46 protein-coding genes (2 of these 46 running past the window's edge) are annotated in these 57,671 nt (G+C 32.3%); 24 read left to right on the top strand and 22 right to left on the bottom strand.

Going from position 1 to position 57,671, the window contains the following annotated elements:
• The 5 genes from CW733_RS13700 to CW733_RS13680 all read left to right on the top strand — a co-directional run.
• On the top strand, window positions 1-992 hold the 3' portion of the coding sequence (locus CW733_RS13700; protein WP_100997717.1) for a M23 family metallopeptidase. The gene continues 328 nt to the left of window position 1, outside the view; the window shows 992 of its 1,320 coding nt (coding positions 329-1,320); its start codon lies beyond the left edge, outside the window; its stop codon occupies window positions 990-992.
• A gap of 12 nt (window positions 993-1,004) precedes the next feature.
• Window positions 1,005-2,648 carry a glucose-6-phosphate isomerase gene (gene pgi / locus CW733_RS13695; RefSeq protein WP_100997716.1) on the top strand — a complete coding sequence of 548 codons (1,644 nt, stop codon included), beginning with the start codon at window positions 1,005-1,007 and terminating at the stop codon, window positions 2,646-2,648.
• Window positions 2,649-2,814: 166 nt separating this feature from the next.
• A complete protein-coding gene (locus CW733_RS13690) occupies window positions 2,815-5,367 on the top strand; it encodes a TonB-dependent receptor domain-containing protein (protein ID WP_100997715.1) in 2,553 nt (850 codons plus the stop codon).
• Between the two features lie 12 nt (window positions 5,368-5,379).
• Window positions 5,380-7,059, top strand: coding sequence for a choice-of-anchor J domain-containing protein (locus tag CW733_RS13685; RefSeq protein ID WP_100997714.1), 1,680 nt, complete (start codon window positions 5,380-5,382; stop codon window positions 7,057-7,059).
• Between the two features lie 101 nt (window positions 7,060-7,160).
• Window positions 7,161-7,580, top strand: a complete 420-nt coding sequence (locus tag CW733_RS13680; RefSeq protein WP_100997713.1) for a hypothetical protein — start codon at window positions 7,161-7,163, stop codon at window positions 7,578-7,580.
• A gap of 66 nt (window positions 7,581-7,646) precedes the next feature.
• Here the strand turns inward: CW733_RS13680 and CW733_RS13675 are convergent, their stop codons facing one another.
• From CW733_RS13675 to panC, 8 genes are all read right to left on the bottom strand, one after another.
• Window positions 7,647-8,033, bottom strand: coding sequence for a TraR/DksA C4-type zinc finger protein (locus CW733_RS13675; RefSeq protein WP_100997712.1), 387 nt, complete (start codon window positions 8,031-8,033; stop codon window positions 7,647-7,649).
• A gap of 4 nt (window positions 8,034-8,037) precedes the next feature.
• Window positions 8,038-11,442 (bottom strand): isoleucine--tRNA ligase, encoded by a 3,405-nt coding sequence (gene ileS / locus CW733_RS13670; RefSeq protein WP_100998847.1) that lies wholly within the window; start codon window positions 11,440-11,442, stop codon window positions 8,038-8,040.
• A gap of 210 nt (window positions 11,443-11,652) precedes the next feature.
• Window positions 11,653-15,585, bottom strand: a complete 3,933-nt coding sequence (locus CW733_RS13665; protein WP_100997711.1) for a LamG-like jellyroll fold domain-containing protein — start codon at window positions 15,583-15,585, stop codon at window positions 11,653-11,655.
• 281 nt (window positions 15,586-15,866) lie between these two features.
• Entirely contained in the window at window positions 15,867-17,225 is a 1,359-nt protein-coding gene (gene radA, locus CW733_RS13660; protein ID WP_100997710.1) for a DNA repair protein RadA, read from the bottom strand.
• Between the two features lie 99 nt (window positions 17,226-17,324).
• Window positions 17,325-18,470, bottom strand: coding sequence for an alpha/beta hydrolase (locus CW733_RS13655; RefSeq protein WP_100997709.1), 1,146 nt, complete (start codon window positions 18,468-18,470; stop codon window positions 17,325-17,327).
• A 36-nt stretch (window positions 18,471-18,506) separates the two neighbouring features.
• Window positions 18,507-19,460, bottom strand: a complete 954-nt coding sequence (locus tag CW733_RS13650) for a lysylphosphatidylglycerol synthase transmembrane domain-containing protein (protein ID WP_100997708.1) — start codon at window positions 19,458-19,460, stop codon at window positions 18,507-18,509.
• A gap of 3 nt (window positions 19,461-19,463) precedes the next feature.
• Window positions 19,464-19,814 (bottom strand): aspartate 1-decarboxylase, encoded by a 351-nt coding sequence (panD, locus tag CW733_RS13645; RefSeq protein ID WP_013869457.1) that lies wholly within the window; start codon window positions 19,812-19,814, stop codon window positions 19,464-19,466.
• Window positions 19,815-19,827: 13 nt separating this feature from the next.
• Window positions 19,828-20,676 (bottom strand): pantoate--beta-alanine ligase, encoded by an 849-nt coding sequence (panC, locus tag CW733_RS13640; RefSeq protein ID WP_100998845.1) that lies wholly within the window; start codon window positions 20,674-20,676, stop codon window positions 19,828-19,830.
• A gap of 173 nt (window positions 20,677-20,849) precedes the next feature.
• Here panC and CW733_RS13635 point away from each other — a divergent pair, with 173 nt between their 5' ends.
• From CW733_RS13635 to CW733_RS13600, 8 genes are all read left to right on the top strand, one after another.
• Window positions 20,850-21,656 (top strand): glycogen/starch synthase, encoded by an 807-nt coding sequence (locus tag CW733_RS13635; protein ID WP_100997707.1) that lies wholly within the window; start codon window positions 20,850-20,852, stop codon window positions 21,654-21,656.
• 29 nt (window positions 21,657-21,685) lie between these two features.
• Complete coding sequence (locus CW733_RS13630) at window positions 21,686-23,353, top strand: DUF4270 domain-containing protein (protein ID WP_157811580.1); 1,668 nt, start codon at window positions 21,686-21,688, stop codon at window positions 23,351-23,353.
• Between the two features lie 4 nt (window positions 23,354-23,357).
• Complete coding sequence (glmS, locus tag CW733_RS13625) at window positions 23,358-25,205, top strand: glutamine--fructose-6-phosphate transaminase (isomerizing) (protein ID WP_100998843.1); 1,848 nt, start codon at window positions 23,358-23,360, stop codon at window positions 25,203-25,205.
• A 196-nt stretch (window positions 25,206-25,401) separates the two neighbouring features.
• Window positions 25,402-28,164 (top strand): TonB-dependent receptor domain-containing protein, encoded by a 2,763-nt coding sequence (locus tag CW733_RS13620; protein WP_100997705.1) that lies wholly within the window; start codon window positions 25,402-25,404, stop codon window positions 28,162-28,164.
• Window positions 28,165-28,166: 2 nt separating this feature from the next.
• On the top strand, window positions 28,167-29,648 hold the full coding sequence (locus tag CW733_RS13615) for a G-D-S-L family lipolytic protein (RefSeq protein WP_100997704.1): 1,482 nt from the start codon (window positions 28,167-28,169) through the stop codon (window positions 29,646-29,648).
• 168 nt (window positions 29,649-29,816) lie between these two features.
• Window positions 29,817-31,325, top strand: a complete 1,509-nt coding sequence (atpD, locus tag CW733_RS13610) for a F0F1 ATP synthase subunit beta (protein WP_100997703.1) — start codon at window positions 29,817-29,819, stop codon at window positions 31,323-31,325.
• An 89-nt stretch (window positions 31,326-31,414) separates the two neighbouring features.
• Window positions 31,415-31,708, top strand: a complete 294-nt coding sequence (locus tag CW733_RS13605) for a F0F1 ATP synthase subunit epsilon (RefSeq protein WP_100997702.1) — start codon at window positions 31,415-31,417, stop codon at window positions 31,706-31,708.
• Between the two features lie 130 nt (window positions 31,709-31,838).
• Window positions 31,839-32,525 (top strand): GNAT family N-acetyltransferase, encoded by a 687-nt coding sequence (locus CW733_RS13600; protein WP_100997701.1) that lies wholly within the window; start codon window positions 31,839-31,841, stop codon window positions 32,523-32,525.
• Window positions 32,526-32,588: 63 nt separating this feature from the next.
• Here the strand turns inward: CW733_RS13600 and CW733_RS13595 are convergent, their stop codons facing one another.
• The 5 genes from CW733_RS13595 to CW733_RS13575 form a co-directional block, all read right to left on the bottom strand.
• On the bottom strand, window positions 32,589-34,349 hold the full coding sequence (locus CW733_RS13595) for a M61 family metallopeptidase (RefSeq protein ID WP_100997700.1): 1,761 nt from the start codon (window positions 34,347-34,349) through the stop codon (window positions 32,589-32,591).
• Between the two features lie 36 nt (window positions 34,350-34,385).
• Window positions 34,386-34,826: a LexA family transcriptional regulator gene (locus CW733_RS13590; protein ID WP_100997699.1), complete on the bottom strand. Its 441-nt coding sequence runs from the start codon at window positions 34,824-34,826 to the stop codon at window positions 34,386-34,388.
• Between the two features lie 105 nt (window positions 34,827-34,931).
• Window positions 34,932-36,191: a Y-family DNA polymerase gene (locus CW733_RS13585; RefSeq protein WP_100997698.1), complete on the bottom strand. Its 1,260-nt coding sequence runs from the start codon at window positions 36,189-36,191 to the stop codon at window positions 34,932-34,934.
• Between the two features lie 188 nt (window positions 36,192-36,379).
• The gene (locus CW733_RS13580; protein WP_100997697.1) at window positions 36,380-36,850 is read right to left on the bottom strand and encodes a CYTH domain-containing protein; all 471 of its coding nucleotides are present in this window, start codon (window positions 36,848-36,850) and stop codon (window positions 36,380-36,382) included.
• 1 nt (window position 36,851) lies between these two features.
• Window positions 36,852-37,451 (bottom strand): DUF2238 domain-containing protein, encoded by a 600-nt coding sequence (locus CW733_RS13575; protein ID WP_100997696.1) that lies wholly within the window; start codon window positions 37,449-37,451, stop codon window positions 36,852-36,854.
• 44 nt (window positions 37,452-37,495) lie between these two features.
• On the opposite strand from CW733_RS13575, the gene dinB reads away from it, so the two are divergent.
• On the top strand, window positions 37,496-38,596 hold the full coding sequence (dinB, locus tag CW733_RS13570; RefSeq protein ID WP_100997695.1) for a DNA polymerase IV: 1,101 nt from the start codon (window positions 37,496-37,498) through the stop codon (window positions 38,594-38,596).
• Window positions 38,597-38,849: 253 nt separating this feature from the next.
• Here the strand turns inward: dinB and CW733_RS13565 are convergent, their stop codons facing one another.
• From CW733_RS13565 to CW733_RS13555, 3 genes are read right to left on the bottom strand one after another with little or no spacing between them, the layout of a single operon-like run.
• Entirely contained in the window at window positions 38,850-39,056 is a 207-nt protein-coding gene (locus CW733_RS13565) for a helix-turn-helix transcriptional regulator (protein WP_055447468.1), read from the bottom strand.
• 2 nt (window positions 39,057-39,058) lie between these two features.
• Entirely contained in the window at window positions 39,059-39,541 is a 483-nt protein-coding gene (locus CW733_RS13560) for a DUF2975 domain-containing protein (RefSeq protein WP_100997694.1), read from the bottom strand.
• 2 nt (window positions 39,542-39,543) lie between these two features.
• The gene (locus tag CW733_RS13555) at window positions 39,544-40,056 is read right to left on the bottom strand and encodes a DUF2975 domain-containing protein (protein ID WP_100997693.1); all 513 of its coding nucleotides are present in this window, start codon (window positions 40,054-40,056) and stop codon (window positions 39,544-39,546) included.
• Between the two features lie 109 nt (window positions 40,057-40,165).
• Between CW733_RS13555 and CW733_RS13550 the strand changes: the two genes are divergently transcribed.
• Window positions 40,166-40,717: a hypothetical protein gene (locus CW733_RS13550; RefSeq protein WP_100997692.1), complete on the top strand. Its 552-nt coding sequence runs from the start codon at window positions 40,166-40,168 to the stop codon at window positions 40,715-40,717.
• A 41-nt stretch (window positions 40,718-40,758) separates the two neighbouring features.
• The gene (locus CW733_RS13545) at window positions 40,759-41,172 is read left to right on the top strand and encodes a putative signal transducing protein (protein WP_100997691.1); all 414 of its coding nucleotides are present in this window, start codon (window positions 40,759-40,761) and stop codon (window positions 41,170-41,172) included.
• A gap of 4 nt (window positions 41,173-41,176) precedes the next feature.
• On the opposite strand, the gene CW733_RS13540 is transcribed toward CW733_RS13545, so the two are convergent.
• Window positions 41,177-41,650 (bottom strand): cytochrome c oxidase assembly factor Coa1 family protein, encoded by a 474-nt coding sequence (locus tag CW733_RS13540; RefSeq protein WP_100997690.1) that lies wholly within the window; start codon window positions 41,648-41,650, stop codon window positions 41,177-41,179.
• Window positions 41,651-41,963: 313 nt separating this feature from the next.
• Here CW733_RS13540 and CW733_RS13535 point away from each other — a divergent pair, with 313 nt between their 5' ends.
• The 4 genes from CW733_RS13535 (at window position 41,964) to CW733_RS13520 (ending at window position 45,342) form a co-directional block, all read left to right on the top strand.
• Window positions 41,964-42,536, top strand: a complete 573-nt coding sequence (locus CW733_RS13535; RefSeq protein WP_100997689.1) for a hypothetical protein — start codon at window positions 41,964-41,966, stop codon at window positions 42,534-42,536.
• 13 nt (window positions 42,537-42,549) lie between these two features.
• Complete coding sequence (locus tag CW733_RS13530) at window positions 42,550-43,968, top strand: flotillin family protein (protein ID WP_100997688.1); 1,419 nt, start codon at window positions 42,550-42,552, stop codon at window positions 43,966-43,968.
• Between the two features lie 107 nt (window positions 43,969-44,075).
• Complete coding sequence (locus CW733_RS13525) at window positions 44,076-44,366, top strand: hypothetical protein (RefSeq protein WP_100997687.1); 291 nt, start codon at window positions 44,076-44,078, stop codon at window positions 44,364-44,366.
• Between the two features lie 10 nt (window positions 44,367-44,376).
• Window positions 44,377-45,342 carry an alpha/beta fold hydrolase gene (locus CW733_RS13520; RefSeq protein WP_100997686.1) on the top strand — a complete coding sequence of 322 codons (966 nt, stop codon included), beginning with the start codon at window positions 44,377-44,379 and terminating at the stop codon, window positions 45,340-45,342.
• On the opposite strand, the gene CW733_RS13515 is transcribed toward CW733_RS13520, so the two are convergent.
• A complete protein-coding gene (locus CW733_RS13515; RefSeq protein ID WP_100997685.1) occupies window positions 45,332-46,825 on the bottom strand; it encodes a PLP-dependent aminotransferase family protein in 1,494 nt (497 codons plus the stop codon). The two genes, CW733_RS13520 and CW733_RS13515, sit on opposite strands and share 11 nt — an antisense overlap.
• 78 nt (window positions 46,826-46,903) lie before the next feature.
• Between CW733_RS13515 and CW733_RS13510 the strand changes: the two genes are divergently transcribed.
• The 3 genes from CW733_RS13510 to CW733_RS13500 all read left to right on the top strand — a co-directional run bounded on the left by CW733_RS13510 (window position 46,904) and on the right by CW733_RS13500 (window position 50,262).
• Window positions 46,904-48,718, top strand: coding sequence for a TonB-dependent siderophore receptor (locus CW733_RS13510; RefSeq protein ID WP_100997684.1), 1,815 nt, complete (start codon window positions 46,904-46,906; stop codon window positions 48,716-48,718).
• Between the two features lie 190 nt (window positions 48,719-48,908).
• A complete protein-coding gene (locus CW733_RS13505) occupies window positions 48,909-49,760 on the top strand; it encodes a cupin-like domain-containing protein (protein WP_100997683.1) in 852 nt (283 codons plus the stop codon).
• A gap of 7 nt (window positions 49,761-49,767) precedes the next feature.
• Window positions 49,768-50,262 (top strand): DUF6646 family protein, encoded by a 495-nt coding sequence (locus CW733_RS13500; RefSeq protein WP_100997682.1) that lies wholly within the window; start codon window positions 49,768-49,770, stop codon window positions 50,260-50,262.
• A gap of 62 nt (window positions 50,263-50,324) precedes the next feature.
• On the opposite strand, the gene CW733_RS13495 is transcribed toward CW733_RS13500, so the two are convergent.
• On the bottom strand, window positions 50,325-50,801 hold the full coding sequence (locus tag CW733_RS13495; protein WP_100997681.1) for a regulatory protein RecX: 477 nt from the start codon (window positions 50,799-50,801) through the stop codon (window positions 50,325-50,327).
• 44 nt (window positions 50,802-50,845) lie between these two features.
• Here CW733_RS13495 and CW733_RS13490 point away from each other — a divergent pair, with 44 nt between their 5' ends.
• Entirely contained in the window at window positions 50,846-54,067 is a 3,222-nt protein-coding gene (locus tag CW733_RS13490) for a lamin tail domain-containing protein (RefSeq protein ID WP_100997680.1), read from the top strand.
• Between the two features lie 44 nt (window positions 54,068-54,111).
• Here CW733_RS13490 and CW733_RS13485 read toward each other — a convergent pair whose 3' ends face one another.
• The 3 genes in view from CW733_RS13485 to CW733_RS13475 are tightly spaced (each overlapping or abutting the next) and all read right to left on the bottom strand, a layout consistent with a single transcriptional unit that may run on beyond the window.
• Complete coding sequence (locus CW733_RS13485; RefSeq protein WP_100998841.1) at window positions 54,112-56,541, bottom strand: TonB-dependent receptor domain-containing protein; 2,430 nt, start codon at window positions 56,539-56,541, stop codon at window positions 54,112-54,114.
• Complete coding sequence (recO, locus tag CW733_RS13480; protein ID WP_100997679.1) at window positions 56,525-57,241, bottom strand: DNA repair protein RecO; 717 nt, start codon at window positions 57,239-57,241, stop codon at window positions 56,525-56,527. The genes CW733_RS13485 and recO overlap by 17 nt, the downstream gene beginning before the upstream one ends.
• Window positions 57,241-57,671 carry the 3' end of an ABC transporter substrate-binding protein gene (locus tag CW733_RS13475; protein ID WP_100997678.1) on the bottom strand. The gene runs 1,918 nt beyond the window's last position, so only the last 431 of its 2,349 coding nucleotides appear in the window; its start codon lies off the right edge, out of view; the stop codon is at window positions 57,241-57,243. Before CW733_RS13475 ends, recO begins: the two co-directional genes overlap by 1 nt.

The following is a 57,671-nucleotide window of genomic DNA, read 5'->3' as shown; positions in this document are numbered from 1 at the left end:
TATGTTCTAATGACTCTCTTCAAAGTCCAAAATGTTTTATTTACCAACCTACAAAAGAACGTTATGTAGTTATAGATTTTCAAGATTCTATTAAAACCTATACAAGCTATAAACCTATTAAGTATGTTGAAAAAACAGCTTCTGGAGTAATTACTTCAAATATTTCTCAAGCAATGAGCGATCAAGGTAAGCCATTCATGCTAGCTTTAAAGATGAGTGATATCTACGCTTGGACAATAGATTTTTCAAGACTTCAGAAAAACGATAAATATAAAGTCGTTTATACCGAAAAATACATCGACGATTCTATTTACGCAGGAATTCACGAAATAAAAGCAGCCTATTTTGAACACAATAAAGAACCTTTTTATGCTTTTGAGTTTGAAACTGATTCTGTTTTAGGTATTCGCGATTATTTTAATGATGAAGCTAAAAATTTACGTCGTGCCTTTTTAAAAGCACCAGTAAATTTCAGTCGCATTTCATCAAGATACAATCTTAAAAGACGTATTGCACATTATGGATATAGAATAAAAGCGCATAGAGGAACAGACTTTGCTGCTCGAAACGGAACACCAATAATGTCTACAGCAAATGGAACTGTTACAAGGTCTGGTTATGGCCTAGGTAATGGTAAGTTTGTTAAAGTAAAGCACAATGCAACTTATAGTACACAATACCTTCACATGTCTAAAAGAAATGTAAAAGTTGGAGATTTTGTAAAACAAGGAGAAGTTATTGGTTATGTTGGAAATACTGGTAGCTCATCTGGAAACCATGTATGTTATCGTTTTTGGAAAAACGGAAAAGAAGTTGATCCTTTTAAGGAAAAACTACCAGAAGCTAAACCAATTTCCGATAGCTTAAAAATTAAATTTTTAGAATACATAAAACCTATAAAAAATCAATTAGAACTTCTAAATTACCCAAAAGAAGTTATAGAATCTGATAGTTTAAACACAGAATCCGAAGGACAGAAATTAATTACTTAGAGAACTACAAAAATGGCACTACCATCAATTAATCCAACAACTACAGCTGCTTGGAAAGCGTTACAAAATCATTTTGATAATGTTAAACAAGTCAATATTAAAGACCTATTCTCTTCAGACAAAGAAAGAGCAGATAACTTTAAAATTAGTTGGGAAGATTTTTATGTAGATTTCTCAAAAAACCGAATTACAGAAGACACCTTTAAACTCCTTTTAGAACTTGCAGATCAAGTAAAACTTAAGGAAGCTATAACCTCTTACTATTCAGGAGATATAATTAACAAAACAGAAAATAGAGCTGTTTTACATACTGCTTTACGTGGAAAAGAAAGCGATACCATATTAGTAGACGGCAAAAATGTTATGCCAGAAATTTTTGCCGTAAAAGCAAAAATGGAAGTCTTTACTAACAATATTGTAAAAGGTAACAGAAAAGGATATACAAATAAACCATTTACAGATGTTGTAAATATTGGAATTGGAGGTAGTGATCTAGGACCTGCAATGGTTGTAGAATCTCTTCAATATTACAAAAACCATTTAACTACTCATTTTGTGAGTAATGTAGATGGTGATCATGTAAACGAAGTACTTAAAAAACTTGATCCAGAAACTACGCTTTTTGTTATTGTTTCTAAAACGTTTACAACACAAGAAACTTTATCTAATGCTACTACAATTCGCGAGTGGTTTCTTAAACATGCAAAACAAGAAGATGTTGCTAAACACTTTGTAGCAGTCTCAACCAATACTAAAAAAGTAAAAGCTTTTGGAATTGATGAAGACAATATTTTCCCAATGTGGAATTGGGTTGGTGGACGTTTTTCGTTATGGAGCGCTGTTGGTTTAACAGTAAGTCTTGCTGTTGGGTTCGATAATTTTAATAAATTATTAAAAGGAGCCAATGCTATGGATATTCATTTTAAAAATGAAGAATTCCAAAATAATATTCCTGTTGTTTTAGCTTTAATAAGCGTTTGGCACAATAACTTTTTTGGCGCAGAAAGCGAAGCTGTTATTGCATACTCTCAATACCTAAATCAGTTTGCAACTTATCTGCAACAAGGTATCATGGAAAGTAATGGAAAATCTATAGACCGAAAAGGAAATAGAGTAAACTATGAAACAGGCACATTAATTTGGGGAGAACCAGGTACAAATTCTCAGCATGCTTTCTTTCAACTTATTCATCAAGGCACAAAATTAATTCCAGCAGATTTTATTGGTTTTGCCGAAAGTCTTCATGGAAACCAAGACCATCAAGATAAATTAATATCTAACTATATTGCCCAAACTGAAGCACTCTTAAACGGAAAAACTAAAGAACAAGTATTAGAAGAACTAAAAGGTCAAGACTTATTAAATAAAGACATAGAAGAATTATTACCTTTTAAGGTTTTTGAAGGTAACAAGCCTACAAACTCTATTTTTATTAAAAAACTAACGCCAGAAAGTTTAGGTAAATTAATAGCTATGTATGAACACAAAATATTTGTTCAAGGTGTTATCTGGAACATCTATAGCTACGACCAATTTGGAGTAGAACTTGGAAAGCAATTAGCGAGTTCAATTCTAGAAGACATACAATCTGGCACTTTTAAGAATCACGACAGTTCTACCCAAAATCTTTTAGAATTCTTCAAGAAATTTAGATAATTATTGTTGAAAAACCTGTTAATAGGTTTGTTTTTCAGCATCTAAATATCAGCTATTTAGACGTATCTTTATACCACAGAAATTTGTTAACATTAAGTTAATGTTAAAGCGTTAATTATGCGTATTTTTGCCAAAAATTAAAACAAACAAACTTTAATCCCACAAAATGAAAGACACAATTAAAATGTTGTTTTTTGCAGTTACAATTTTATGTTCTGCAATCACTATGGCTCAAAGCACGGTTACTGGAACCGTACTAGATCCAGAAAGTAAAGCTCCTTTACCAGGTGTAAATATTTTAGAAGCAGGAACTTCTAATGGAACCTCTACAAATTTCGATGGTAATTTCAGTATTGTAACCAAATCTAAAGAAGCAAAAATAATTGTGTCTTACGTAGGTTATTTATCTCAAGAGTTTACTGTTACTGGCAGCAAAGACCTTGGAGCAATTACTTTATCTCCAAGCGAGTTTGGATTACAAGAAGTTAATATTATGGCATCTGTTGCTGTAGACAGAAAAACGCCTGTAGCGGTTTCTACAATAAAAGCTGCGGATATTGAATTGAAATTAGGAACTCAAGAATTTCCTGAAGTATTAAAATCTACTCCAGGAGTTTACGCAACTAAAAGTGGTGGTGGATATGGAGATGGACGTATAAATCTACGTGGTTTTAGTTCAGAAAACGTTGCTGTAATGATAAACGGTGTGCCAGTAAACGATATGGAAAATGGTCGTGTATACTGGTCTAACTGGGCTGGATTAGGAGATGTAACACGATCATTACAAGTGCAAAGAGGTTTAGGAGCTTCTAAAGTAGCAGTGCCTTCAATAGGTGGAACAATAAATATTATCACAAAATCAACAGATGTTGAAACTGGCGGTAATGTTACTATGTCTGTTGGTAATGATGGATATCAAAAATATGGCGCAACGTATTCTACTGGTTTAATGGAGAATGGATTAGCAGTATCAGTATCTGCAGCTAAAATATTTGGTAATGGTTATGTAAATGGTACTGAATTTAATGGTGTTAATTATTTTTTAAACATATCTAAAGAAATTAATGACGCTCACAAATTATCATTTACTGTTTTTGGGGCTAAGCAAGAACATGGTCAAAGATATAACAGAAAAACAATAGAAGGATACAGAGCAACAGAAGCTGGAGGAAAGAAATTTAATGCAGATTGGGGATACCATAACGGTCAAGTTAAAAATTCTTCTTTTAATTTTTATCACAAACCTCAAATGTCATTAAATCACTTTTGGGATATAAATGAAAAAACATCTTTATCTACAGCTCTATATGCTTCTTTTGGAAGTGGTGGTGGAAGAAGAGAACAAGGAAGTAAAATTGGATCTGACACCTATAGATTAGGTAATTCAGACCAGCCAATAGATTTTGATACAATTGCCGAAGAAAACAGAGCTCTTGGAAATTTAGGTTCTTCAGATATTCTTAACAACTCAAACAATTCGCATAAATGGTATGGTGTTTTATCTACTTTAAAAACTAAAGTTGGTGATAAATTAACCATTTTAGGTGGTTTAGATGGGAGATATTATGTTGGTTCTCACTGGTATGAAGTATCTGATCTTTTAGGAGGACAGTTTTTCTTAAACACAACGTCGAGTGACAATACTTTTAATCAAGCATTACAAGTTGGCGATCGTTTTGGTAAAGACTACGATGCTACTTCTGTTAATATGGGATTATTTGGACAAGCAGAATACGATTTTAGCGACAAGCTTTCAGCATTTGTTTCTACAGCTGTATCTAATACAACATATAGCAAAGAGGATTTCATGAAATACGCTACAAACGATCCTGAAAGAAAATCTGATAAAGCAAATTTTGTTGGTTATAGCTTTAAAGGTGGTGCAAATTACAATTTAGACGAAACAAATAATGTGTTTGCTAATATTGGTTATTTCTCTAAAGCACCATTTCTAAATGGGAATGTTTTCTTAAGTGATAGATCAACGGTACTTAACGAAGAAGCTTTAAACGAAAAAGTATTTAGTGCAGAAATAGGTTACGGCTATAGAAGCTCAAACTTCTCTGCCAATGTTAACATCTATAGAACTTCTTGGTTAGACAAATCTTTAACAGGAACAGTAGGTAATCCTGATCCAACAGCAGATAGACTAACTTACAATATTCCAGGATTAGATGCTTTACATCAAGGTGTAGAACTAGATTTCTTATACAAATTTAATAGTAAGTTAAAAGCTACTGGTATGGTTTCTTTAGGAGACTGGACTTGGAAAAATGATGCTAGTGGTAAGATTTTTACTCCAGACGGAACGTTAGCAGATGAAGTTACAGTATACGCAAAAGACTTAAAAGTAACAGATGCTGCACAAACAACTTTTGCTTTTGGTTTAAACTATAAGTTATTACCAGAATCTTTAATTTATGTAGATTACAACTATGCAGGAAACCTATATGCTAGTTATTTTATTACAGATAGACAAGATGAAACTAACAGACAGGATTCTTGGGAAGTACCTTCTTATGGCTTGTTTGATTTAGGCTTAAAACATGGATTTAAAGTCGGAGAATTTGACACTACATTAATAGCAAAAATGAATAATGTTTTCAATACAGAATATGTTTCTGATGCAAATGATGGACTTGGTTCTACCGCTTCTTCAGCATTAGTATATTATGGTTCTGGAAGAACATTTAGTGTTGGAGCAAAAATTAAATTTTAAAAATAAATAAATATGAAAAAAATAGTTTTTTTATTAACAATTATAGGCGCAATCTTTACAGGTTGTAATCCTTTAGAAGACATCAATAATGAAATTGATGCACAGCAAAACGATGTTGTTGGTAGTACAGAATATACTGTAACAGCAGATGATTATTCGGCTTTAGATCTTGGTTTTGGGAGTTTTAACTCAGAGCAACAAGCAAAAGATTCAATACCACAAATATTAACAGACATGTACTCTTTTTGGGGACAAGGTTCTTCTGTTTTAGTAAACTATAACCTTTATGTTGGTAATGCAGAAGGTGTAAGTGACTATACTGGTTCAGATGTTTACTCTTTAACCAATGCAGATTATGCTTTAACTGGAAGTGATGCTTTTGGATTTTATCCAAACGTAAATGCAGCATCTCAAATACCTAGTGTATTAAGTGCGCAAATAGCAAGCCCAACTGAAGGACAAATTGTATTAGCAAAATATAAGCAATATACAGAAATACCAGTAGTAGGTTTAGCAAACTTGATAGATTATAATTTCGCCGGTAGTTTTGAAGGATGGAATATAGTAGAAGAATTTGGTGGAGATGATATTTGGGTATCAGATACTGGTAATGTAAAAGCTAGTGGTTTCTTTGGTGGGACTCAAGTTGCTAATACAGAGTGGTTGGTTTCACCTTCTATTGACTTAAGTGGTGAAGACAATCTTAAGTTTCAAATTACACAAGAACTTGATTTCGCTGGAGATGCTTCTTTAGTTAAAATTTTAGTTTCTACAGATTATACAACAGATGTATTAACTGCAACTTGGGATGAAATCACCTTAGCTAATCCTGCAACTGGAGATATGGCTTCATCTGAAGATTATGATTTCTCTGCTTACGATGGTCAAACAATTAATATTGCTCTTAAATATACTTCTATAGGAGATGATCCAGCAACAGCTACAGTTGATGAAGGTGACGCTGCACGTTGGAGAGTTGCTAACATGGCTATCAAAACATTAGGAGCTACAGGAAATACAACTTCTAATGGTGAATACTTTATGTATTCTGGAGGCAATTGGGAAGCTGTAGACAGTATCTATTATTTAAGTTCTGCAGACTACGATGCTATGGGAACAGGTTCTGGTCAACCAGGTCAATACAACAACTTTAGTAGTTCTTTATCTCCTAACAATTATTTACCAACATTCTTAGCTTCTAGCTTTCCTTACGGACAGGAAGACGAGGAGTTATTTGTAATTTATGATTACTACTCTAGTAATTCTGGAGCACAAAGAAGAGGTAATCTATATACTTTTACTAGTGGTATGTGGAATGCTCACGAATCTACTATTGAGACTTCTTTACAATTTGGTTTTGATAATGGTGTTTGGGTACCAGATAACACAATAAGATACACGTTAATAGCTGCAGATTATACTTTATCTTCTGCTGCATTGTTAGCTGAGCCGGGTTTTGAAGGTCCAGCAGCAAGTATGGGTAATTATGGTAACTTTGATAGAAGAGTTGGTAACTCTGCTTACTGGAGTGAAGAAATGGTTATTACTGCTATAAGTCTAATATTAGATAATAACGATCCATCAGCTATGGATGAACAGAAGTATATTGTTACTGTGGATATTTACAACGGAAGTAATGGCACTGAAGATTTTAGTGTAATAAAAACAGCAGGAGAATGGGTTTCTAACTAATAATCCAGATTGCTTAAATTATAAAAAACCGCTTCTTTAAAGAAGCGGTTTTTTTATGCTTAATAATTACTACATTTGTTAAACAACTAAAAAATAGAATTATGATTAAAATGTTGCACTCTTATTGGGCTTATCTTGTTTTTTTAATGATGATAATTGCAACTGCAAATGCACTAATAAAGCACTTTGGAAAGAAAGAATACACACCTAAAGATTTTAGAATTGCATTGTTTACACTTATAGTCTCACATATTCAATTACTAATAGGTATTGTATTATGGTTTGCTCAAGACTATTTTGGAGAGCTTTCTGTGGGAGAAGTCATGAAAAACTCTGCATTAAGATCTAACGCTGTAGAGCACCCAATTGCTATGATTTTAGCTGTAGCCTTTATTACTATAGGTTATTCTAAACACAAAAAGAAATTAACCTCAGCTGGAAAACTAAAGCCCTTAGCTATCTTTTATACACTAGCACTAATTTTGGTTTTAGCAAAAATTCCCTGGAGTATTTGGTTCTAATCATTTTATAACAAATAAAAACGCCAACTAAATTAGTTGGCGTTTTTATTTTAATTTATTAGATGATTAAGATTTCTGCATGTTTTTAGCCTCAATACTTAATGTAGCATGTGGCACTAATTCTAATCGTTTTGGATTAATTAATTTACCAGTTACACGGCAAACACCATAGCTTTTATTTTCTACTCTAATTAAAGCATTTTTAAGATCACGAATAAATTTCTCTTGTCTAATAGCTAATTGTGAATTAGACTCTTTACTCATTACTGCACTACCTTCATCAAAGGCTTTAAATTGAGGCGAAGTATCTTCGGTACCATTATTATGGTCGTTCATGTACGCGCTTTTAATAAGCTCTAAATCGCGTTGTGCACTGTCTATTTTTTCAAGAATTATAACTTTAAATTCTGCTAATTCTTTATCTGAATATCTTACTGTGTGTTCTGATGCCATACGATTAATTTTTAATTATAAATAACTTTGTATTTATAGTGTCGAATGCAATATCTATACCGTTATCTAACTGTTCTACAATCTCAAGGCTATCTGTTAATGTTTCAGCCTTAATATATTCTAAATTTGTTTGCACTGCTTTCGCAATCTCTTCATTTCTTTGAAGCTGAACAGAAATACGATCTGTAACCTCAAAACCTGAATCTTTACGCAAATTCTGAATGCGATTTACAAGTTCTCTTGCAATACCTTCTTCTCGTAAACCTTTAGATATTGTTACATCTAAAGCAACTGTTAATGCTCCTTCACTTGCCACAAGCCATCCTTCGATATCTTGAGAAGTAATATCTACATCACTACGTTCTAAAGTAATACTTTTTCCATTACACTCGACATCAATCGTTCCGTTTTGTTCAATATTTTTAATATCTTCTGAAGTCATTTTTTGAATCTGACCTGCAATCAACTTCATATCTTTACCAAAACGTGGTCCTAAAGCTTTAAAATTAGGCTTAATTTGTTTCACTAAAATATCCGAAGCATCTTCTAAAAGCTCAACATCTTTAATATTTACTTCACTTTTAATTAAATCTGCTACTGCTAAAATTTCTTCTTTCTGTTGTTCAGAACTTACAGGAATCATAATTTTTTGCAATGGCTGACGCACTTTAATTTTCTCTTTAGCTCTTAACGATAATACCAAAGAACATATTGTTTGTGCAGCTTCCATTTTTCGTTCTAAAGCTTTATCTATAAAGCGTCCATCACTTTTTGGAAACTCTGCCAAATGTACACTTTCAAAGGTTTCAGAATGTGTTGTATTTGTTAAGTCTAAGTAAAGTTTATCCATAAAAAATGGTGCAATTGGTGCTCCAAGTTTTGCTATGGTTAACATACAGGTGTATAATGTTTGATAAGCCGAAATTTTATCTTGTTGGTAATCGCCTTTCCAGAAACGCCTTCTACTTAAACGCACATACCAATTACTTAAATAATCTTGTGTAAAATTTGAAATAGCTCGTGCTGCTTTTGTAGGCTCGTACTCTGCGTAATAGTCATCAACTTTTTGAATTAATGTATTTAATTCTGAAAGTACCCATCTATCAATTTCGGGTCTATCTTCTAAAGCAATCTCATCTTCAGAATAGGTAAATTTATCAATATTTGTATAGAGCTGAAAGAATGAGTATGTGTTATAAAGTGTTCCGAAGAACTTACGCTTTACCTCTTCTATTCCTTCTAAATCGAATTTTAAGTTATCCCATGGATTTGCATTCGCAATCATGTACCAACGCGTAGCATCTGCTCCATAAGTATCTAAGGTCTCGAATGGATCTGTTGCATTTCCTAAACGTTTAGACATTTTCTGTCCGTTTTTATCTAACACTAATCCGTTAGAAACAACGTTTTTATAAGCTACAGAATCGAAAACCATAGTTGCGATTGCATGAAGTGTATAAAACCATCCACGTGTTTGGTCTACTCCTTCTGCAATAAAATCTGCAGGAAAAGATTCGTTATTGTCAATTTTCTCTTTATTTTCAAAAGGATAATGCCATTGTGCATAAGGCATAGAACCAGAATCGAACCAAACATCTATTAAATCGCTTTCACGCTGCATTGGTTGTCCGCTTGCCGATACTAATACTATTTCATCAACGATATTTTTATGTAAATCTATTTTCGCATAGTTTTCTTCAGAATTGTTTCCGACTTCAAAATCAGCAAAAATATCTTCAGCTAAAACACCAGCAGTAACTGCTTTTTTCATTTCGGCTTTCAGTTCTTCAACAGAACCAATACAAATTTCCTCTTTACCATCTTCTGTTCTCCAGATTGGTAATGGAATTCCCCAATAACGAGATCGCGATAAATTCCAGTCGTTTGCGTTTGCCAACCAGTTTCCAAAACGACCTTCTCCAGTAGATTTTGGTTTCCAATTAATACTTGTGTTAAGCTCGTGCATACGACCTTTAACATCTGTTACTTTAATAAACCAAGAATCTAATGGGTAATAAAGGATTGGTTTATCTGTACGCCAACAATGTGGATAACTGTGTTTATATTTTTCTACCTTAAAGGCCTTGTTTTCTTCTTTTAACTTAATAGCTAACTCAACATCTATAGAACGTTCTGGAGCTTCACCATCGTTGTAATATTCGTTCTTAACATACTTACCACCAAACTCTTTCATTTCTGGTCTAAAACGACCTTGTAAATCTACAAGTGGTACTAAATTATCATTTTCGTCTTTTACTAAAAGTGGTGGAATTTCTGGTACTGCTTGTTTTGCAACCAATGCATCGTCTGCCCCAAAAGTTGGTGCTGTATGTACAATTCCAGTTCCATCTTCTGTTGTTACAAAATCTCCTGCAATAACTCTAAAAGCATCTTGAGGATTATCGTTTGGTAATGCATATGGTAATAATTGTTCGTATTTAATACCAACAAGATCTTTTCCTAAAAATTCTTTTACAACAAAATATGGTATTTTCTTGTCTCCATCTTTATATTCTAAAAGTGCTGGTTTTTCTTCAACTCTTTTAAATTTGCCATCAAACTGTTTGTTTACTAGTGCTTTTGCCAAAATTACATTCATAGGCTTGAATGTGTATTGGTTATAAGTTTCAACTAAAACATAATCAATTTTTGGCCCAACTGTTAGTGCTGTATTACTTGGCAGCGTCCATGGTGTTGTAGTCCATGCTGTAAAATGTATATCGCCTTCGTTTTGTAAAAAATCTGGTAATGTACTTTCTATCGCTTTAAATTGAGCAACAATAGTTGTGTCTGTTACATCTTGGTAAGCACCTGGTTGGTTAACTTCGTGTGAGCTTAAACCAGTTCCTGCTTTTGGTGAATAAGGCTGAATAGTATAGCCTTTATACATTAATTTTTTAGAGTATATCTCTTTTAACAGCCACCAAACTGTTTCCATGTATTTAGGCTCGTAAGTAATGTATGGATTGTCCATATCTACCCAATAACCCATTTTTTGAGTTAGGTTATTCCAAACATCTGTATAACGCATTACTGCTTTACGGCAAGCTGCATTATAGTCTTCTACAGAAATAGTTTTACCTATATCTTCTTTGGTAATACCTAATTCTTTTTCAACACCTAATTCTATTGGTAATCCATGCGTATCCCAACCAGCTTTACGCTTAACTTGGTAACCTTTCATGGTTTTGTAACGTGGAAAAATATCTTTTATAGCACGTGCTAAAACATGGTGTACTCCTGGCAAACCATTTGCACTAGGTGGACCTTCGAAAAACACGTAAGGTTTTGCACCTTCGCGAGTGGTTACACTTTTTTCAAAGATGTTATTTTCTTGCCAGTATGCTAAAATTTCTTCTGCAACGTTTGGTAAGTTAAGTCCTTTATATTCAGGGAATCCTGCGCTCATTTTTTCTAATTTCATCTGTTCGTAATATTTTCCTATAAAGTCAGATGGAATAAGTCAATTGAAGCTATTGCTAACCATCAAATTGCTAAGTATTTGACTTATTTCTAATAGGAAAAGCGAAATTAAGAAATTCTACTGAAAGGACTCTTTTTATAGCATAAAAAAAGCTTCAGCAAAAAACTGAAGCTTTTAAAATTTTTAACCACAAGTTTATTCTATAATAATCTTCTTATCTATTAGAATATTATTTTCAGTCTTAATACTAACGATATATAAACCTGTACTTAGGTTTGAAATCGAAATACCATTTGCTAATGTTTGTGCACTTAAGCCTTGTTTATTAAAGATATTTTGACCTAAAGTATTGTATAATACTAATTGCTTTACATTATTCTTTAGTCCTTTTATAAATAAAGTCTCTTGATTATTGTTATAGAAAATAGTAGCGTTTTCTACCGTATCAAACTCTTCAGTATTTAAGGTTTGACCTGCCGTAAATACAATTTCAAATCGATTAGTAATAATACCTGCTTCTACTGTTACTGTATATGCCAATGTTCTAAGATTGTGATATGTATTATTATCTTTTAAATAAATGTCTAAAGATGGATCTACATTTTCTAATGCATCAATACCTATTTCTATAATACCTCCATTTTCCGTTTTAACCGTTAATGGTAGAGATGTTGTTGGTAAAGTTTCGTTTATTCCTTGTATTACAAATTTCTCGTTTGCAAAATCCCAATACATATCTTCAATATTTCCTTCGTCTATTTTAGCATCGTATCCCCAATTATAATCTATAGTTGCATTTTCGTCGATAGTTAAAAGAATTTGTCTATTATAGGTTTCAGGAGATTTAAAGCCAAATCTAAATTTAGGTCTTAAGTCTACTACTGCAGAATTTTCATTATTATTAGAAGTATTATTCGTGTTTTTAAAAAACCACGAGTTTGTATTTCCTGTTTCTTTAACAAAGATTCTTTGATTATTTTCAAATTTAATATCGCCAGAACTTATGCCTTCTACAAAGAAACCTTGACCTACAGGTATGTATTGTCTTGGTATTTTAGCACCAATTTCTAGCCCAGTTGTACCTCCAGTTGAGTAATCATGCTGCATCGCAGGAGTTCCTCCAGAAAGATTAAGTATTCCATAACCTCCTTGGTATTCTAAAGTATTGTGAGTACCACCTGCAAAATGCTCCCAGAAATAAAGTTGTCCACTAAGATTTGGGTTGGCATTAATAAATGCATAAGCATCTATTGCAGATGCGTATGGGTTACCAACTAAATAAGTATTACTTGTAGTTATTGGTAATAGTATTGTACCATTATTAGGTTTACCAGAAAAAGTATAATTCTGCTCGTTTGAAACTGCTCCTGATCCTGGTCCTTTCATAGAATAACCTTCTCCAACCTTAAGATTTCCATTTTCTAGCACTTGCTCCCAATTATAGTAATCTGTTGCTAGGTTACCATATTTCCATAGCCAATAACTAGCAATTTTAATTGGTGAAGTACTATTATCTCCATTATAACCACCTATAAAATCGATTGCTACTGGATTAATAGGATCTGTTCCATCCATCATAACATTACCTATAGTATAAATTTCATTTCCATCTACTGCCGAGTTTGTATCACTAGAATGTACTGGAGATGAAAAATAATTATAAGTATATAAATTCTCTGTTCCTTGTTGGTCTTTATCTAGCCTCCCATTAGTTCCAACTACTAAATCACTTTTTTCTGTTTGAATTAATTGAGACTCTCCATCAAGATCTATAAAACCATCCAATTTTAAATACCAAGTGTTTTTAAGTTCATTATCTGCGATTTTTAGTTTTTGATTTCCATCTACAAACAAACCTAATGTTGTATGATTTACAGACGTGGTTACGTTATTTTTTATGCTTACAATAGACCAGTCTTTATTATTTTCTTCATCTGTAATATCCCAAACATCTCCATGAAGCCATGTTTCTACTTTTGACCAATCTCCATCTGCTATTGTTTGATATGGCATTGGTGCTGTTTGCTCTTGAACGGTTGTAATATTATGAAGTTTTAGATTATTACTGTTTTCTGAATAATCAAATGTTCTGCTGTCAACTATATTAGACATTGGGTAATACCCTTTTAAATTAGTCCATAAAACTTTCGCAGAAGTATTTGAATCTTGAATATCTTTTGGCACGATAGCACCTCTTAAAACTCCAGAATTATTCTCAATCTCTTGATATACCATTTGCTGGTTTTGCTCATTAGTTAAAGCTGAATCAAAAACTCTTACTTCATCTATATCACCATTAAAATGACCTGAGCCAGCTGTACTTGTATTTGTTGGATATCTTCCTATAGTAAATTCTCTTGTTGAATAAATATGAGAGCTTCCATTAAAATTCTTAGTTAATAATTCTGAACTTAATCTCGAATCTGTGCTTGTTCCTATTAATTCTCCATTTAAATATAATTTAACAGTTTGATCGTTCGAATTAAATACACCTGCTATATGATACCATAAATGGTTTTGAAGCTTAATATTTAACAATGGATTTGGTTGAACTTGTATATTACTTGAAGGAAAATTGCTGCCTGATGTTACTTGATCTTGAGTAATAACATGAAAAGCAGGCGTTCTAGCACTAGTTACAAATAGTCTCATGTTTTCTTGACCAGCCACACTGTAAAAATTTGGAAGGCTCCCGTCTGAAGTGTGATCAATTTTCACCCAACTCATAATTGTTCCTGCTGTCCAGTTTTCTATATAAGGTTCTGTATCTAAATAATCATCTACACCATCGAAATCTATGGTCGCATTTTCTAAATATGTATCAAAATCGTCTCTATAATCTAAATCACCACCATTAATTAAATCTCCATCAGTATCTGGTAATATTGATAAATTTGTTGGATCATCTATCTCATCATTTACATCGTAAGCATCATTATCTAAATCATTGTTAAGAATACTATTAGCCATCCCGTTTTCTTGGATATCTAACAAACCGTCATTATCACTATCTAAATCTAGATAATCTGGTTCATCTATCCCATCTGTGTTTTCTGGTGTTATTCCTGCTCCGTAATTATCCCATAAACCTATATAAGATCCTGTTAGATTAACAGTTCCACTTGGCGCTATGTATGTGCTAGTAGGTTGCGCTTCTATATTATCTGGAATTCCGTCGTCGTCATTATCAATATCTAATTGAGGTTGGCATAAAAAACTGTATGCAAAAGTATCTAATCCATGTGGATCGTGTGTTCCTGAAGCTAAGCCTCCAGATATAACAATATGTCTTATAGAAACAATACTTACAGGATCGCTAGTTGCAAATCCAATAGTGTTTTCTAAATTTTGCCCAACTATTACATTTCCTTTTAAAACACCATCTACATCGTACAAATCTACATTACCAACAGCATCATCTCCAACATACGCATCTCTAAAATAAGCTATTAAATTCCCATCAGCATAAACTTCATAATTTACTATTGCTGTATCAGCAGTAGTATCAAACGCATCAACAAAATCAAAACTAAATGAAGAGACTGGGTTTGTAAAATTAATATTTACCGTATAATAATCTCCTGTTTGGTTTCCTACTTCTGGATAAACATATACACTATGACTAGGCCCATTCCCTGAAGTAAAAGGCGCAAAGGTTGTTGCTCTAAACTCATCAACCTCATAAGATCTATAAACATAATTATCTTCGAAGTCCATAGTACCATTAGCAAATGCACCTATACTTTCAGAACCAGAACCATCTACTGTAGAACTTGCAGGAAAAACATAATCATTACTACCATTTAAAACTGTTAATAGTTGGCCTCTGCCTAAAACTTCTTGCTCAAATCCAGATTCTTCATAACCTAAACCATTCGTATTGTTAGCTATTATAAAAACATCAAAACCATTCTTAGACCAAGTAATGGCATCTGTTTGAGGTGTAGCGGCTCCAAATATTATTGGACATTCAATAGTATCTAATACTCCATCATTATCGTCATCAACATCAAAATAATCTTTGATAGAATCATTATCTGTATCTACTACTTGTGAATAAGTATTGGAAGGGAATATAAAAAGAGTTGCACACAAAAATACAACACATAACATTGTGCGATTTTTCATAGGTTAAGATGAATTAGTTTGGGGCTTTAATAGTTTCCTCAAATTTACATATGACAAAAAAACAATGTAAGACGTCTAAACAAACTTTTAACCAATAACCTAAATAATAAACATGTTGAAATACATAATTTAACATCAAAATACTTGTTTGATGTCAAAAACGCGTGATGCACATGTTTAAAATTCAAAAAACTAACACTTAAATTATACTCTAAAATTGACAATCACCAATTATAAATTTAAGTACAGCAACCGAATGATTAGTCATCTAAGAATTAGACTTAAAAAAGGCTACTCACTAAATCTTCAATCTTAGAAATTAGTTGAATTTTAATAGTAGTATTTTTTAAAGCAATTTTATTGTATTTCGAAATAAAAATAGCTGAAAAACCAAGCTTTTCTGCCTCTAAAATACGCTGCTCCACACGTTGTACAGGACGAATTTCTCCAGACAAACCAACTTCGGCAGCAAAGCAGTAATTTGAAGGCAAAGCTTCGTCTTCACTTGAAGACAGAATAGCTGCCACTACAGCTAAATCGATTGCAGGATCATCTACGTTTATACCTCCTGTAATATTTAAAAAAACATCTTTTGCTCCCAAACGAAAACCTGCTCGTTTTTCAAGAACAGCCAATAACATGTTAAGCCTTTTGGCATTAAAACCTGTTGCGCTACGTTGAGGAGTTCCATAAACTGCTGTACTTACCAAGGCTTGAACCTCTATCATTAATGGTCGAACACCTTCTAAGGTTGCAGCAATGGCGTTACCAGAAAGCTCTTCGTCCTTTTTAGAAATTAGTATTTCGCTTGGGTTGCTTACCTCACGCAATCCAGAGCCTTGCATTTCGTAAATACCTAATTCGTGTGTAGAACCAAAACGATTTTTTTGAGCACGTAAAATTCTGAATACATGATTTCTATCTCCTTCAAATTGCAAAACAGTATCTACCATGTGCTCCAAAATTTTTGGACCAGCAATATTACCGTCTTTAGTAATATGCCCAATTAGAACAACTGGTGTATTAGTTTCTTTTGCAAATTTAATAAGCTCTGTGGTACATTCTTTAACTTGCGATATGCTTCCGCTTGAAGACTCTATATAATCGCTATGTAACGTTTGAATAGAATCTATAATAACAATGTCTGGTTCTAAAGCTTCTATTTGCTTGAAGATATTTTGTGTTTTAGTTTCGGTAAGAATATAACAACTGTCGTTATTTGGATTTATACGTTCTGCACGCATTTTTATTTGTTTCTGGCTTTCTTCTCCTGAAACGTATAATGTTTTGTATGGTAATTTTAAAGATATTTGAAGTAGTAATGTACTTTTTCCTATTCCTGGTTCTCCACCTAAAAGTGTTAATGAGCCTGGTACAATACCACCTCCTAAAACACGATTAAACTCTGCATCTAAAGTATCTAACCTTGCTTCTTTAGAGGAATCAATCTCCTTTATTGTTAAAGGCTTAGATACACGTTTTTGTGTATTTGTTGACGTTTTCCATGTGCTTTTTTCTGGCTTTTGGATTACTTCTTCCACAATAGTATTCCACTCTTTACAAGCTGTGCATTGTCCTTGCCATTTAGAATATTGTGTGCCGCAACTTTGGCAAAAAAAGGTGGTTTTAACTTTAGCCATGTTTATTTTCGTATTTCGGTTGTACTCAAGAAAAGAATCAGCAGAAATCTGTTTATTTTAGTTGTTTATTTCTTCCGCGGAAGCGAAAAAAAAATTTAATTAGTAACCGAAATCTGCTTTAATTTGATCGGACAATTCTAAAACGTGATCCTTTGTAATACCTCCTATTTCTTCTAATATATAGGCAGATTGATAGGTTTTCATTGCTTTTTTAGTATTACCTGTTTCTTCGTAAAAACGTCCTAAATAGTAGTTTCCTAAAAGTGTATTTGGATATTGTTTTCTAGCTAGTTTTCCTAAAGGCTCGAAATACTCAAACTTTTTAGATTTCTTTATTGCTGCTGCTATTGCTCTAAAATCGTTTACTAGTATTGGTTTTTTTATACCGAAAAGGTCTTGGATCGTTTCATATTTTTCGGTTAAGTAATCTACAGGAGAGGTTTCTAGTTTTAGAATAGTTTCCTTATATTCTTCCATAGAAATTGGCTTAAAAACAAAGAAAATACTTTCTAAAGCCTTAGGTATGGCATGGGCTGGAAGTGAATAATGTGTTGGTCCATCGAAATTATCGAAAGTGCTTAACACGTTTTTATTTTCTATTCCTTTTATAGCTGTATTTAAAGCTTCCGTTTTTGTTTTAACACCTTTGATATCGTTATTAGAGGTTGCTAGATAATAGAATGTTTTTGTTGATATATTAGGAAGTCTTTCGGTTAAAAAAGTTTGCATATCTGGGGCTAACTCTGGACTTAAACTTATGTAGGCATTAAATAACGGAATTTCCTTAAACAAGTAATAGTTAATAAAATTGGCTGTAATGCCATGACCAACTGCTACTTTAAATTTTTCTGTTCTGTAGGTTTTTTCTATATAAGGAATTAGCTCTTGCCCAATAAAATCGAAAAAAGCCTCTCCATTTTCTACAGGTAGTGAGTTTTGCTCAGAATACATAGTGTCGCTCTCTCTTTTATCGAACTGATTAATACCAACTACTATTGCTTCTGGAATATCTTCCCAATAGGCTGCATATTCCACGTTTCCAGCAACGATTTCGAACATATAATCACCATCTAAAACTACAATTATAGGGTAACTTTTATCTCCAGAATCGTAACTTCTTGGTAATTGAATTTTAATTTCTCTAGCTTCTCCTAGTTTTTCGGAATTAAAGTTTTTATACGTGACTTGTGCTGCAATAAATTGAGCTGAAAAAAAGATAACTAAAAGGTATAAAATACGTTTCATAGTAAGAGTTATAAAATTAGAAATGCAATGTACAAATTATTTTTTTCTGTTGTATATAGGTAGATATAATAGAGACAGACCTCCTAAAAGAATAATCATTACTGTTTGAGAGGTCCACATAATCCAACCGAATGCAATGCTAGGAGTTTCAGCAATTCCAAATATAGCAAAGGCTCCAAAAACTGCTACAGGATAAGATCCTAATCCTCCATTTGTTGCAGCAATACTAAAACTTGCTGCGATAAAACCTATTAAAATAGCTCCAAATGGTATAGGTTGTAAACCAGTAATTGCAAAACTAGTGACGTAAAACATGAGTACGTACATTCCCCAAATAAAGAACGTATGAAAGATGAAAGCCCATTTTTTCTTCATTTTAAAAATACTAAGTGCTCCTTCAATTAATCCGTTAACAAACGTCTTAATTTTTAGTGCAATTTTTGATGTACTTTTTTTAATGTAAAAAATAAAAAATAATCCTAAAGCTACAAGTAATAAAAAGCCGGCAATTACTTTTATTGGATTAAATCTTTCGGCAAAAAAATTATAGATAAAGTCGAACTCTAAAAATAAAGTAATAGTTATAATTAATAGCATTACTAAAACATCTGCAACACGCTCTGCTACTATAGTTCCAAAGCCTTTTTCGAAAGGTACTCCCTCGTAATTAGTTAATATTGATGCTCGTGCAACTTCACCAGCACGTGGAATAGTATAATTTATTAAATAGGTCGCAAAAACTGCCATTAGACTATTTCCAAACTTTACTTTATAACCAAGTGGCTCTAATTGAAACAACCATCTATAGGCTCTTGACAAATGACTTAGCAGCCCTAAAAATACACCTAAAACTATATAAAAATAATTTGCAGATTTAAAATGTTTTACCAGCTCACCTATAGAAACCTTTGATAAAGAATACCATATTAAAAAAACTCCCAATAGAATTGGGAGCGAAATTTTTAATATTTTAAGAATGGATTTATTCAACTGTTATTTTAATAAATTAGTAGCTTCATCAGGAAATACCAATGATGGCTTAAACACTTTAGCTTCCTCAATATCCATAAAACCGTAAGTAATCAATATAAGTACATCTCCAGGAGAAACAAGTCTTGCTGCTGCTCCATTTAATGTTATTTCTCCACTATTTCTTGGTCCAGGAATAGCATAAGTTTCTAATCGAGCGCCATTATTATTATTTACAATTTGAACTTTTTCGCCTTGAATAATATTAGCTGCATCCATTAAATCTTCGTCGATAGTAATACTACCAATATAATTAAGGTCTGCACCTGTTACTTTTACTCTGTGAATTTTAGATTTTACTACTTGTATTTGCATGGTGCAAAGATAATTAATTTAGTGCTATATTATCTATTAATCTTATGTCATCTGCATAGGCAGCAACAAACGCACGATACGTTTTAGATTTAGATTTTCTTTTTACTGTTTTTAAGGTTGTAACCTCTGCAATTATAAAATATTCAAGTTCTAAGAACTTGTTTTTAGCAAACTGTTTTTCAACCCATTCCGTTACTTCTTTAGCACTTTTTGTGCCAAACTTTTCTTTGGCAGCTGTTATTGTTTTAAAGATAAAAGGAGCTGCTTTTCTATAATCTGGTTTTAGTCTTGAATTTCTAGAACTGTAAGCCAATCCACTGTCTTCTCTATAGATTTTACAACCCTTTACATTTACAGGAATATTATATTTTTGAGCAAGTTTTTTTATTATTGCTAATTGCTGAAAATCTTTTTCTCCAAAATAAGCAATATCTGGCGTTACTATTTCAAAAAGTCTTTTAACAATGGTACCTACGCCATCAAAATGACCTTTGCGAAACTTGCCTTCCATTTCGAATTCTAGACCGTCGAAACTAAAATGTTCGGCTTTTGTATTGCCTTCATATATATCCTCAACACTTGGAGCGTAAACTAAAATTGTTTTAGAAACAGTTTCTAAAAGCGTAATATCCTGCTCTAAAGTTCTTGGGTATTTTTCTAAATCATCGACATTGTCAAACTGCGTAGGATTTACAAAAACACTTACAACACAAGTATCATTCTCTTTTAAAGCTCTTTCTACTAAAGATAGGTGTCCATTATGTAAAGCTCCCATAGTCGGGACGAAGCCAAAGGTTATTCCTTTTGCCTTTTCTTTTGAAATATGATCTTGAATTTCTAATTTATTGGTGAAAACTATCATTTTTAATATAAAATTAACGCTTGCAAACATAATATATTAGTCGCAATCTGCATAAAATTTTGTACTTTTGCGTGTTTTTAATTTCATTTTTTAATGTTGAATTGCATTTTAAGTGTTTCAGCCTAAAAGAAAATCAAAGAAAAACTAGAATATAAATCGATTAAAACTAACGTATGAAAGATAAGAGAATATTATATGTGTCGTCTGAAGTAGTACCATATTTGCCAGAAACAGAGATTTCTTCAATGTCGTTTGAAACTCCAAGAATGGTAAACCAACAAGGAGGACAAATTAGAATATTCATGCCTAGATATGGAAATATTAACGAAAGAAGACATCAATTACATGAGGTAATTAGACTTTCTGGAATTAATTTAGTGATTAACGATTTAGATATGCCACTTATTATTAAAGTAGCTTCTATACCAAAAGAACGTATTCAAGTTTATTTTATAGATAATGATGAGTACTTTAAAAGAAAAGCAACATTAACAGATGAAGATGGTAAATTGTTTTCAGATAACGATGAACGTGCAATTTTCTTTGCAAAAGGTGTAATCGAAACGGTTAAAAAATTAAACTGGTCTCCAGATATTATTCATGTTCATGGATGGCTTGCAGCCTTACTCCCTCTATACTTAAAGCAGTTCTATAAAGATGAACCTTTATTTACCGAAAGTAAAATTGTGACCTCTGTATACAATCAAAGCTTTGAAGACACGTTAAATAAAGACCTAATTAATAAAGTTGCTTTCGATAATATTGATAAAGACGCATTAAAAAAATTAGAGAAACCTACTTACAATAATTTAATGAAGGTAGCTATAGACAACTCTGACGCTTTAATAATTGGTTCTCAAGAGATACCTAAAGAATTAGCAGATTACTTAGAAAAAACAGACAAGCCTGTTTTAGACTATAAAGAAAAAGACGAGTTTGCAGAAGCTTACACTGCGTTTTATAATGAAAGTGTTTTATAATACAGGAAGAATAAAATTTTATGAAAAAAATGATTAAAAGCCTTAAGTCTATAACTGTACTTGGCTTAGTTTTAGTAATCTCAATATCTTGTGATAGTGATTTTACCAATATTGAAAGTGATATTCAAGGTATAAAAAACTTTGAAGCAACAAGCAAGTTATTCCCATTTATTGCAAGAACACAAAATTTCACTCCTTTTACTCCAAGTAGTACAAGTGATGCTGTTGGTGTTCAAACAAGCGGATTAAACGGTAATCTTTTTGGAGTTTATAAAAACCCAACAAACACCTTTGGTACAACAGTAGCTAGTATTGTTACTCAAGTTACTCCAAATGCATTTAATCCAGATTTTGGCGATTTAAATAGAAGTATTGAGTCGATTTTTTTAAACATTCCATATTACTCAACTAAAGAAAGTACAGATGATGATGGTAATAACACTTACACATTAGATTCTATCTTTGGTGATACTAGTAAAAAATTTAAGCTTTCAATTTACAGAAGCAACTATGTCCTTAGAGATTTAGATCCAAATTCAGATTTTCAAAGCCCTCAATGTTATTTTTCTAATCAAGCCGAGTTATTTGAGTCTAATTTAACAAATGCAGATCTAATATATAAAAACGAGAATTTTACTATAAGCGCAAGCGAACACAAGGTTACAGAAATTATTGATGGTGAAGAAGAAATTGAACGCTTTTCTCCGGGCATAAGAATTGATTTATTAAAATCAAACCCAGACGACACAGATACTAACAGAACTCTTTGGCAAGATATTTTCTTTAGCAACCAAGGTAATGATGTCTTGAGTACGCAAAGTAATTTTAAAGACTTTTTTAGAGGTTTAATTTTTAAAATTGAATTAGACGACGAGAGTAATCCTGATGGTAGTTTAACCTATTTAAATTTTAATTCTGGAAGTATTATTTTCGATTATACAAACCAAGAAGAAATAGATGCAGAAGCTGCAGGCGAACCTTATAGTGATAGCAATGCAACTACCTATACTTTAGGATTTAGTGGCAATAGAGTAAATACTTTCAATCAAATTAATCTTGAAGATCACGATGGCGACTTAGACAACCTTTACCTTAAAGGTACAGATGGCTCAATGGCTGTTCTAGAATTGTTTTCTGGAAACGTAGAAGACGAAGATGGTGAACTAGTTCCTTCTTTCGATTATTTCTATGGCAAAAAAGACAAATGGTTAATTAACGAAGCAAATCTAGTTTTTTATGTAAACCAAGATCTCCTTAATGGAGGTGATGACGAACCTAATAGAGTAACGCTTTACGATTTAAAAAACAACACACCAATTATAGATTATTATTTAGACGGTTCTACAAATACTACTCAACCAGCACTTTCTAAAGCAGGTTTCTCTGAAATACTTACAAGAGATAGTGATGATAATGGTGTGCGTTACAAAATTAGGTTAACAGCACACATTACAAATATTATACAAAGTGATTCAACAAATGTTAAGTTAGGATTATTTCTAGCAAATAATATAAATGTACTTACGCAATCTAAAGTTCAAGGAAGAAACAATGATACTGATGACAGTACATTAGATATTGTGCCAAGCACAAATATTTTAAGCCCAAAAGGGACAATTTTACATGGTTACGACGACAATATCGACACACCATTAAGAGCAGAGTTTGAAATTTTTTATACAGAACCAAAAAACTAAATATATGTGTGGTATAGTTGGCTATATAGGTAAAAAAGAAGCATATCCTATTATTCTTGAAGGACTAAAAAGACTAGAATACAGAGGTTATGATAGTTCAGGAATTGCTTTATACGATGGTGAAAACTTAAAGCTATCTAAGACGAAAGGGAAAGTTATAGACCTAGAAAATAAGATTAATAAAGGAATGGACACTACTGGTTCAGTTGGTATTGGTCATACACGTTGGGCTACACATGGTGTACCAAACGATGTAAATTCACATCCACATTATTCTAATTCTGGAGATTTAGTAATAATCCATAACGGAATTATTGAAAACTATGCTTCAATAAAAAAGGAACTTATAAAAAGAGGTTATACTTTTTCTTCGGACACTGATACAGAAGTATTAATAAACCTTATTGAAGACGTAAAGAAAAATGAAAAAGTAAAACTTGGAAAAGCTGTACAAATAGCCCTGAACCAAGTTATTGGCGCTTATGCTATTGCTGTTTTCGACAAAAATAAACCAAACGAAATTGTAGTTGCAAAATTAGGAAGTCCGCTAGCTATTGGTGTAGGAGAAAACGAATTTTTTATAGCAAGTGATGCAACTCCATTTTTAGAATATACTAAGAAAGCTATTTATCTTGAGGATGAAGAAATGGCTATAGTTAGTTTAAAAAAAGGTATTAAAATTAGAAAAATTAAAGACGACTCCTTAGTAGATCCATACATTCAAGAATTACAGCTTAACTTAGAGCAAATAGTAAAAGGTGGTTACGACCACTTTATGCTAAAAGAAATTCACGAACAACCAGAAGCCATAAAAGATACTTATCGCGGAAGAATGTTAGTAAAAGAAGGCATAATTAGAATGGCTGGAATAGATGATAATCTTGAACGCATTCTAAATGCTAATAGAATTATTATTATAGCTTGCGGAACATCTTGGCACGCAGGTTTAGTTGCAGAATATATATTTGAAGATTTAGCTAGAATTCCAGTTGAAGTCGAATACGCTTCAGAATTTAGATATAGAAATCCAGTTATTACAGAAAAAGATGTTGTTATTGCTATTTCTCAATCTGGAGAAACTGCAGATACATTGGCTGCAATAAAATTAGCAAAATCTAAAGGAGCATTTGTTTTTGGGGTTTGTAATGTTGTTGGTTCTTCTATTGCAAGAGAAACACACGCAGGAGCATATACACATGCTGGACCAGAAATAGGTGTCGCATCTACAAAAGCTTTCACAACACAAATTACAGTATTAACTTTAATTGCATTAAAGCTCGCAAAAGAAAAGGGCACTATTTCTAAGTCTGATTTTCAACTTCATTTGCAAGAACTAGAACTGATCCCTAGTAAAGTTCAAAAAGCATTATTGCAAGATGAACATATTAAAACAGTAGCTCAAGTATATAAAGACGCTAAAAACTGTTTGTATTTAGGTCGTGGTTATAACTTTCCTGTTGCATTAGAAGGCGCTTTAAAACTTAAAGAAATTTCTTATATCCATGCTGAAGGTTATCCTGCTGCAGAAATGAAACATGGACCAATTGCTTTAATAGATGAGCAAATGCCTGTTTTTGTAATAGCGACAAAGAAAGGTCATTACGAAAAAGTAGTAAGTAACATTCAAGAAATAAAATCCCGTAAAGGAAAAATTATTGGTATTGTTACAGAAGGAGATAAAGATGTAAAAGAGCTTGCAGATCATGTTATTGAGGTTCCAGAAACAATAGAGTCTCTAACACCTTTATTAACTACTATACCTTTGCAGTTATTATCTTATCATATAGCAGTAATGCTTGATAAAAATGTAGACCAACCTAGAAATCTAGCTAAATCTGTTACTGTAGAATAAAATTTTATTAATTTTTAGACAACAGTCTAAAATTATCAAATACATAGCAATCGCCATTATTTTTTATATTATCTATAAAAAACAGTGGCGATTTTTTTTATAAATTTTATTATGCATGCATAATTTTGTTAACTTTTTTTTAAGATATACTTAAAAAACGTATATTGGCTTATATTAAATTAACTAAATCTATAAAATGAGAACAATCTTATCAATTGTATTGTTGTTTTGTTGCACACTTATCTTTGCTCAAACAACAATAACTGGTACTGTTATGGACAATAACGGTTTACCTATTCCAGGCGCAAATATTATTGTAACAGGAACATCTTCAGGAAACGCTACTGATTTTGACGGAAAATTTACTTTATCTACAGATAGCAACCCTCCGTTTTCGGTACAGGCTAGTAGTGTTGGATTTTCTACAGAAACAATAGACGTTACTTCAAAAAAACAAACATTAAGTTTCGTTTTACAAGAAGGAAGTATTCTTGATGAAGTAGTACTATCTGCTTCAAGAACTCCAGAACGTATTTTCGAATCTCCAGTAACAGTTGAACGTTTTGGTATTAAAGAAATTAAAAATACTGCTTCTGCAGATTTTTACGGTGGATTAGAAAACCTAAAAGGTGTAGATGTTAACACAAACAGTTTAACATTTAAATCTGTAAATACACGTGGTTTTGCAACATTTGCAAATACACGTTTTATGCAATTAGTAGACGGAATGGATAACTCTACTCCTGCTTTAAATTTCCCAATTGGAAACTTAGTTGGTATGGTTGAGACAGATGTACAGAGTGTAGAATTACTACCTGGAGCATCTTCTGCTTTATATGGAGCGAACGCTTTTAATGGTATTTTATTTATGAGAAGTAAAAACCCATTCGATCACCAAGGTATTAGTGTTTCACTTAAAAGAGGTATTACTTCTCAGGAAGCTGCAGGAGATAACCCTTATACTGATGTTGGCTTAAGTATGGCTCACAAATTTTCAGATAAATTTGCTGTTAAAGTAAATTTTGGATACTTAAAAGGTACAGATTGGCAAGCAACTAGCGAAATAGATAAAATTGACCCAACTAGAACACGAGCAAATACAAACTATGATGGTATTAATGTTTATGGTGATGAAGTTTCTACCAATATTAGAGCTGCTTCGGGACTTGGTGTTATTCCAGATGTTGTTGTTAGTAGAACTGGTTATAATGAACGTGATTTAACAAATTATAATGCTGAAAGTATTAAAGCAGATTGGGGATTATACTTTAGACCAATAGAAGATAATAGCCTAGAAATATCTTATGTAGGTAAAGTTGGTACAGGTACTACAATTTATCAAGGTACTAACAGATATAACATTGATGGGTTCTTCCAACAACAACACAAATTAGAAGTTAAAAATGATAACTTCTTTGTAAGAGCTTACGAAGTAGCAGATAAAGCAGGTAAATCTTATGATATGGTGTTTTCTGGAATTAACATTAACAGAGCTTGGAAAAGTGACTCACAATGGTTTCAAGAATATATAGGTACTTATGCAGGTATAGAATTATCAGGAAATCCTCAAGGTCTAACAGATCAACAAAAGCATGATGCGTCTAGAGCAGTAGCAGACACAGGGCGTTTTTTACCTGGATCAACAGAATTTAATTCGACTTTTAATAGAGTCAAAAATGATCCAAACTTAGCTACAGGTTCTAAGTTTCAAGATGCTTCAAAATATTTCCATAGTGATGCAAATTATAACTTTAGTCACTTAACAGATCTAGCAGATATTCAAGTTGGTGGGTCTTACAGAAAATATAACTTAAATTCTGATGGAAGTATTTATACTGATACAGATGGACCTATTGAATATTCAGAATATGGTATTTATACACAAATTCAAAAAGATTTAGAAATTGGTGAAGACATGAAATTAAAATTAACAGGATCTGCACGTTATGACAAATCTGAGTTTTTCGATGGTTTTGTTTCTCCAAGAATATCAGCAGGTTTAACACTTAATAGAGATCATAACATTAGAGCGTCAGTTCAATCTGGTTTTAGAAACCCAACAACTCAAGATTTATTTATCGGTTTAGATGCTGGTAGAGCAATTTTAGTTGGTTCTGCTCCAAATAACTTAAATAGATATGTAAGAACTTTTGGTGTAAGTCAAGTAGGACAAGATGATTATGGTCAAGACCCTACTATTACACAAACTGGTGCAGCCGCATATAACAACTCTTATTCTGCTACTTCTGTAACAGCATTTGCTGCTGCTGGGAATCCTGCATTATTAAAAGTAGCTAATCCAGACATTATTAAGCCAGAACAAGTAACTTCTATAGAAGTTGGTTATAGAGGAAAATTCGATAAGTTAATTGTAGATTTTAGCACTTACTATAATAAATACCAAGATTTTATTTCTCAAGAAGTTGTAATAGCTCCTTACTACGGAACTGTTGGTGATAATGGACTATCCATAGCAGCTATTGCTAATGGTGATTACCAAGCTTATAGTACTTACACAAATTCTGATGTAGATGTAAACTCTTATGGAGCTTCTCTTGGTTTATCTACAAAAGTATTTGATGGTTTTGATTTAAGTGGAAGTTACACATTTACAAAACAAGATTTCGATCAAGAAGCTAATCCAGATTTCATGACGAGTTTCAATACACCAGAACACAAATTTAAAGCCTCTTTTGGTCATACAGAAGTATTTAAAAACTTTGGCTTTAACATAGCTTACAGATTTAGTGATGATTATTTCTGGGAAGCAACATTTGGAAATGGTATTGTACCAGAATTTCATACAGTAGATGCACAAATAAACTATAAAGTACCAAGTTTAAAATCTATAATTAAAGTAGGTGCTACAAACCTTACAGGTAATGAATACTTTACAGCATTTGGAACTGGATTTATAGGATCTATGTATTACGCATCATTAACAATTAACAACTTATAATAATGAAGACATTTAAAAACTTAAAATATATAGGACTTGTTGCTTTAGCTATAAGTTTTACAGCATGTAACGATGAGGAAGATTTTGAAGAATTTTTAGATCAGCCACCAATGGAAGCAGTTACACTTCCTGCATTAAATGCCGGATCAGCAGATTTTTCAAATTATATCGCTGTAGGTGCCTCTTTTACTGCTGGATTTACAGATGGTGGATTATTTATAGCAGGTCAAGAAGATTCTTTTCCAAATACAATAGCAAAACAATTTGAAAATGCTGGAGGTGGAACATTTACACAACCTTTAACTGCAGATAACTTTGGTGGTTTAGCCGTTGGAGGAAATAGAATTCAAAACCCAAGACTAGTCTTTGGAGGTGCTGGACCAGTACCATTAGAATCTCTTATAGGACCCGTAACTGTTGGAACAGATTTATTAACACCTCCAACCGGTCCTTTTAATAATTTTGGAGTACCTGGTGCAAAAAGTTTTCATTTAATTGCTCCTGGATATGGTAATTTAGCAAACCTTTCTGCTGGATTAGCAAACCCTTATGCTGTACGTTTAACAGGAGCGACGCCAAACGCGTCAATGGTTGAATTAGCAGTAACTCAAAACCCATCATTCTTTACATTAAGTGAAATTGGTGGTAACGATGTTTTAGGTTACGCTACTACTGGTGGTGATGGTACAAATCCAATTACACCAACAACAACTTTTGATTTTGCTTTAAACGCAATGGTAACTGCCCTAACATCTAATGGTGCAAAAGGAGCTATTGGTAATGTGCCAAATATTACAAGTTTATCTCACTTTACAACGATACCTTATAATCCAGTTCCTTTAGATGCCGCAACAGCTGCTGCATTAAACCAAGGATATGCAACTTATAATGGAGGCTTACAGTTTGCGATGACTAATGGGTTATTAACTCAAGAGCAGGTAGACAAAAGAACTATAACATTTTCTGAAAGCGCAAATAATGCTCTAGTATTAATTGATGAAAATTTAACAAATTTAAGTGGGTTTGGTATTCCTAGCTTTAGACAAGCAACTGAAGCCGATTTATTTGTATTACCGCTTTCTTCTTTAATACCTCAAGGTTATGGAACACAAATTCAATTAGAAGATAAATGGGTATTAACTCCAGAAGAACAACTAGAAATTTCTACTGCTACTACAGCATACAATAATAGTATAGCTGCTATCGCTTCTGCTAACGGACTAGCTTTAGTAGATTTAAACACTATTTTAAATCAAGCCGCTTCAACTGGAGTTCAGTTTGATGATTATAATATGAACACAAGTTTAGTAACCGGTGGATTAGTAAGTTTAGATGGTATTCACCTAACTGCTAGAGGCTCTGCAATTATGGCAAACTCTTTCTTAGATGCTATTGACACTACATATGGTTCAAACTTTAGAGCTTCTGGAAACGTGGCAAAAGCAGAGGACTTTGGAGTTACTTACTCACCATTATTACAATAACAACTACAAATCAAAATATTTAAAAACGCCTTCATAATGAAGGCGTTTTTTTATGTGCAAAAAAGCTTTGAAAACAACTTTCATTTTAAATAAAATCGCCTATCTTTGCACGCGAAAACCGAAGGTGTTTTCAAACATTTAAATCGCATAATATTAAATAGATAAGTAATGTCAAAAGTTACAGGTAAAGTTGCACAGATAGTAGGTCCAGTAATCGATGTTGAATTCGAAGCTGGTTCTGAACTTCCAAAAATTTACGATTCATTAGAAATTAAGAAAGCTGATGGTTCATTATTAGTACTTGAAGTACAATCTCACATTGGTGAAGACACCGTACGTACTATTGCTATGGATTCGTCTGATGGTTTAAGTAGAGGTACAGAAGTTACTGCTACTGGTGCTCCAATACAAATGCCTATTGGTGGAGATATTTATGGTCGTTTATTTAACGTAATTGGTGATGCTATTGATGGTTTAGGAGATTTACCTAAAGCTGGTGATGCAGGTTTACCAATTCACAGAAGCGCTCCAAGATTTGAAGATTTATCAACTTCTACGGAAGTTTTATTTACAGGTATTAAAGTAATCGATTTAATTGAGCCTTATGCAAAAGGTGGTAAAATTGGTTTATTTGGTGGTGCTGGAGTAGGTAAAACAGTATTAATACAAGAGTTGATTAACAATATTGCAAAAGGACACGGTGGACTTTCTGTATTCGCAGGAGTAGGAGAAAGAACACGTGAAGGAAACGATTTACTTCGTGAAATGTTAGAGTCTGGAATTATCAAGTATGGTGACGACTTTATGCATTCTATGGAAGAAGGTGGATGGGATCTTAAAAAAGTGGACAAAAATATAATGAAAGAGTCTAAGGCTACTTTCGTATTCGGACAAATGAATGAGCCACCTGGAGCACGTGCACGTGTTGCATTATCTGGTTTAACAATTGCTGAATATTTTAGAGATGGAGCTGGAGATGGACAAGGAAAAGATGTGCTTTTCTTCGTAGATAACATTTTCCGTTTTACTCAAGCTGGTTCAGAGGTATCTGCCTTATTAGGTCGTATGCCATCTGCTGTAGGATACCAACCTACATTAGCTACAGAAATGGGAGCAATGCAAGAACGTATTACTTCAACTAAAAAAGGTTCTATTACATCTGTACAAGCCGTTTACGTACCTGCAGATGATTTAACAGATCCAGCACCAGCAACAACATTTGCTCACTTAGATGCAACAACAGTATTATCTCGTAAAATTGCAGAGTTAGGTATTTATCCTGCAGTAGATCCTTTAGATTCTACTTCAAGAATTCTTACTGCTGATATTTTAGGTGATGAGCACTATGATTGTGCACAGAGAGTGAAAGAGTTATTACAACGTTACAAAGAATTACAAGATATTATTGCCATTTTAGGAATGGAAGAATTATCTGAAGAAGATAAAATGGCTGTAGGTAGAGCAAGACGTGTACAACGTTTCCTATCTCAACCTTTCCACGTAGCAGAACAATTTACAGGACTTAAAGGTGTATTAGTAGATATTAAAGAAACTATTAAAGGATTTAACATGATTATGGATGGTGAGTTAGATCACTTACCTGAAGCTGCTTTTAACCTTAAAGGTTCTATTGAAGACGCTATCGAATCTGGAGAGAAAATGCTTGCTGAGGCATAAGCCGAAGTAAGTGCTGAATTTATTTCAGCATCTGTTTAATAAAAATGAGACTTCCGATTACTCGGAAGCTTTTAAATAAAATTTAAAAGATGTATTTAGAAATTGTATCACCAGAAGCGACTTTATTTAGTAGTGAAGTAGATGCTGTAACTGTACCAGGAATTAATGGTGAGTTTCAAATGCTTAGTAATCACGCAGCTATTGTAGCTGTATTAGCAGAAGGTACTGTTAAAATAAACACACACTCACAAAGCCATCTTGTTTTTGATGATTTACATGCTAGTGTTGTGCCTCATTTCGATGATAACAAAGTATTGACAGTAAAAATAAAATCTGGAACACTAGAAATGAAAGATAATAAAGCAATTATTTTAGCTGATTAAATTAGTTATAGCTTTATAAATTATACTAAAACGCTTCAGAAATTCTGAAGCGTTTTTTTTATACGCTAAATTTATAATTCACCTAATTTAAAACTTGTATTAATTTCGAGTTTTTATATCTTTATTCTTAATGAACAAGTTAGAAGATAAATTAGCAAATCCTGTTTGGTATTCATTAAATGAAACCCACAATAAGTTTCTTATAAACTATGATGGTGTTCAATTCTACAAACCAAATGTGTGTGTTTTTGGGGCTTTTTTTGATGCTACAAAAACAGCAAAAGCATTAAATGCATATTCTAAAATAGCAGAGAGATTCTTTTTAGTTTCTGAAAATGAAACACCAATTATAGATACTAACACTATTGTTTTGGAGAGAAAAATTGACGGCTGCCAAATGGTATTAGAAAATTTTATAGACATTAAAATTACTGAAAGCATTGTTCTATTAACCGAAAAACACATAGATGAAGTTTATGATTTAATATGGTTGGTAATGCCCGGATTTTATCAGAAAAAAGGTTTCGAAATGGGCAAATACTTTGGCATTTTTAAAGACAATAAACTAGTTGCTATTACAGGTCAAAGAATGCAAACTGATCATTTTATTGAAGTTAGTGGAGTTGTTACACATCCAGATTATACCAGAAAAGGACTCGCTAAACAATTAATTACACATACAACAAAAGCAATTATAAAAGAAAACAAGCTTCCCATATTACATACTAATAAAGGAAATGCAGCAATTCCGCTTTATAAAAAGTTAGGATATAAGATAACTAGAGATATGAACTGGTGGTTATATAGCAAAAAATAGACAAAGACCTATTAAAGATACCTATAGCGCACACAAATAATAATTTAATCTAATTCAAAAATACTATTGTTTAAGCCACCCTTTTCTTTGTTTTGAAACCTTTCGATTTTTATCTTCTGAAATACTAATTGTATACGTTGGATCTGAAGTTAGTGTTAAATTTTTTGTCTTCGTTTCCTTATTTCTTACATACTCAATAGTTATTATTTTCTTTCCTGAAGCATTAATTATTGACTGAACCGTATTGGATTCATCTACTTTAAGGCCATTTACACTTACTACCTCATCTCCTTTCTCTAATCCTGAAAGATAAGCAGGAGAGCCTATTTTAGCATTTCTAGACACTATATTATTATTTAACGAAATACCTGAAAAGTTACTTTTAGAATCTTGTTCTATTTTTAGTCCTACCGTTTTAAATAATGAATTGTAATCTGGTATTTCACTTTTATAAATATAATTATTGAAGAAGTCGTTTCCAAAATCTTCACCAGCATAAGCATTTAATAAATCGTTAAGATTTTTAATAGTATAAGGTACCTCTGCCTTTCCGTAAGTATGCCATACGCGTTTCATATAATCATCTAAATTCAATCCTTTTTCGCGTAAAGACAAGTCTAAAGCCAAGCCTAAAACACTTCCGTAAGAATAATAAGAGATAAAAGTATTGTCTCTATTTACAGGATCTATTGACGATGCAGCGTCTACAAATGGTGCTTGATAACTCATTTCAATAGGATTAAAAAATTGTCTTGCAGGAGAGTTCCATACGTAATTAAAAGTACCATTTAATCCATTTACATAGTCTTCTGGAGTAATAACTCCTGCCCTACACAAAATAAGATTTGTATAGTAACTTGTAAAACCTTCTGCAAACCAAAGTTCTCCACTCATATTTGCTTCTTCAAAATTAAAAGGCTCTAAAGATTGTGGACGAATACGCTCTACATTCCATGCATGGAAAAACTCATGAGAAACAGTACCTATGTTTCCTTTCATTCCGCCTTCAGCTAAACCTTCTTTATCTGTTAAAATAGTAGAATTTCTATGTTCCATACCATCTCCACTTACATTACCAATATAGCAAGCTAAAAACGTGTATTTTCCATAATCGAAACTTGGCAACTCGCCATAAACAGCTTCTTCAGTTAAAACAACTTTCTTCACTTTTTCGAAGTAAGTATCTAAATCCTCTTCCGATCCTTTGTGGTGTAATACAAATTCAACGTCTTGATTCTTAACTTTAAAACTTCTTTTACTATAATTACTTATCTCTGTTGGGCTATCCATAAAATACTGCAAGTTTGGCGCAGTATAAGTTGTTCCAATTTTTAAAGGTAATTGCGTAGCCACTTTCCAGTTTAAATCTGCTCTTGGCTTAAAGGTTATTTCTATTGGATTCTCACTTAAACTTGGCGCATACATAAATGTAGCAGGAATATTAAGGTGTGCATGTGTCTCGTCTACTTGACTGTAAGTTCCGTCTGCTCTATTGGCAAATAAAGTATAAGAAATATGAACGGTTTTATCGTGATTTAAAACTTCCCATGCTTGTGGGCTTAATCGTTTTATTTCTAGTGCTTCTCCTTTACTATTAAATGCTTTTACATTATAAATGTTTTTAGCAAAATCGTGAATAGCATAACGACCTGGTGATGTACGGCTCATTTGTACTAAAAGAGAACTTCCTTTTAGGTTTTTATATGAAATATCAATAGTCGCTTCGTGATGCACTGCATTCTCGAAACCTATTGAATAGCTTATATTTTGAGCAAAAATTAATGTTGTAAAAAAAAGGGAAAGAATAGAAAAAACTGATTTCATTTTTAAAGCAATATAAAAGTTAGAATAATAATTGGGTTATACCTTTTTAATTACATTAGTTACAATGCCCCAAATTAAGAAGTTGTTATCTTCAGTAATATTTATAATAGGATAATCTGGATTTTCTGGCTGTAACCAAACCTCATCTTTAGTGACTCTTAAACGCTTTACGGTAAACTCGCCATCAAGAAAGCAAACAGCAATTTTGTTGTTTTGTGGCTCTAAACTTCTATCTATTACTAATAAATCGTTATCATCTAAACCTGCACCAATCATAGATTGCCCACTAACTCTAGCATAAAAGGTTGCTTCTTTATTTTTTACAAGCTCTTCATCTAAAGACAAACGATGCTCTTTAAAATCGTCTGCTGGAGATGGAAATCCTGCCGAAATACCTGTATCGAAAAACTGACCTGCAGATCCATCTATGCTTTCTGGTGTAAAGAAGGTTAAGCTTCCTTGTTTGTGCGCTATCATAGGCTGTATATTTATTATTTCCGCGAAAGCGAAAAAACCTTTAGTTTTATTTCTCTATAAATTTAGTGCTTTTAAAAAGATTCTACGCTATCCTCTTAACTACATTTACTTTACCACTATAATATCGTTAATATTAGTGGTGTATTTTGGAGATAAACGCTCTTGACGCATTTTCCAAGTGCGTTTTAAATCTTGACTTCCTAATTTTATTTTATTGCCTTTAAACTTAGCATTTAAAAAATCTATAGATTGCATTAATGGTTGATGTTTTGGGTTTTGCGTATCGAATAAATTTAGCTGAAAACTATCCTCTGAAACCAAACCTGTAACCACAACTCCTGCGCGTTTGTATTTTATACCTTCCTTAAAAATTGACTTAACAGCACTCACAGCACAGCTACTTATAATTAAAGATGAATTTGTTGGACTCGATAAATTAACGCTCACACTTACACTATGTTGCTCCGCACCTGATTTGTGCCTATCGCTACTTATACTTACAACAATAACATGACAAGTGGAGCCTTGTTTGCGTAATTTTTCGGCACAACTGGTTGCAAAAGTCGATACTCGCTCTTTTATATTATCGATATCGGAATACGTATACTCGAAACTTCGTGTGGTAGCAATTGCTTTTTTTACGGTATCGTACTCGTCTAACTTAAGTGTTGGAATACCTTCTAAATCGCGTTTTAATCGGGATTCTATTATAGAAAAATTACTTTTCACCCAAGCATCTGGTAATTGTGTAAAATCGTAAGCAGTATTACAGCCTTTTGCTTTTAAACGTTTGCTTAAACGACGTCCAATACCCCAAACAGCATCAATTTTAATCCATTTAAGCGCTTTAATTCTTTTCTCGTCAGAATCTATAACATAAACACCATTAGTCTCTTTTGGGAATTTTCTAGCAACCTTATTTGCTACTTTACAAAGCGCTTTTGTTGGTGCAACACCAACACAGGTTGGAATACCTGTCCATTTTAAAATGCGCTTTCGCATTTGGTTTCCGTAATCGTTAAAATTGTAATTATCGAAGCCTTTAAATTCTAAAAAAGATTCGTCTATACTATACACCTCGATGTCTGGAGAAAACTGCTTTAGTATTTCCATAACGCGACTGCTCATGTCTCCATACAATGGGTAATTTGAGGATAAAACATGTATACCATTAGCCTTACAGAAGCTTTCCCATTTAAAAATAGGCGCTCCCATTGGCAGGTTTAAATCTTTGGCTTCGTCACTTCGTGCGATAACACAACCGTCGTTATTACTTAAAATAGCAACTGGTTTACCTTGTAAATTAGGGTTAAAAACACGTTCGCAAGAAGCATAGAAATTATTACAATCTACAAGTGCAAACATAGAATGCAAAGGTATAGCAAAAGTGATTTGTGTTTTGGTTGGAAAAAAAATCTTATTAACTAATCTAGAAAAGACAAAAGATCTCTACGCTTTTAGAACAAAGAAAAAAGACTTGCTTATAACTAAACAACATCCGTTAAAGCTCTAAAAGAAATTAATTTATAGATTGAATATAAAAAAATGTGTAGTTATTTCCACTTACAAAATGGATTTTTACTTAATTGTGAATTATAATATTTAGCATCTCCTGTTACTTCTTCTCCTAACCATTGTGGCTTGGTAAAGGTTTCTGTTTCATTGTTTAATTCGACCTCAGCAACAATTAGTCCTTTGTTTTTGCCAAAAAATTCATCAACCTCGAATATGTGATTATCTACCTTAACTTCATATCGTGTTTTATCGATCATCCCTTTTTTACAAAGCTTTAAAAGCGATTCGGCTTCCGTTTTAGGAATTTCTTTTTCCCATTCGAAACGAGACAATCCGTTTTTAGAAGATTGGCCTTTTATAGTTAAAAAACCTATGTCACCTTTTAGCCTTACACGAACCGTTCGTTTTTTATCTGTACTTAAAAAACCTTGCACAATCCTAGTTTGTTTAAAAGCTTCGGTTTTAAAAGTATGAGACTTTACTAAAAACTTGCGTTCTATTTCTATCATATTAATTTAATCTTTCAATTTGCTTATTGTGAATTTTACTTAAGAAAATTAGTGCACAAATGGCTCCAATTGTTGCATATAACATATCACTTTGTGTATCCCAAATATAACCTTGTGTTCCTAAAAACGAATCGCCTCCTTCTCCTGTTTGTAAGGATACAAACCATTCTATAAATTCGTAAGTAACACTAATTGCCATGGCAATACAAACCACTATAAAGTTTCTCCAACCATTACTATTTACAACTTGTTTTCTTATTAATAGTTCTCGAGTAATTATAGCAGGAACAAAACCTTGCGCAAAATGTCCAACCTTATCGTAATTGTTTCGGCTTTGGTTAAATACTTCTTGAATATAATCGAACAAAGGTACTTCGGCATACGTGTAATGACCTCCAATAATTAAAACAACACAGTGTAAGAAAATTAAAATATATACCAGATTGGTAAACCTAAAACGTTTAAAGGTCAATGCTAATATTAAAACACCTAAAACTGCTGGTGAAACTTCTAGAAACCATGTAAAATATTCGAATGGATTAATTGCAGACCAGATAAGTAGCAATAAGATTAAAACAAGAAGTGTGTATATAAGTTTCATGGTTTAGATAGTCTAGAGAACCAAAGATATTATAAATTTGTGTTATGTCTGAAAGCTTACCACTAAGAAAGATAATTCATGTAGATATGGATGCATTTTACGCATCTGTAGAGCAAATGGATAATCCAGAACTTATAGGAAAACCTTTGGCTGTTGGTGGTAGCGGAACACGAGGTGTTGTTAGTGCGGCAAGTTACGAAGCTCGAAAATTTGGAGTTCGCAGTGCGATTAGTGGTGTAAAGGCAAGGCGTTTATGCCCAGAACTACTATTTGTACCACCAAGATTTGATCGCTATAAAGAAATCTCTAAAAAAATTAGAGTCATCTTTTTAGACTATACAGATCTTGTAGAACCTTTATCTCTTGATGAAGCTTATTTAGATGTTACCGAAAACAAAAAAGGAAATCCTAGTGCTTCGCTTATTGCCGAAGAAATAAGAACTCGCATTTTTAATGAGGTTGGTTTAACTGCATCTGCGGGAATTTCTGTAAATAAATTTGTTGCCAAAATTGCTAGCGATTACAATAAACCTAATGGTCAAAAAACAGTAAATCCCGAAGAAGTTCTAGACTTTTTAGAAGCTCTTGATATTAGAAAATTTTATGGTATTGGTAAAGTTACCGCAGAAAAAATGTACCAAAAAGGTGTTTATACAGGTCTTGATTTAAAGAATAAATCTTTAGAGTTTCTAGAGAAAAACTTCGGAAAAGCTGGTACACACTATTACCACATTGTTCGTGGCATACATAATAGTGAGGTTAGACCAAATAGGATAAGAAAGAGCTTAGCTGCCGAGCGTACTTTTAATAAAAATTTATCTTCGGAAGTATTTATGCTCGAAAAACTAGAACATATTGCTGCAGAAGTTTCTAAGCGTTTAACCAGAAGTAAAGTTGCTGGAAAAACAGTAACACTAAAAATTAAATACAGCGATTTCACGCTCCAAACAAGAAGTAAAACATTGCCTTACTTTATTAGCGATAAAAGTGTGGTTTTAGAAACTGCTAAAGAATTACTCTATCAAGAAAAACTAAACAACTCTGTTCGCCTTTTGGGTATTTCGTTATCGAATTTAAATACCGAGAAAAAGACTAAAAAGGTGGAACAAAAAAGTATTAGTGCTCAGTTGAAGATTAACTTTTAGGCATAGGTAATTTTATAACCTTCTCGATACAATTTTCTCGTACCTCAAAATCACTCGAAGTGACAAGCTGTTTGTTAAAAACAGTAGTATACTGTCAGTTCGAGTGAATTTTTCGATTGCAATTAAGAAAAATTTGTATCGAGAACATTTGTTTTACTAATAAAATAATTCTCGATACAATTTTTCTCCCGAAAGCTTTCGGGATAAAAATCACTCGAACGGACATTACGTTTTTAAATAAAATAACGTGATTCTAGTTTTTAACGTACTCCAAAATATCACTCGGCTGGCATTCTAAAGCTTCGCAAATGGCTTCTAATGTTGAAAAACGCACTGCTTTTGCTTTACCAGATTTTAATATGGATAGGTTTGCAGTTGTTATACCTATAATTTCTGCCAAGTCCTTGCTTTTCATCTTGCGTTTAGCAAGCATAACGTCTAAGTTTACTATTATTGGCATAGTTATATTGTTAAGTCGTTTTCTTGTTGAATTGTGTTTCCATTTGTAATAAAATCTGCAATAATAAGTAAGCCAAAACCTATTAACAATAACAGAATATCTGAAATTATAGAACCTACAAAAAGAATTTCTCCTTTTGAATAAATAAGTAATGTAAAATCCCAAAGCAAACTTAAAACACCTGAAACCAAAAAGAGCTTGCCAGCAATTTTGAATTTTTTTGAACTGTTTTTATTAAAAAACCCTTTTTTTATAGTTACACCTAATCCTTTTCTTAAAAAGAATAATGCAACAAAAGATAGTATTGAAAAAGTTAAACCAACAAATTGTGTGTAATAACCAAAAATGAATTGACTATAATGTTCATCTCCAAAATTCATAAAACCTGGTGTGTAAAATGTAAGATACATATTCGTTAAAAAATGAATAATAAATATTACTATCAACGTGATAACAAACCAATGGAGTATTTTTATTTTCTTCATAATTATATAGTTAAATCATTTTCTTGTTTTGCAGTTTTCGCCACCTTAAACGTTTCACTTAATACCATAAAAAATAAGCCTAAACAGACAGCAAATAAGTATGAACTTAATCCAAAATTGAGTTGCAAACTACTCTTTATAAACAAATTAAAACTAAATGAAATAATTGCTCCTGAAGCGCCAGAAATAGCAAGTAGGTTCCCTATCTTTCTGTAGTTATTAATTACAAAATCATCAAAAGGTTTCCTTTTTTGAAAATAGGCTAACGTACTTCTAAAAAGATAAAAACTATAAATCGATACAAATAATACTATTGCTATTAATAGTAACAAAATCTTTAAATACCATGGCGTTATTATTATCCCTTGATCTAGAACATTAAAAACCTTGAGTATATCGTCATTAAAAAACATATATACTGCAAAAAATAAAGTTAATGGTACTAAAGGCAAACAGGTAATGTACCAGATAAAATCTACCAATGATTTTAGAATATTTAGTTTTTTCATTTTCATATAATTATTGTTTAACGATAACAAATATATAAAAATTATTGATAAACAATAATAAATTATTAAAAAACATAAAAATTCGTGTTACAAAACCTTTATTTATATTTGAGCAATGGACAAAAAACACATTATCGTTTCTGAAAGTCCTAGACCTTTTTGGAAACTAATAATAGCATCTTTAATATTTACTGCCGCAATTGGAATAATTATTTATTTAACTATTAATAATTTGTGGAAAGTTGAATTAACAAAAGGTAACAAATCAGGAATAATTAATATCTTTTATTTAATAGGGATTGGTATTCTTTTATGTCTTCATAAAAAAGTACATATAGATTTAGAACTTTCAAGATTTAAACCAACAATAGAAGTTGGTTCTATTAAAATAGGAAAATGGAAAAAAATTAACAACTACGAATATGTTTCTATTTTTTTCGACCCTTCTAAAAGCGAAGCAGAAATTTTTGAAGTGAATTTATGGTACGATAAGAATAAACATTTCGAATTATACACAAGAAATAATTTTGAAGATGCCGTTTCTGTTGGCTTTGATATCTCTGAAGCACTAAACATCGATTTATTAGATGCCACAATTCCAAATGATTTTAAATGGATAGATAAAGAAAACCTAAAACAAAACAAATCTGAAATAAAAAAAGACTAACTTTAAATAAACATAAGCTTCCTGTTTTCGAGACAACCAAAATGAGCGATACTTTTAAAACCATAGCAAGATTTCAATATTCTACCGAAGCTCAAATAATAAAAGGGCGTTTGGAAGCCGATGGTATTCAAGTATTTTTAAGCGATAATTTCACTATAGATACAGATCCATTAGTTAGTAATGCTATAGGTGGTGTAAAATTAAAAGTATTAGCTAAGGATGCTATGGAAGCGCAACATATACTAGAATCTATTTCTAAGTACTCTTTAGACGACGATGGCAATACCATACATTGTCCAAATTGTAATGGCGAGAAAATAGAATTATTCTCAACCATAAAAGACTTTAAATCTTTCTTCGGCTTTATTTTTGGAGTACTATTTGGCACCTTACCAATAAGCGCAAAACACAAGTACAAATGTGAAACTTGTAAAACTGAATTTGAGATTAAATAAGTCTTTAGTTGTTGTCTAACAACTCTTCATCTTCTATATCTTCTTCTTCATAATACTGTTCACTTTCATTTCCTTCCAAATAAATAAGTTCACTTTCGCCATCTATTTTAACATAAAGTGTATTGTAAGCCCATTCATTATTAATTTTTTCGGCTTCTACAATAATTTCACCTTCATCAATCGATCCTTTTATTGGTATAGTTAAACTAACAGTACTTTTACCGTTTGTATTTTTATAACTAGTACTTCCCATACCATCACTCTCGATTGGCTCACCTAAAAAGCCAATAACTTCCTGGTTTTCTATAGCTTGAGAAAAAGCATAAGTATAAGGTTCTGATCCTGAAATAGAATTAGATATTTTATAGAATGCACCAACAATTACTAATACCACAACAACAATTATTGATAAACAGCCACCACCAAGTAACCATCCCCAATTTCTACTAAACCAACTCTTTTGTTCTGTATTTTCCATATTAATTTCTATTAAAAGTGCTTCCGAATGTATCGGAATGAATAATTATAATCTTCAATATAAGTATTCCTTTTTCAGAATTAGTTACAGGAATAATAATAAATTTCTAAACACTGGGAAACATATTTTGTTATAGACTATTAATCATTCCTAATCTAGAATCTGTAAAAGTAGATTCCTGCCTTCGCTGGAATGATAGAGAATATTTTGTAACAAATCACTTACATTAACTACATATAAATAGAGTGCAGATAAAACGCGCTTTATTTTCAAAAAGTAGTATATTTCATTTTTTAACTAACAACACTTTATTATGACAGATTGGTTCTTTAGCCTAGAATTATTTCCAAAAATATATTGGAGTATTGCATTATTAGGTTCCATTATTTTCATTTTTACAACAATTTCTACTTTTATTGGTGGTGATGCAGACGATTTTGGTGATGTAGATTCAGACATTGAAGCAGATACAGGTATTGGATTTCAGTTTATAACTTTTAGAAACTTAGTAGGTTTCTTTACCTTATTTGGTTGGAGTGGTATTGCTTGTATAGACGCTGGTTTTTCTAAACCATTAACAATAATTATCTCTTTAATTTGCGGATTAATTATGATGACTATAATGGCTGCCATGTTTTTTTACATGAACAAACTTAGCGATAGCGGAACCATGAAATTTAAAAATGCTATAAATGAAGTTGGCGAAGTATATTTAACAGTTGGAGCAAAACGCTCTTCTATAGGAAAAGCACACGTTAAAATTCAAGGCGCACTAAGGGAATTAGAAGCTTTAACAGATAGTGAAACCGATTTAAAATCTGGCACAGTAATTAAAGTAAAAAGCATTACCGATAACGGAATACTAATAATAGAAAAACTTAACTAAAAACCATAAACCTATGTTTCTAATCACTCAAGACGCCTTTAATTTAGGCTTCCCAATTGCAATTATTTTTGCAATACTATTTGTTTTTGTCTTTTTAATTGTACTTGTTAAACGCTACAAACGTTGTCCATCGGACAGAATTCTAGTTGTTTATGGTAAAGTAGGTGGCGGACAATCTGCCAAATGTATTCATGGTGGTGCAGCCTTTATTTATCCAGTAATTCAAGATTACCAATTTCTAGATTTAACACCAATTTCTATCGAAGTTAATTTAGTAAATGCCTTATCTAAACAAAACATTCGTGTTAATGTACCATCGCGTTTTACTATTGGTGTCTCTACAGAACCAGGTATTATGCAAAATGCTGCCGAAAGACTTTTAGGCCTTAACCAAAGCGATATTCAAGAATTAGCCCAAGAAATTATTTTTGGTCAGTTACGTTTGGTTGTTGCTTCTATGGATATTGAAGAAATTAACAACGATAGAGATAAGTTTTTAACTAATATTTCTCAAAGTGTAGAGTCAGAGCTTAAAAAAGTAGGTTTAAAACTAATAAACGTAAACATTACCGATATTGTAGATGAGTCTGGATACATTGAAGCTTTAGGTAAGGAAGCAGCAGCACATGCAATAAATGCGGCTCGTAAATCGGTTGCTGAAAAAACTAGAGATGGATCTATTGGTGAAGCAAACGCTGTTCAAGATGAAAGAACCCAAGTTGCCGCAGCAAATGCACAAGCAGTAGAAGGAGAAAACACAGCAAAAATTGCAGTAGCAAACTCAGATTCTTTACGTCGTCAACGTGAAGCAGAAGCAGAACGTGTGGCAATAGCATCAGAAAAAGTACAAACAGCAAAAGCTTTACAAGAGTCTTATGCTGCAGAAAAAGAAGCAGAAACGGCAAGAGCAGATAGAGAACGTTCTTCTCAAGAAGCAGATATTATTGTACCTGCAGAAATTGATAAAAGAAAAGTAGAAATTGATGCTGAAGCTGAAGCTGAACAAATAAGAAGACGTGCAAAAGGTGAAGCAGATGCAATATTATTTAAAGCGCAAGCCGAAGCACAAGGTCAGTTTGAAATCTTAACAAAACAAGCTGCTGGTATGGAGCAAATTGTTAAGGCAGCTGGTAACAACTCTAAAGATGCAGTATTATTATTAATTGCAGATAAGTTACCAGAATTAGTAAAAATGCAATCTGAAGCTATTAAAAATATTAAAATTGATAAAATTACCGTTTGGGAAAATGGTGGTGGAAAAGACGGAAAAACGTCTACTGCCAACTTCCTTTCTGGAATGTATAAATCGGTTCCACCTTTACAAGAAATGTTTAACATGGCAGGAATGGAATTGCCAGAATATTTAAAAGGTAAAAATGTAAAAAGTGATGCAGAAGCAGAAGTTATAGAAGACAACAAGCCTAATGCATAACATTTAACTTATTCAAAAAACCGCTATTAATAGCGGTTTTTTTTTTGCTCTTTATTCTTATATTTACTAAGAATTAACCGCTTTTTATCTAAAACTATAAAATTATCATGGGATATTCGTACGCTGCAGACATGATTAACAGAATGAAGCAAGAACGCTCCAGGAATGCTCAAAATAAAAAGAGAGCATATTCTATAAATAATGTTGCCAAATTAGATAATGAAAAATCTGGAGCTCTAAATTTTATAAAAGTTTCACCAGATAAAATGGCAACTATTAAAGTTGAAATTCACAATAAAATAAGACGAGAAAGAAAAAAGAAGATTATCATTTCGGTCATTTCAATAATAATTGCATTGCTCATCACTTTTAATCTTTTAAAATTCATATTCATTTAAAACTTAACACATGAAACCTCTTTTTAAGCTACTTAGTATTTCGTTTTTCTTTATTACAGCTTGCAATAATGCACAACAAGACACGGATATATTCGAGAAATTCGAATCTAAATTCTACGAAATAGGTGGTTATAAAATTAATGTAGAAACTAAAGGTTCTGGTGACCCAATTTTCTTTTTACCAGGAGGACCAGGAAATTCTCATGATTATATGCAAGGTAATTTTGGGCAGTATTATAAAACAAATACGGTTGTTTTTTTCGATTGGTTAGGTCGTGGAAAAAGTGAGGATGCTAAAGATCCAAAAGAATACTCGGTTGAAAATGATGTAGAGCTTATCGAGAAACTACGTGTGCTTTTAAAATTCGATAAAATCTCTTTGGTTGGGCATTCTTACGGTACAGTTCCTGCGCAAGCTTACGCTATAAAATATAAAGACAACGTTGAGAAAATGGTATTAATTAATGGCTTCCATAGTGGAGCCATGTGGCAAGCCAATTGCGATAGTTATAACCATTATGCAAAAACACACTTTCCTGAGAAATGGAAAAAAGTAGATTCTATTCGCGCATTAGGTTATATGTCTAGCGATAAAGAATTGGCAGACGTTTATGGTAGTTTCCCAACAAAATATATTTACTATCATAATACTAAATTGAAGCAAAATTCGCCTGAAGAAAAATATAGAGGTTGGGCAAACGATGTTTATGTTTCAATTATTGGAAAAGATGGCGATTTTGATGTTTCAGGTAGTATGATAAACCAAGATTACAGAAAGGAATTAAAAAATGTGAAAGCAAAAACCTTAATTATTGCTGGTCGATATGATGGTGTTTCTACTCCAGAATTTGCTGTGCAATACAAAACGTTTATGCCAGTAGCTCAATTTGAAATGTTTGAAAACAGTGGTCACAATCCATATTTAGAAGAACCAGAAAAGTTTTATCGCATTTTGGATACCTTCATTAAAAAATAACCTCAACAAAAGAGATTTTTAGAATTTTAATAACGTTTTCTACTTCATCTTCGTTTAAATGCCCAAATCCTAATCTAATAGCACATAGATCTTTATTTTGATACAGTATGGTTTTAGGTAAAAACAAATCGTGTGCTTTTGCTTTTTCTGCCAATTTAACTAGCGATATTCTGGGTTCAAAATTTAGCCAAACTGCTAAACCTCCTGTTGGAACTTGCCAAGTTGCATAGTCTTTAAAATAAACACTTAAACAAGCACATAAATAATCGCGTCTTTGCTTATAAATAATAATATTCTTTTTAATTAATCGGTGTATTTCACCTTCACTAATAAGTTCTGTTAGTATTTGCTTCTGAATTAAATCACCTTGTTTATCTAGTATTTGCAAATAGTTTTTGGCTTCATTAATAATGTTTTCTGGAGCGACTACAAATCCTATTTGAAAACTAGGAAAAAAAGACTGTCCTAATCGTCCTAAATAAATAACCACACCTTGTCCATCTGCACTTGCCATAGGCACCATCGCAGAGCCGTTAAACTGAAAATCGTAATCAAAATCGTCCTCTATAATAGCAAACTTATAAGCCTTTGCGAGCTTCAATAATTTCAAACGCCTTTCCGCTGTAAGCGTTACCGTTGTTGGATATTGCCTATGTGCGCAAACATACACACAACGAATACTGTTTTTCGTGAAGTTTTTTTCAATAAAATCGACATCAATACCATGCGCATCTACAGGAATCGTTATAATATTAGCTCCTGCTTGCTGAAAAATCATATTAGATTTATAATGACTTAAATTACCAACAAGCACTACATCTTTTTCCTGTATTAAAAGTTGAGAGACAATATATAAGCTCATTTCGGTACTACGTGTACTTACAATATTGCTTGGTTTTATATGAAATCCTCTCGTGGCATTTAAATAATTACATAACTGTTTACTAAAAGTAGTATTAGACTGCGCTTGTGTTTGATTCCATTTCGAAATTAACGATGCACGTTTCATAGACGCACTATACCATTTAGAAAACTGATGTGTAGGATGTAATCTTAAATCGGGCTTCCCATCGTTAATTACATATTTACGTATCGAAAATTCTTCGGTAGAAGCTAAATTAAAAGACGACTGAAACGGAAATCCTGCTATTTCTGGATACGCTTTTAATTTTTCTAAGCCTTGAACCACAGCTTTTATAGCAGCGGTTTTTTTTTCTGGCATTAAAACAAACGTCCCTTTATTAGCAACAATATCTACCCAACCTTGCGATGCCAACTCATCGTAAACAGCAACTGCAGTATTTCTATTAATAGATAGTAAGGCACTAAATTTTCTAGTTCCTGGCAACGCAGTTCCTTCTGGTAAATAGCCACGTTGTATGGCATTAATGATTTCTTGAGCTATTTGAATATAGATTGCAGTATTCGGAGACTTTTCGAAATGAATTAAAGATTTTAATATGTCATCAACCGGACTACTCATTGTTTTAAAACTGGACTACTTTAATGATCCGGAAAGTTACGAATTTTGCAGCGTTAAAAAACACCTATATATTATATTATGAAATTAAGTCCTTTTTTTATTTTACTTGCCATGTTTGCTATAACAACGCAAGCGCAAGAATTCCAAAATCAACAACTAGATTCTGTAATTATTACATCTACAAGAATAGATTTACCATTCTCGGAAAACTCTAGAACCATAACAGTAATTAACCAAGAAGACATTAAAAAAAGTGCAACAACAAACGTTGCCGATTTATTACAACAAGTTGCAGGAGTAGATGTAAGACGTCGTGGTACTTCTGGCATGCAGGCAGATTTATACATTCGTGGTGGTGGTTTTGACCAAACATTACTATTAGTAGATGGTATAAAGGTTGAAGATTCGCAAACAGGACACCATACCATGAATATGGCTTTACCTATTGAAGTTATTGAGCGTATAGAAATTATTAAAGGTCCAGCAGCAAGAGTATTTGGGCAAAATGCATTTACAGGAGCTGTTAATATTGTAACCAAAAAAAATATTGGAGATTTAGTTTCTTTAGGTATTCAATCAGGATCTTATGGTCAACTTAATGGTTCTGTTATGGTTGGAAGTCAATTAGAAAAATCTTCGCATATAATTCAAGTTTCAAGAAATACTTCTCAAGGTTATAGACATAATACAGATTATGATAATCAGAATTATTTTCTAAAAAGTTCTTTCGATACAAACAAAGCACCTATAAATGTAATTGCTTCATTTCAAGAAAGAAAATTTGGTGCAAATGGTTTTTATGCTAGTCCAACTGCTATTAACCAGTACGAAGAAACACAAGCTAGCTTAGTAGGTGTTACCACCGAAATTAAAAAAGAAAACTTAACTCTTAAGCCAAAACTATATTGGAAACGTAACCAAGACATGTATGTTTTTATAAGAGATAATCCATCTGTTTACAGAAACTTACATATTACTAATAAAGTTGGAGCTGCATTAGATGCTTCTTACAAGTCTGACCTTGGTGTAACAGGTTTTGGAGTAGATGTTGCAAAAGTATATTTGTCTAGTAACAATTTGGGATCTAGAAATAGGTTTATGACAACCCTATTTTTAGAACACCGTTTTAAATTAGCTGATGATAAATTAGATATCACTCCAGGTATTGCTGTTAACTATTTTTCTGATTTTAAATTTCATGCTTTTCCAGGTTTAGACATTGGTTATAAAATAAATGATGAGTTAAAAATCTACGGAAACATTGGTTACACTTATAGAATACCTACATATACCGATTTATTTTACAGCGACCCAACAACATTAGGTGATGAAAACTTAGATCCAGAAGAAGCTATTGCACAAGAATTAGGTATAAAATATAATAATGGAAACTTTAATGCTTCTCTTGCGGCTTTTAATAGAGATTCTAAAAAACTAATAGACTACGTTAAAGAAACCGAATCAGATTTATGGCAAGCAACCAATATTAGAGATTTAAACACAAAAGGAATTGAAATAAATGCATCGTATGGTTTTAAGTTTGCTGGTTATAATCAAGCCATAAAAACAGGTTATACTTTTTTAGAAGATGATTTAAAAGCTGTACCAAGTAACTTTTCTAGATACTCTATCAATTCTTTAAAACATCATGCAACAGCAAGTTTACAAACGCAATTCTTTAAAAATATTTCTCAAAATATTATTTATAAATATGCCGAAAGAACTTCTGGAGAAAATTATTCAGTGGTAGATGCTAGTGTAAATTACAATTTAAATGCCTTTGAAATTTCTGTAATTGCAAATAACATTTTCAATACAGAATACACAGAAACCAACTTAGTACCAATGCCAAAAGGAAACTTATTATTTGGTTTAAAATACAACCTTAAATAGAAGATTATATTATTTTCGTTAATTCGAAAAGACATTAAAAAAGGTGCCGAAAAAGAACAATATTCTTTCTTTTCGGCACCTTTTTTTTATCTAAAAGCACTTAAAACACGTTTCTAGTTCTATTTAATGATAATAACAAATCTAGTTTAAAGTCGTTTTAGTAACTTTAGTCCTTTAAACCAGCTATATATTGAAATTAAATCTTCAAGACATTCCTAGAGTAAAAACTATTACTAAACAGGATTTTATAAAGCACTATTTTAAACCACAGAAACCTGTGGTAATAGAGCGTTGTATAGAAGATTGGCCTGCTTTTACTAAATGGAATTTAGACTACATAAAACAAGTTGCGGGAGACAAAACGGTTCCGCTTTATGATGACAGACCTGTGCATTACAAAGATGGTTTTAACCAGCCTCATGCAAAAATGAAGATGAGTGATTATATAGACTTGTTAAAGTGTGAGCCTACGAAATTTAGAATTTTTTTATGGAATATTTTAAAAGAAGTACCTCAACTTCAACAAGACTTTAAATTTCCAGACTTTGGTTTACCTATAATGAAAGGAATGCCAATGTTATTTTTTGGTGGCACAAACTCGCACACCTTTATGCATTATGATATTGATTTAGCTAATATCTTTCATTTTCATTTTGAAGGTGAAAAACAAGTTATTCTGTTCAATCAGAAACAAAATAAGTATTTATACAAGATTCCACATTCATTAATTGTTAGAGAAGACATCGACTTTTCTAATCCCGATTTTAAAAAATGGCCAGCTTTACAAAAAGCTAAAGGTTGGGAATGCGAACTTATGCATGGTGAAACCTTATATATGCCAGAAGGTTATTGGCATTACATGAAATATATAACTCCAGGGTTCTCAATGAGTTTGCGTGCTGTTGCAAGGCAACCAAAAAACTTAGCAAAAGCTATTTATAATATAATTGTTATGCGTAATTTTGACAACTTAATGCGACGTCTTAAAGGTCAAAAATGGATAGACTGGAAAAACAGACAAGCAATAAAAAATACTAAATAAATTAAAAATGAGAAAAGTACTATTTGTATTAGCAATATTAAGTGTTTCGCTAATTAATGCACAAGCGTTTGAAGGTAAAGGAGATCAGAAATTTCAAATTGGAGCTAATCTTCAAGATTATGCGTCTGGTTTAAATGTTAGTTACGATTACGGAATTGGAGAAAACATATCTGTAGGTATATCTACAACATATGCACTAAATGTTAAAAATAACGACATCCTTGATGCAGATTTTGGAGATCGTTTTGATATTAAAGCACGTTTTAATGCTAATTTAGGAAACGTTATCAATATTGATGATAATTTTGATGTTTATCCTGGTTTAAGTTTAAGTACTAAAAACTTTGGTGGTCATTTAGGTTTTCGTTACTTATTTACTGATGGTTTTGGAGTCTACACAGAATTTAATACACCATTAGCAAAATATAAAGAAACTCCTATTGGAGCAGAAAATATTCACAATCAATTTAGTGTAAACTTAGGAGCTATATTCAATTTATAGCATCTAATAAGCCTTAACTAAAAAGCCTTTCAGATTTAAAATTTGAAAGGCTTTTTTATGCTTTACTTTATTAATTCATTCACTTTATCGTAAACCAAATACGACTCCCACCCTCTATACAACAAGTAGTCTATTAGCTTCTTTTTTTTCTTCAGCTTATTGCTTTCCATTATAGAATCTGCTCTTTTTTCGGCTAAATCGTTAAAAACATCGGTATACTCATCAATATCTATTTCACTTATTGCGAGATTTATATTAATTTTAGATATGTCTTTTCTCTTAAGTTCAAGAGTTAATCGACGTCTCCCCCATTTTTTTATATTGAACTTACCTCTCACATATGTTTTGGCAAAACGTTCTTCATTAAGATAGTTCTGCTCCAAAAGATGACCTATGATAATATCTGTTGCTTCAGGTATCATATTTAAATCTCTTAATTTTTGCCTTACTTCTTTATGACAGCGTTCTTGATAAGCACAGTAATGCTCTAGCTTTTTTTGAGCCTCGGCAACTGTAAACGATTTATATTTTTGGTGCATGTACCAAAAATAAGCTATTAATTAATAACCAAAATGCCCTTGTTATGAAACATATAAAAACACTTTTAATTCTACTATTTGTTTGTAATTTTGGCTTTAGTCAAACTACTATTTATTCTGAAGACTTTTCTGGGCAATTAAACAAAGGAGCTTATTACAATAATACTACTGGTTTAACAGAGACTGATCTCTCTGGAGTTAATTGGACAATTGATATCTCTAGTGTAACTTTTGATAGCAGCCTAGATAAATTTCAAGTAGTTAGTGGACCACGTTTTCTTGAAGCTAGAGATTTAGACAGTCCTGGAATATGGTACTCACCAACAATTAACATAAGTGCTTTCACAGATATACAATTCTCCTTAGATGCAACAGAAAGCTCTCCTTCTACCGATAATCTTGAAAATGCTGATACTTTTACAACAGAATACCGTATAAATGGTGGCGCATGGACGCAAGCAGGAAACAATGGTTTTATTCAAAATGATTATTTAGATACTGTGGTATCCCATAATGTTTTATTAAATGGTACTACATTAGAATTAAGAGTTACTATTGTAAATAATGGAGATGATGAGCGCATGCGAATAGATAATATTCTAGTAGAAGGTACTGCTCCAACATCACCAACCATTACAATTAATCCTAATTCTAGTAGTATTTCTCCATTAAACGTTGTTGAAAACAACGTTTCTTTAGTTGCTGAAACTTTTACCGTTCAAGGTTCTGCACTAACCAATAATATTGTTTTAACCTCTCCTGCAGATTTTGTTATTGCCACAGTAATAAATGGCCCGTATACCGCTTCTATTACATTACCACAAACAGGAGGAACAGTGAATTCTACAACAATATATACGCAGCTAGCTTTTGGTTTAGCAGTTAATACTTACAATGGAAACATAGCTGTAAATAGTACAGGAGCAACAACTGTAAATGTAGCTGCATCTGGAACAGTAATTGCCCATATACCTGCTACAAGTTGTGGTGAATTATTTATTTCGGAATATCATGAAGCTCTTGGAGGCACGCCAAACGAACAGTATATAGAACTCTACAACCCAACAAGTACAACTATAAATTTATCTAATTATAGAATTGCTCGATTTAGAAATGGTCGAGTTAACTTTAGCCCAGACATAAGAACAATACCAGTTGGACAAGGAACAATAGCACCATATTCTACTTTTTTAATTGCTAGAAATAATTCTACTTTATGTAATAGTAGTATTGCAAATTATTGTACTGGAAGTAATACTATGAATTTTGATGGTAACGATGTTATTGCTCTACAAGACTCTAACGGTCTAAATATAGATGTAATTGGTGTATTAAATATAAATAACAATTTTGCTCTAGATGTAGACTTAGCTAGAAACCCAGATATACAAGTACCAACAGTTACTTATAATACTGCAGATTGGGGATCAACAGGATCTAATAACACTTCAATGTTAGGGTGGCATAATAACGAATGCCTATGCACCTCGACTACAACTTGGGAAACTACTGGTTGGAGCAGTGGTCCTCCAAATGCATCTACTGCTGCTATAATTAATGCTTCTTACAATACTTTAACCGAGGGAAGTATAACAGCATGTTCACTAACAGTTAATATTAACGCTATTTTAACTGTTCAAGATCTTTCTTTTATAGATATTGAAACTAATATTATTGTATATGATAACGGAAAAATTCTTGTTCAAAAAAACGGTTCTGTTGTACAAAACAATTCTAATGGAAAAACTGTGATTATAGATCCTACATTAGGAGAAATTAGTGTTACAAAACAAACTGCGCCAATTAACAATTGGTACGAATACACGTATTGGTCTTCTCCTGTTCAAGGAGCATTAGTTCAAGATGTGTTTTTTCAAACAGATGCTAATAGACGTTTTTGGTTTGATGCAAATAATTTTCAGGATTCTACAATGGAAACAGGAAACAATAATGCGACTGTTACTGGGCAAGACGATGTAGACGATAATGGAGACGTTTGGCAAATAGCCGCAGGTACAAATGTTCTATTGCCAGGTGTAGGTTATGCTGCAACACTCTCTGCAATAAGCTTTAATTCTTCTACTCCGGGAATTGGATATGCTCATATTTTTGAAGGTCCTTTTAATAATGGGACTATTAGCGTTCCTGTAGTTAGAAATGATGCAGAACTATCCGATTTTAATAACAACTTTATTGGTAACCCATATCCTTCTGCTGTAGATGTAGATCTTTTTTTTGCAGAAAACATAACATCTACAGGTATTTTAGAAGCTCCTATTTATTTATGGTCGCAGAATACTACTCCTTCTGGAAGTACTAATGGAAATTCTAACCTAAATTTTGATACTTCAGATTATGCAGAAATTAATTTAGGAGGAGAAACAGCAGGTGGAGATAATGTTACACCTAGCCGATTTATACCTTCAGGACAAGGCTTTTTTACAAACTTCTCTGATACTTACCCAACAACTTCTGGCAACGTTATTTTTAATAATAGCATGCGTGTAACAGGAAATAACAACCAATTCTTTAAAACATCAAGCAGCCAAAACCCAATTACAAGAGACGTAATATGGCTTGACTTAACATCTGACAATGGTGTAAGAAACCAAATTTGTATTAGCTACCTAGATGGAGCAACTGCTGCTTTCGATGGTTCGTCTTACGATTCTTTTAAAAGAACACCTATTGGTCTATTTGCTGTTTTATATTCTATAATTCCTGGGGATGATAAAAAAATATCAATTCAAGGTAAATCTAGTAGCGACTTAAGTTTAGACGAAGAAATACCTATTGGAATAAGTACAAGTATAGATGTTCCTACCTTATACTCTCTTTCAATCCCTCAATTAGAAGGTGATTTTTTTAATAACAATACTATTTATTTAGAAGATTCGTTAATGAATACTGTACATGACTTATCTAATAGTACTTATACTTTTACATCTACTCCTGGTGAATTTAATGATCGTTTTAAAATTATTTTTACTAATAATACACTTTCAACAGTAGACTTAGAATCTAGTCCTGAAAACTTTTCTATTATTGAACTTCAAAATAATGATGTAAGGTTCTCAATAGCTTCAAATAATTTAACTATTAAAAGAGTTGAAATATTAGATGTGTTAGGTCGTGTTATTTATAATTTCCGCGGAAGCGAAAATACAGAAACTTATAACCTTTCTAATTTAAGTAGCTCTGTTTATATTTCTAAAATTGAATTATCTAATGGTAAGGTTATAACCAAGAAGGCTGTGAAAAAATAACCTGTGTATAGTTTATAAAAAAAGCTCCATAAATGGAACTTTTTTTATAAACTATACTTTAAAGCAACTATTAAATTTCTTCCTGCTGCAGAAATTCCAGAAGAATACGTTCTATAACGTTGGTCTGTAATATTCTCGAGGCTTGCAGTAATGCTTGTAGATTTATTAAGTTGGTATTGTGTTCTAAAATTCAAGGTGAACCAAGAAGGCGAGTATGGGTTTCCATCGCTATCTAAAGCATACAAATAAGCTTTACCTTGTTCTGAAGGTGCTAATTGATTAAATGATAGAGTATTATTATAGTTAATAAAAGCGTCTGCTTTTAAGGTTTTATTTTGCCATACTAAATGAGTGTTTCCAAAATTAGGCGTTACATGTCTTACAGGTACTTCGATACCATCTGTTTCTTCTGTACCTCCAATAACGTTGTATTGAGATGTTAATTTAAGTGTTTCACTAAAATTAATTTTTGCTCCAACTTCAAAACCATAAATCCAAGATTTTGATGCATTTTGAATAGACTGTACATTACTTAACTCTCCATCATAAAACACTTGAGTTTCACCATTTAAATCTCCATCTCTACGTACTAAAGCATTATCTAAATAAGTGTAAAAGGTTGCTGTATCTAAAACTACAACATCGTTAAAATTTAAAGTTAAGCCTAATTCGCCACCATAGGCATGTTCTGGATTTAAATTGTTGTTTGGGACTACTACTGCACCAGGTTCCGAATCGAAAACCTTACCAATATCATCAATATTTGGTGCTCTAAATGCTGATGAAAAATTAAGTTTCCATTGCATTATTTCGCTAGGATACCAACTTACTCCTGCTGTTCCTGTTAATGCACTTGAGTTGTTTTTAGCTTTGGCAAATGGTAAATCTAGAAACACGTTGTTTTTAGTAAAATCTGCATTTGAAGTTACATTGTTATAACGCAAACCTGTTTGAAATACAACATTAGTATTAGGCTTGTATTTTAAGCTTGCATACACTGCCGCAGATTGCCATGTTGAGCCATCTGGATAACGTGTAACCGTTGGCTCGCTTGTATTGGTTGTAATGTTTTCTTCGACACCAACAGAACGAACAGTATTATGAACATACTCAACACCATAAAAAAGCGCTGTATTTTTTGTTAATCGTTTTTCTAAATCTAGATTAAATGAAAAGGCATCAACACCTTCTTCTCTTATATTTCTTGTATCTGACTGAAAATCTCTATCTATTCTACTTTCTTGAAAATTTTGATAAGCTACTGTTGTTTTAATTTTATCGTAAAGATTAGAATTGCTACTCAATTTGGTTACATTTAAATTCGTCATAAACCATTTTTGTGGTCCATAATACCATTCGGCAGAACGTAAGTTACCTCCTCTATAACGTATTAGTCTATCGTATCTTGGTGTGTTTGATGTCTCTGTATAGAAGACTCCTAAATCGAAAGTTAAGTTTTCTTGAGCTTCGTATCTTGCTTTTTGCATGATATTAAATTGATTGTAACCAGAAAATTTTTGATTGTTTGGATTGCTATTTTCTACAATTACATCTTCGTTATTAGTTGTAACTACAAATTCTGGTCTTATATAATCTTCTGGACCATGGCTTCCCATTCTTAGATCTCCAAAATCGGTATAGCTTGCATTAGTTATAAATGCCCATTTTTTAAACCCGTAATTAACATCTAAATGTGCCGTTTTTTCTTGGCTTGCAGACGCGTACCTAATTACTGCATTGGTTTTAATATATGTAGAGTCTGTAAAAGATACCTTTGGAGTTTTAGTATAAAAACTCATAACACCACCAATGGCATCACTTCCATAAATTACATTTCCTGCTCCTAAAGACACTTCTGTAGATTGAATAGAAAATGGATCGATAGATATTACATTTTGTATGTTCCCTCCTCTAAAAATAGCATTGTTCATTCTAACACCATCTACTGTAATAAGTAATCTATTGGTAGAAAAACCTCTTATCATTGGGCTTCCTCCTCCTAATTGACTTTTTTGAATATATACTTGACCAGTAGATTTTAAAAGATCTGCACTTGTCTGTGGGTTTTCGAAAGCAATTTCTGAGGCACTAATACTAGATATTTTCTTAGGAATGTCTCTTTTATTTTCTTTGAATTTAGATCCAGAAATTACAATCTCGTCTAAACCCTGAGCTTTAGGATTAAGCTGTACTTCTCCATTTGAAATCAATGTTTTTTTAACTGAAGATAATATATAAGACAAATGTTTAAAGTAGATAACATCTGAAGCTTTGAAGGTATCTAAATTAGCTTTTCCATTAAAGTCGGTAACAACACTTTTCGATTTTGTTTTGTTATAAATTGCCGCACCAATAATTGGTTCTTGTGTCTGCTTGTTTATTACCGTAATATCTTGCGCTTGAGTGTAAAAACTAAAGCAAAAAACAATTAAGAAAACGAGTAAATTCTTTTTATTCTCAACTAAATACTTCATTAAATATTTGTAATGATTTTGGTTTTTTAAAATTCCCCAAATGTAATTCAAAATACATTAAAATGAGACTTAAAAAAGTTTGTCTTTGTTTGCTGTTTATTTTAACTAATTCTAAAGCATCAAATGTTGTGCCTAACAGTTGTTTTAGGAGTGTTAAATTTTCATTTGAAATAGAATATTTACTTTCACTTTCATCTTGAAACTTCCCTGCTTCTAAATTAAAATATGGTGCATCAATTTTAGAAACATCTGGATAAAACCCTAAATGTTTTGTTAGATTTAAAAGAAATAACAAATGAAAATTGGCAAAATTATCATGTACATCTAACCATTGTAAAGTCGCTTCAAGATAATTATACAAAGTGTCGTTTTGTTCCTCTTCTTGAAGCGAGCTCGAGAGTACTTCTGCCAAAAACATAACAATAGCACTTTTTAAAACATTAGTATGTAAACTAGAATAAAGATGATTAATTTTCACTTCTTTTATATACTGAAGTGATCTTGATGATTTAAAATCTGTTTCTAATTGAAGTTGTGTTAATAATTGATAATAAGCAACTTTTGAACCTTTTTTAGTTTTTAAAACGCCTTTTAACAAATAACTTACTATACCTTCTTTTTGGGTGTAGCATTTAACTATTAAATCGTTATCGCGATACTTAAGTTTAGATAAAACTATTGCATTTGTAGTTAGCAACATTATCTCACGACCATTAATTTAAGCACTTTAGTTTCGAATGAATCTAAATCTGAAAGCATAACCAGATAAACTCCTGTGGCTACTGTTTGTCCAGACATGTTTTTTCCATTCCACAACGCAGTACCACCATCTATTTCTAGATTGTAGCCACTAAATTTTGTATTAGTTCTTGACTCTGCTTCGGTAACAAGATTCCCTTCAATATCTGTAATTTTTATGTTTACATTTCCGGTAATACCTTTAATTTTAATTTTCTCATCGTTAATATTAAAGTTTGGTCTAACTGGGTTTGGGTAAACGTAAGCTTCTTGAAGATCGCTATCTGGAACAGAGGTTTCACTATTGAAAGAAACAAGACCTTTATCTGTAGCCATGTATACAATACCATTTGTTTCGTCTAAAGCAATATCTAAAATATTATTAGATGGTA

The sequence above is a fragment of the Lacinutrix sp. Bg11-31 genome, from assembly GCF_002831665.1.
Classification (GTDB): Bacteria; Bacteroidota; Bacteroidia; order Flavobacteriales; family Flavobacteriaceae; genus Lacinutrix.
The sequence above is the reverse complement of the archived record's forward strand: the minus strand, read 5'-3'. Positions and strand labels throughout refer to the sequence as shown.

Coding starts and splice junctions, on each gene's coding strand:
- pgi (WP_100997716.1), top strand. CDS start 1,005: ATGGCACTACCATCAATTAATCCAACAACTACAGCTGCTTGGAAAGCG.
- CW733_RS13690 (WP_100997715.1), top strand. CDS start 2,815: ATGAAAGACACAATTAAAATGTTGTTTTTTGCAGTTACAATTTTATGT.
- CW733_RS13685 (WP_100997714.1), top strand. CDS start 5,380: ATGAAAAAAATAGTTTTTTTATTAACAATTATAGGCGCAATCTTTACA.
- CW733_RS13680 (WP_100997713.1), top strand. CDS start 7,161: ATGATTAAAATGTTGCACTCTTATTGGGCTTATCTTGTTTTTTTAATG.
- CW733_RS13675 (WP_100997712.1), bottom strand. CDS start 8,033: ATGGCATCAGAACACACAGTAAGATATTCAGATAAAGAATTAGCAGAA.
- ileS (WP_100998847.1), bottom strand. CDS start 11,442: ATGAGCGCAGGATTCCCTGAATATAAAGGACTTAACTTACCAAACGTT.
- CW733_RS13665 (WP_100997711.1), bottom strand. CDS start 15,585: ATGAAAAATCGCACAATGTTATGTGTTGTATTTTTGTGTGCAACTCTT.
- radA (WP_100997710.1), bottom strand. CDS start 17,225: ATGGCTAAAGTTAAAACCACCTTTTTTTGCCAAAGTTGCGGCACACAA.
- CW733_RS13655 (WP_100997709.1), bottom strand. CDS start 18,470: ATGAAACGTATTTTATACCTTTTAGTTATCTTTTTTTCAGCTCAATTT.
- panD (WP_013869457.1), bottom strand. CDS start 19,814: ATGCAAATACAAGTAGTAAAATCTAAAATTCACAGAGTAAAAGTAACA.
- panC (WP_100998845.1), bottom strand. CDS start 20,676: ATGATAGTTTTCACCAATAAATTAGAAATTCAAGATCATATTTCAAAA.
- CW733_RS13635 (WP_100997707.1), top strand. CDS start 20,850: ATGAAAGATAAGAGAATATTATATGTGTCGTCTGAAGTAGTACCATAT.
- CW733_RS13630 (WP_157811580.1), top strand. CDS start 21,686: ATGATTAAAAGCCTTAAGTCTATAACTGTACTTGGCTTAGTTTTAGTA.
- glmS (WP_100998843.1), top strand. CDS start 23,358: ATGTGTGGTATAGTTGGCTATATAGGTAAAAAAGAAGCATATCCTATT.
- CW733_RS13620 (WP_100997705.1), top strand. CDS start 25,402: ATGAGAACAATCTTATCAATTGTATTGTTGTTTTGTTGCACACTTATC.
- CW733_RS13615 (WP_100997704.1), top strand. CDS start 28,167: ATGAAGACATTTAAAAACTTAAAATATATAGGACTTGTTGCTTTAGCT.
- atpD (WP_100997703.1), top strand. CDS start 29,817: ATGTCAAAAGTTACAGGTAAAGTTGCACAGATAGTAGGTCCAGTAATC.
- CW733_RS13605 (WP_100997702.1), top strand. CDS start 31,415: ATGTATTTAGAAATTGTATCACCAGAAGCGACTTTATTTAGTAGTGAA.
- CW733_RS13600 (WP_100997701.1), top strand. CDS start 31,839: ATGAACAAGTTAGAAGATAAATTAGCAAATCCTGTTTGGTATTCATTA.
- CW733_RS13595 (WP_100997700.1), bottom strand. CDS start 34,349: ATGAAATCAGTTTTTTCTATTCTTTCCCTTTTTTTTACAACATTAATT.
- CW733_RS13590 (WP_100997699.1), bottom strand. CDS start 34,826: ATGATAGCGCACAAACAAGGAAGCTTAACCTTCTTTACACCAGAAAGC.
- CW733_RS13585 (WP_100997698.1), bottom strand. CDS start 36,191: ATGTTTGCACTTGTAGATTGTAATAATTTCTATGCTTCTTGCGAACGT.
- CW733_RS13580 (WP_100997697.1), bottom strand. CDS start 36,850: ATGATAGAAATAGAACGCAAGTTTTTAGTAAAGTCTCATACTTTTAAA.
- CW733_RS13575 (WP_100997696.1), bottom strand. CDS start 37,451: ATGAAACTTATATACACACTTCTTGTTTTAATCTTATTGCTACTTATC.
- dinB (WP_100997695.1), top strand. CDS start 37,496: ATGTCTGAAAGCTTACCACTAAGAAAGATAATTCATGTAGATATGGAT.
- CW733_RS13565 (WP_055447468.1), bottom strand. CDS start 39,056: ATGCCAATAATAGTAAACTTAGACGTTATGCTTGCTAAACGCAAGATG.
- CW733_RS13560 (WP_100997694.1), bottom strand. CDS start 39,541: ATGAAGAAAATAAAAATACTCCATTGGTTTGTTATCACGTTGATAGTA.
- CW733_RS13555 (WP_100997693.1), bottom strand. CDS start 40,056: ATGAAAATGAAAAAACTAAATATTCTAAAATCATTGGTAGATTTTATC.
- CW733_RS13550 (WP_100997692.1), top strand. CDS start 40,166: ATGGACAAAAAACACATTATCGTTTCTGAAAGTCCTAGACCTTTTTGG.
- CW733_RS13545 (WP_100997691.1), top strand. CDS start 40,759: ATGAGCGATACTTTTAAAACCATAGCAAGATTTCAATATTCTACCGAA.
- CW733_RS13540 (WP_100997690.1), bottom strand. CDS start 41,650: ATGGAAAATACAGAACAAAAGAGTTGGTTTAGTAGAAATTGGGGATGG.
- CW733_RS13535 (WP_100997689.1), top strand. CDS start 41,964: ATGACAGATTGGTTCTTTAGCCTAGAATTATTTCCAAAAATATATTGG.
- CW733_RS13530 (WP_100997688.1), top strand. CDS start 42,550: ATGTTTCTAATCACTCAAGACGCCTTTAATTTAGGCTTCCCAATTGCA.
- CW733_RS13525 (WP_100997687.1), top strand. CDS start 44,076: ATGGGATATTCGTACGCTGCAGACATGATTAACAGAATGAAGCAAGAA.
- CW733_RS13520 (WP_100997686.1), top strand. CDS start 44,377: ATGAAACCTCTTTTTAAGCTACTTAGTATTTCGTTTTTCTTTATTACA.
- CW733_RS13515 (WP_100997685.1), bottom strand. CDS start 46,825: ATGAGTAGTCCGGTTGATGACATATTAAAATCTTTAATTCATTTCGAA.
- CW733_RS13510 (WP_100997684.1), top strand. CDS start 46,904: ATGAAATTAAGTCCTTTTTTTATTTTACTTGCCATGTTTGCTATAACA.
- CW733_RS13500 (WP_100997682.1), top strand. CDS start 49,768: ATGAGAAAAGTACTATTTGTATTAGCAATATTAAGTGTTTCGCTAATT.
- CW733_RS13495 (WP_100997681.1), bottom strand. CDS start 50,801: ATGCACCAAAAATATAAATCGTTTACAGTTGCCGAGGCTCAAAAAAAG.
- CW733_RS13490 (WP_100997680.1), top strand. CDS start 50,846: ATGAAACATATAAAAACACTTTTAATTCTACTATTTGTTTGTAATTTT.
- CW733_RS13485 (WP_100998841.1), bottom strand. CDS start 56,541: ATGAAGTATTTAGTTGAGAATAAAAAGAATTTACTCGTTTTCTTAATT.
- recO (WP_100997679.1), bottom strand. CDS start 57,241: ATGTTGCTAACTACAAATGCAATAGTTTTATCTAAACTTAAGTATCGC.